General features: G+C 65.1%; 52 protein-coding genes (1 of these 52 running past the window's edge). 14 read left to right on the plus strand and 38 right to left on the minus strand.

Features of this window, described 5'->3' with window-relative positions; all coding sequences use genetic code 11:
- Window positions 1–108: 108 nt before the first annotated feature.
- Genes RTQ83_RS19065 through RTQ83_RS19085 form a run of 5 tightly spaced genes read right to left on the minus strand, consistent with a single transcriptional unit; the run spans window position 109 to window position 8,516 of the window.
- Window positions 109–375 (minus strand): PAAR domain-containing protein, encoded by a 267-nt coding sequence (locus RTQ83_RS19065; protein ID WP_312517941.1) that lies wholly within the window; start codon window positions 373–375, stop codon window positions 109–111.
- Window positions 376–401: 26 nt separating this feature from the next.
- Entirely contained in the window at window positions 402–2,210 is a 1,809-nt protein-coding gene (locus tag RTQ83_RS19070) for a DUF2875 family protein (protein ID WP_312517944.1), read from the minus strand.
- Window positions 2,211–2,263: 53 nt separating this feature from the next.
- Window positions 2,264–4,543: a DUF3274 domain-containing protein gene (locus RTQ83_RS19075; protein ID WP_312517947.1), complete on the minus strand. Its 2,280-nt coding sequence runs from the start codon at window positions 4,541–4,543 to the stop codon at window positions 2,264–2,266.
- 15 nt (window positions 4,544–4,558) lie between these two features.
- Window positions 4,559–7,399, minus strand: a complete 2,841-nt coding sequence (locus tag RTQ83_RS19080) for a type VI secretion system Vgr family protein (protein ID WP_312517950.1) — start codon at window positions 7,397–7,399, stop codon at window positions 4,559–4,561.
- Window positions 7,400–7,427: 28 nt separating this feature from the next.
- On the minus strand, window positions 7,428–8,516 hold the full coding sequence (locus RTQ83_RS19085) for a M35 family metallo-endopeptidase (protein ID WP_312517952.1): 1,089 nt from the start codon (window positions 8,514–8,516) through the stop codon (window positions 7,428–7,430).
- A gap of 252 nt (window positions 8,517–8,768) precedes the next feature.
- Between RTQ83_RS19085 and RTQ83_RS19090 the strand changes: the two genes are divergently transcribed.
- On the plus strand, window positions 8,769–11,432 hold the full coding sequence (locus tag RTQ83_RS19090) for an EAL domain-containing protein (protein WP_312517955.1): 2,664 nt from the start codon (window positions 8,769–8,771) through the stop codon (window positions 11,430–11,432).
- 20 nt (window positions 11,433–11,452) lie between these two features.
- On the opposite strand, the gene RTQ83_RS19095 is transcribed toward RTQ83_RS19090, so the two are convergent.
- The 6 genes from RTQ83_RS19095 to flgA form a co-directional block, all read right to left on the minus strand.
- Window positions 11,453–11,962, minus strand: coding sequence for a hypothetical protein (locus RTQ83_RS19095; RefSeq protein ID WP_312517957.1), 510 nt, complete (start codon window positions 11,960–11,962; stop codon window positions 11,453–11,455).
- 109 nt (window positions 11,963–12,071) lie between these two features.
- Window positions 12,072–13,103, minus strand: coding sequence for an alpha/beta hydrolase (locus RTQ83_RS19100; RefSeq protein WP_312517959.1), 1,032 nt, complete (start codon window positions 13,101–13,103; stop codon window positions 12,072–12,074).
- A 100-nt stretch (window positions 13,104–13,203) separates the two neighbouring features.
- A complete protein-coding gene (locus RTQ83_RS19105; RefSeq protein ID WP_312517962.1) occupies window positions 13,204–14,445 on the minus strand; it encodes a GGDEF domain-containing protein in 1,242 nt (413 codons plus the stop codon).
- Between the two features lie 218 nt (window positions 14,446–14,663).
- On the minus strand, window positions 14,664–15,134 hold the full coding sequence (locus tag RTQ83_RS19110) for a flagellar protein FlgN (protein WP_312517964.1): 471 nt from the start codon (window positions 15,132–15,134) through the stop codon (window positions 14,664–14,666).
- A gap of 3 nt (window positions 15,135–15,137) precedes the next feature.
- Window positions 15,138–15,449: a flagellar biosynthesis anti-sigma factor FlgM gene (gene flgM, locus RTQ83_RS19115; protein ID WP_312517967.1), complete on the minus strand. Its 312-nt coding sequence runs from the start codon at window positions 15,447–15,449 to the stop codon at window positions 15,138–15,140.
- Between the two features lie 116 nt (window positions 15,450–15,565).
- Window positions 15,566–16,306: a flagellar basal body P-ring formation chaperone FlgA gene (gene flgA, locus RTQ83_RS19120; protein ID WP_312517970.1), complete on the minus strand. Its 741-nt coding sequence runs from the start codon at window positions 16,304–16,306 to the stop codon at window positions 15,566–15,568.
- A 166-nt stretch (window positions 16,307–16,472) separates the two neighbouring features.
- Between flgA and flgB the strand changes: the two genes are divergently transcribed.
- The 11 genes from flgB (at window position 16,473) to flgL (ending at window position 27,452) form a co-directional block, all read left to right on the plus strand.
- The gene (gene flgB / locus RTQ83_RS19125) at window positions 16,473–16,889 is read left to right on the plus strand and encodes a flagellar basal body rod protein FlgB (protein ID WP_312517973.1); all 417 of its coding nucleotides are present in this window, start codon (window positions 16,473–16,475) and stop codon (window positions 16,887–16,889) included.
- A gap of 11 nt (window positions 16,890–16,900) precedes the next feature.
- Entirely contained in the window at window positions 16,901–17,302 is a 402-nt protein-coding gene (flgC, locus tag RTQ83_RS19130; RefSeq protein WP_312517975.1) for a flagellar basal body rod protein FlgC, read from the plus strand.
- A 22-nt stretch (window positions 17,303–17,324) separates the two neighbouring features.
- Entirely contained in the window at window positions 17,325–18,032 is a 708-nt protein-coding gene (locus RTQ83_RS19135; RefSeq protein WP_312517977.1) for a flagellar hook assembly protein FlgD, read from the plus strand.
- Window positions 18,033–18,073: 41 nt separating this feature from the next.
- A complete protein-coding gene (locus RTQ83_RS19140) occupies window positions 18,074–19,597 on the plus strand; it encodes a flagellar hook protein FlgE (RefSeq protein ID WP_312517980.1) in 1,524 nt (507 codons plus the stop codon).
- A gap of 154 nt (window positions 19,598–19,751) precedes the next feature.
- On the plus strand, window positions 19,752–20,492 hold the full coding sequence (gene flgF, locus RTQ83_RS19145) for a flagellar basal-body rod protein FlgF (RefSeq protein ID WP_312517982.1): 741 nt from the start codon (window positions 19,752–19,754) through the stop codon (window positions 20,490–20,492).
- A 67-nt stretch (window positions 20,493–20,559) separates the two neighbouring features.
- Window positions 20,560–21,342 (plus strand): flagellar basal-body rod protein FlgG, encoded by a 783-nt coding sequence (gene flgG, locus RTQ83_RS19150; RefSeq protein WP_290416472.1) that lies wholly within the window; start codon window positions 20,560–20,562, stop codon window positions 21,340–21,342.
- Window positions 21,343–21,374: 32 nt separating this feature from the next.
- Window positions 21,375–22,022, plus strand: a complete 648-nt coding sequence (locus RTQ83_RS19155) for a flagellar basal body L-ring protein FlgH (protein ID WP_312517986.1) — start codon at window positions 21,375–21,377, stop codon at window positions 22,020–22,022.
- Between the two features lie 14 nt (window positions 22,023–22,036).
- Window positions 22,037–23,155 carry a flagellar basal body P-ring protein FlgI gene (locus tag RTQ83_RS19160; RefSeq protein WP_312517989.1) on the plus strand — a complete coding sequence of 373 codons (1,119 nt, stop codon included), beginning with the start codon at window positions 22,037–22,039 and terminating at the stop codon, window positions 23,153–23,155.
- Between the two features lie 19 nt (window positions 23,156–23,174).
- Window positions 23,175–24,146 (plus strand): flagellar assembly peptidoglycan hydrolase FlgJ, encoded by a 972-nt coding sequence (gene flgJ / locus RTQ83_RS19165; RefSeq protein WP_312517991.1) that lies wholly within the window; start codon window positions 23,175–23,177, stop codon window positions 24,144–24,146.
- A gap of 97 nt (window positions 24,147–24,243) precedes the next feature.
- Window positions 24,244–26,211 carry a flagellar hook-associated protein FlgK gene (gene flgK, locus RTQ83_RS19170; protein ID WP_312517994.1) on the plus strand — a complete coding sequence of 656 codons (1,968 nt, stop codon included), beginning with the start codon at window positions 24,244–24,246 and terminating at the stop codon, window positions 26,209–26,211.
- Between the two features lie 26 nt (window positions 26,212–26,237).
- Complete coding sequence (gene flgL, locus RTQ83_RS19175) at window positions 26,238–27,452, plus strand: flagellar hook-associated protein FlgL (RefSeq protein ID WP_312517997.1); 1,215 nt, start codon at window positions 26,238–26,240, stop codon at window positions 27,450–27,452.
- A 29-nt stretch (window positions 27,453–27,481) separates the two neighbouring features.
- Here the strand turns inward: flgL and RTQ83_RS19180 are convergent, their stop codons facing one another.
- From RTQ83_RS19180 to fliF, 15 genes are all read right to left on the minus strand, one after another.
- Window positions 27,482–29,590: an AsmA family protein gene (locus RTQ83_RS19180; RefSeq protein WP_312518000.1), complete on the minus strand. Its 2,109-nt coding sequence runs from the start codon at window positions 29,588–29,590 to the stop codon at window positions 27,482–27,484.
- Between the two features lie 135 nt (window positions 29,591–29,725).
- Window positions 29,726–32,518, minus strand: coding sequence for an ATP-binding protein (locus RTQ83_RS19185; RefSeq protein ID WP_312518002.1), 2,793 nt, complete (start codon window positions 32,516–32,518; stop codon window positions 29,726–29,728).
- 89 nt (window positions 32,519–32,607) lie between these two features.
- A complete protein-coding gene (gene fliR / locus RTQ83_RS19190; protein WP_312518005.1) occupies window positions 32,608–33,453 on the minus strand; it encodes a flagellar biosynthetic protein FliR in 846 nt (281 codons plus the stop codon).
- A gap of 78 nt (window positions 33,454–33,531) precedes the next feature.
- On the minus strand, window positions 33,532–33,801 hold the full coding sequence (gene fliQ / locus RTQ83_RS19195) for a flagellar biosynthesis protein FliQ (protein ID WP_005665867.1): 270 nt from the start codon (window positions 33,799–33,801) through the stop codon (window positions 33,532–33,534).
- A 10-nt stretch (window positions 33,802–33,811) separates the two neighbouring features.
- Window positions 33,812–34,552, minus strand: coding sequence for a flagellar type III secretion system pore protein FliP (fliP, locus tag RTQ83_RS19200; protein WP_312518008.1), 741 nt, complete (start codon window positions 34,550–34,552; stop codon window positions 33,812–33,814).
- Window positions 34,542–35,285: a flagellar biosynthetic protein FliO gene (gene fliO / locus RTQ83_RS19205; protein ID WP_312518011.1), complete on the minus strand. Its 744-nt coding sequence runs from the start codon at window positions 35,283–35,285 to the stop codon at window positions 34,542–34,544. The genes fliP and fliO overlap by 11 nt, the downstream gene beginning before the upstream one ends.
- 131 nt (window positions 35,286–35,416) lie before the next feature.
- The gene (fliN, locus tag RTQ83_RS19210) at window positions 35,417–35,860 is read right to left on the minus strand and encodes a flagellar motor switch protein FliN (protein ID WP_312518014.1); all 444 of its coding nucleotides are present in this window, start codon (window positions 35,858–35,860) and stop codon (window positions 35,417–35,419) included.
- Between the two features lie 61 nt (window positions 35,861–35,921).
- Window positions 35,922–36,905 carry a flagellar motor switch protein FliM gene (gene fliM, locus RTQ83_RS19215; RefSeq protein WP_290416484.1) on the minus strand — a complete coding sequence of 328 codons (984 nt, stop codon included), beginning with the start codon at window positions 36,903–36,905 and terminating at the stop codon, window positions 35,922–35,924.
- Between the two features lie 24 nt (window positions 36,906–36,929).
- Window positions 36,930–37,451: a flagellar basal body-associated protein FliL gene (fliL, locus tag RTQ83_RS19220; RefSeq protein ID WP_312518075.1), complete on the minus strand. Its 522-nt coding sequence runs from the start codon at window positions 37,449–37,451 to the stop codon at window positions 36,930–36,932.
- 329 nt (window positions 37,452–37,780) lie between these two features.
- The gene (locus tag RTQ83_RS19225) at window positions 37,781–39,073 is read right to left on the minus strand and encodes a flagellar hook-length control protein FliK (protein WP_312518018.1); all 1,293 of its coding nucleotides are present in this window, start codon (window positions 39,071–39,073) and stop codon (window positions 37,781–37,783) included.
- A 29-nt stretch (window positions 39,074–39,102) separates the two neighbouring features.
- The gene (gene fliJ / locus RTQ83_RS19230) at window positions 39,103–39,546 is read right to left on the minus strand and encodes a flagellar export protein FliJ (RefSeq protein ID WP_312518020.1); all 444 of its coding nucleotides are present in this window, start codon (window positions 39,544–39,546) and stop codon (window positions 39,103–39,105) included.
- Between the two features lie 40 nt (window positions 39,547–39,586).
- The gene (fliI, locus tag RTQ83_RS19235) at window positions 39,587–41,002 is read right to left on the minus strand and encodes a flagellar protein export ATPase FliI (RefSeq protein WP_312518023.1); all 1,416 of its coding nucleotides are present in this window, start codon (window positions 41,000–41,002) and stop codon (window positions 39,587–39,589) included.
- Window positions 41,002–41,727, minus strand: a complete 726-nt coding sequence (gene fliH / locus RTQ83_RS19240; RefSeq protein WP_312518025.1) for a flagellar assembly protein FliH — start codon at window positions 41,725–41,727, stop codon at window positions 41,002–41,004. Before fliH ends, fliI begins: the two co-directional genes overlap by 1 nt.
- On the minus strand, window positions 41,727–42,731 hold the full coding sequence (gene fliG / locus RTQ83_RS19245; RefSeq protein WP_312518028.1) for a flagellar motor switch protein FliG: 1,005 nt from the start codon (window positions 42,729–42,731) through the stop codon (window positions 41,727–41,729). The genes fliH and fliG overlap by 1 nt, the downstream gene beginning before the upstream one ends.
- A complete protein-coding gene (gene fliF, locus RTQ83_RS19250) occupies window positions 42,724–44,424 on the minus strand; it encodes a flagellar basal-body MS-ring/collar protein FliF (RefSeq protein ID WP_312518031.1) in 1,701 nt (566 codons plus the stop codon). The genes fliG and fliF overlap by 8 nt, the downstream gene beginning before the upstream one ends.
- Window positions 44,425–44,623: 199 nt before the next feature.
- Here fliF and fliE point away from each other — a divergent pair, with 199 nt between their 5' ends.
- Window positions 44,624–44,995, plus strand: coding sequence for a flagellar hook-basal body complex protein FliE (gene fliE, locus RTQ83_RS19255; RefSeq protein ID WP_312518034.1), 372 nt, complete (start codon window positions 44,624–44,626; stop codon window positions 44,993–44,995).
- Window positions 44,996–45,022: 27 nt separating this feature from the next.
- Here the strand turns inward: fliE and sugE are convergent, their stop codons facing one another.
- Window positions 45,023–45,343 carry a quaternary ammonium compound efflux SMR transporter SugE gene (gene sugE / locus RTQ83_RS19260; RefSeq protein ID WP_312518037.1) on the minus strand — a complete coding sequence of 107 codons (321 nt, stop codon included), beginning with the start codon at window positions 45,341–45,343 and terminating at the stop codon, window positions 45,023–45,025.
- An 85-nt stretch (window positions 45,344–45,428) separates the two neighbouring features.
- Here sugE and RTQ83_RS19265 point away from each other — a divergent pair, with 85 nt between their 5' ends.
- Window positions 45,429–46,331 carry a LysR family transcriptional regulator gene (locus RTQ83_RS19265; protein ID WP_312518040.1) on the plus strand — a complete coding sequence of 301 codons (903 nt, stop codon included), beginning with the start codon at window positions 45,429–45,431 and terminating at the stop codon, window positions 46,329–46,331.
- A 14-nt stretch (window positions 46,332–46,345) separates the two neighbouring features.
- Here RTQ83_RS19265 and RTQ83_RS19270 read toward each other — a convergent pair whose 3' ends face one another.
- From RTQ83_RS19270 to fliB, 11 genes are all read right to left on the minus strand, one after another.
- Window positions 46,346–46,798 carry an Rrf2 family transcriptional regulator gene (locus RTQ83_RS19270; protein ID WP_312518042.1) on the minus strand — a complete coding sequence of 151 codons (453 nt, stop codon included), beginning with the start codon at window positions 46,796–46,798 and terminating at the stop codon, window positions 46,346–46,348.
- A gap of 44 nt (window positions 46,799–46,842) precedes the next feature.
- Window positions 46,843–47,952: an HD domain-containing phosphohydrolase gene (locus tag RTQ83_RS19275; protein WP_312518045.1), complete on the minus strand. Its 1,110-nt coding sequence runs from the start codon at window positions 47,950–47,952 to the stop codon at window positions 46,843–46,845.
- A gap of 37 nt (window positions 47,953–47,989) precedes the next feature.
- Entirely contained in the window at window positions 47,990–48,739 is a 750-nt protein-coding gene (locus tag RTQ83_RS19280) for a flagellar brake protein (RefSeq protein ID WP_312518047.1), read from the minus strand.
- Between the two features lie 2 nt (window positions 48,740–48,741).
- A complete protein-coding gene (locus tag RTQ83_RS19285) occupies window positions 48,742–49,134 on the minus strand; it encodes an EscU/YscU/HrcU family type III secretion system export apparatus switch protein (protein WP_312518050.1) in 393 nt (130 codons plus the stop codon).
- Window positions 49,127–50,305 carry a flagellar hook-length control protein FliK gene (locus RTQ83_RS19290; protein WP_312518053.1) on the minus strand — a complete coding sequence of 393 codons (1,179 nt, stop codon included), beginning with the start codon at window positions 50,303–50,305 and terminating at the stop codon, window positions 49,127–49,129. Before RTQ83_RS19290 ends, RTQ83_RS19285 begins: the two co-directional genes overlap by 8 nt.
- 20 nt (window positions 50,306–50,325) lie before the next feature.
- The gene (locus tag RTQ83_RS19295) at window positions 50,326–50,655 is read right to left on the minus strand and encodes a flagellar protein FliT (protein WP_312518078.1); all 330 of its coding nucleotides are present in this window, start codon (window positions 50,653–50,655) and stop codon (window positions 50,326–50,328) included.
- Window positions 50,656–50,701: 46 nt separating this feature from the next.
- Window positions 50,702–51,145, minus strand: coding sequence for a flagellar export chaperone FliS (gene fliS / locus RTQ83_RS19300; protein ID WP_312518056.1), 444 nt, complete (start codon window positions 51,143–51,145; stop codon window positions 50,702–50,704).
- Window positions 51,146–51,175: 30 nt separating this feature from the next.
- Window positions 51,176–53,794, minus strand: coding sequence for a flagellar filament capping protein FliD (gene fliD, locus RTQ83_RS19305; RefSeq protein WP_312518058.1), 2,619 nt, complete (start codon window positions 53,792–53,794; stop codon window positions 51,176–51,178).
- A gap of 183 nt (window positions 53,795–53,977) precedes the next feature.
- On the minus strand, window positions 53,978–54,325 hold the full coding sequence (locus RTQ83_RS19310) for a flagellar protein FlaG (RefSeq protein ID WP_312518060.1): 348 nt from the start codon (window positions 54,323–54,325) through the stop codon (window positions 53,978–53,980).
- Between the two features lie 84 nt (window positions 54,326–54,409).
- Window positions 54,410–55,870, minus strand: coding sequence for a flagellin (locus RTQ83_RS19315; RefSeq protein ID WP_312518063.1), 1,461 nt, complete (start codon window positions 55,868–55,870; stop codon window positions 54,410–54,412).
- A gap of 324 nt (window positions 55,871–56,194) precedes the next feature.
- Window positions 56,195–57,326, minus strand: partial view of a flagellin lysine-N-methylase gene (gene fliB, locus RTQ83_RS19320; protein WP_312518065.1) — the 3' portion only. Its footprint extends 104 nt past the window's final position; the window shows 1,132 of its 1,236 coding nt (coding positions 105–1,236); the start codon falls outside the window, past its right edge; its stop codon occupies window positions 56,195–56,197.

Raw genomic sequence — 57,326 nt, forward strand, 5'->3', positions numbered from 1 at the left:
GACATTTCAACTTTGCCAGAAGCGGACATTTGAACTTTGCCTTTACAAACCCTACCAGTTCGAATTACACCAGGCGGCCAGAGCACGCGTCGCCATCAGCCCATGATTTCACGGCGTCTTGCAGTTGGTAGTGCTGGCAATCAGCGTCGCCCCGCAACTCGTCTTATCGCCATCGAATGCGATTTTCTGGCCATCGACCTTGTGATGGGCGGAACCACTCTTGATCGTGCAGCCATTGTGTCCAGCGATCGGACAACTGCACAGGTCGCCAACGCAGGCGACAGGAATACCGCCGACCTTCAAATGACTGGCGCTGGCGCTGAGCACCTTTCCGCCGTGTGTGGTGGCGTCGCCGAGCCGGATGATATTGCGCATGATAGGTCTCCCGTGTCGATAACGAATCAGTCCGCGACAGCTTCGTGTTCCTGCTGCGCCTCAGTACCCAGCACCGAGGCGACCGTCGGCGGCTTGTAGTTCTCCGGATCGATGCTCGGCTGGACCATGTGCTTGAACACGTTCAAACCCTGCTCGTTGCGTTTTTCCTCGGCTGGGGGGCTGATGAAGACAATGCTGGCGCCGGCCGGATCGCGCAGGTTGATCGCCGCCGACGGACCGCCCTCGATATAGCTGCCCATGACGCCGACCGCCATCTGCACGAAGAAGGTCGCGGCGCCGGTGTTGCCCATGCGACGCTCGGTGTCGATGAACTGCGAGGTCTTGCCGCTGTCGATGACCGGACCGCCCTGGGCCGCGTATCCGTGCAACAGGCCTTCGAGTGCGATCCGCTGTTCGGTGTTCTTGTCGAAGGCGGCGATGATGCGCGATGGTCCGGCGGTGCGCGCGGCTTCCGGCAATGTGTGCAGCGCCTGCTGCCAGCCTGCCTCCAGGATTTTCTGGCGGGCGTCGCGGCGCTTGACCGGCTGGCCGTGTTCGTCCTCGAACTTCACGAAGACCGGGCGATGGACGAAGCCGAGCGAGGGAAGGCGGTCGAAGGCTTCCATCTGGTTACGGTTCCAGGGCAGGGGGAACCAGGGCGTGGGTTTCCAGTCTTTGGGTGGGTGGTTAGCCCAGCGCTTGAAGGTGTCGAGCAGGGTGCCGTCCTTGTGCTCGAAGACGGGTTGCTTGGCGAAGGCGGCCGCAGCAGGGAACCACTCTGCAATTGTTGGTTGCCTGATGTATCCACCAGTCATGGTCATCGGGTCATATGGCGGGGAGATAGCGTGTTCAAGCCTGATATACATATAACGCAGGTTTTCCTGCAGATAGTCGTTGTTGTGATCTTCCCAGATGTACGGGCGTAGAGGTTCCACCCGCTCTCGTCGTGCAAGAACGAAAACTGCACTAGCGTCCGCATATTCGGGTATGTAATAACCGGTCCGAACCCGTTCCGCACCGCCGGGTAGCTGCATATGTTCGCGCATCACGTCGTTATCGGTCGATAGCAGCACGAGATAGGGAAGGTCTGGATTGGCATCAAACATTGCAAAGGCCTGTTCCAGTAACTGGTCCGGACGTTCGCTGAGTTGCCATGGCCCGGTAACGAATAGGTGCCATGCCATTCCTGTACCTTCAGCGCTAGAGGCAAGGCCGGCCATCGGGTTTGACGCGCTGGGCTGAATCTCTGGGTTACTATTCGGCCCCCCCGCATACATAGTTGGCACACCCCAAAACATGGGAGATGGATCAGCGCCGTTTTCTAGAGCATCGCAGGCTCGGCTTCCAGTCTGACCAATTTTATCGAAGTCGGTCCACGGATATTTCTTGGGGTCGGACTCGCGAATACTGGCGTAGGCGTTTCCTTCCTGTAGCACATTCCACAGTTTTCCCTGTCGGTATTTTTCGACTGTTACTCCCAGTCCCAAGACTTCGAGCACATATTCGCGTTGAGCTTTTTTCGATGCTTGTAGCAATTCCTTTTCCTTGAGCTGCTTGGTTTTCTGTTCCCATGCGTGTTTGCGCTCATAAGCAGCATGAGTGTCAAACAGCCATTTGCCACAAAATAGGACTGACACTGCAAGCAGCGGTACAACGAACCGGCGCAGAAATTCCATCATGGTCTCCACATTGAGGTTTGTGAGTTCTGGGCGCAGGTATCGAAGATCGAGTATTACCCATAGCAAAAGCACAAACGGAAAAGTAATGATTGCTCCTAACACATATTTCCAAGTGGTAGGTGTATCGCCGGGGAAGTCAGAGGAAGCGTAGTTCATATCTAATCCTTTCGGAGGATATCTTCGCCATGTTGCGTTTCCAAATAAACGTGTTAGTTATAGGCATCGACACGTTCGCCTGATGTAATCTCAGTAATGACGATACTCCAGAGCTTGCCTGTGAGTAGCGGAAGATTGTTAGGAAGTACGCCAGAACTGTAGTAGTTAGCGTTTCCGTAAATAAGGTGTTTTCGTGAATCCGGCTCGCAATCATAGTAAGCACTAAATCTATGGTTGAACTGCTTCCACGTAGTTATTCCAACACGGGGAAGGTCTTCTGGTTTCGCTATTTTTAGCCGCCAATCCGCCACCGCACACAAATAGGCAAGAAACTTTGAATCACTCGACGCCTTCCCGCTACCGATCGACAGGTCATACGCTGTCACATGCCGATGATTCTTGCGGCTGCCAAAAATTACGCTATGGAAGGACTTTGGACTGACTTCGTTTTGCCAACGTCTGCGTGCAATGTTCGGACTTTCCTGCACACTTGCCTGGATCGTACCGTCAGGTTTGCGAATCGCAGCGATGATCCGATAAGCCTCATCCGGATTGGTGTTGCCAGGTATTTTCGCGGCGTTATACGTTTTCGTCAGTTTGTTCAGGTCGTTTACAGACAAAATCTCCGGCAGATTATCTTCCGGAGTATCACCCTGTCTTCTCGATACTACCTTGCTGATCTTCGGCGGCATTAGTTCGAAGGTCGCGTTCAAGCCACCACTGCCAGTCACCGCAATAGCGGCGTCGATGGGATCGACCGATTCGCCTGGCCCGCCATCTTCCGGCTTCATTTTTCCCCAGCGTGACGCTGCTGGAATCTGGCCAGCATCGATCTGACTGCCCCGCATGTCCGCAGCAAACGGGACCTTCAACGCCTCGCCATTGATCGTCCGAAGGCCATGACGCCGCGCTGCAGGACCGGCAAGCGGATCGGCGTGAGCGCTGGCGATGGGCAACGATGCGCGCGTGTCCCGGCCATCCTTTGCGACGTGCGCATGGTCGTCTTCGGTCGCCAGACGCAGGATGAAGTCGTGCGGTGCCTGGCCGACCAGCACCTGAGATGGTTTGTTCGACCCTGCCGGCGTTCGAAGCTTCCCTGTGAACACGCGCTGGCGAAATGAGGACCCGAGTTCAGCAAGTGCCGCGCGCACGCGTTTTCCATCCGACCTGATCGATCCTGGCAGCCCGTCATATACGGCATTCTTATTGTTCAACCGCGAGATCGCTCTGCGCGTATCGTTTACATGATCCGGTACACCTTGCCAACCGATACCCCGCATATTGTCGAGCGCGACGGTCATGTCTTCCGGGCAGAAATAGAGATACACCTTGCCACGGTTATCGCGATCGCCGTCCGGCTTCCATCTGCCATGGACCATGCCGCCACAATCACGTTCGCCTATGCTGGCGAATGCCGGCTCGGCTCCCCGCGATTTGGCAACACCGGCCACGATGTTGACCAGTGTTTGCAGTCTTGCGTGGACAGTTTGCCGGCCGTCGATGAGGTCATAAAAATCCTCCATCGCCTCGTCCTTGTCCCCTTTGAAATAAGTCATTGACTTCATCATCTTGCCCATCTCTTCATCCAGGCCATAAGGCGGATGCGTGAGAATCAAGGTGTCGGCAGTGCGCTCGCCCATCTCCATCAACAATGCCTGCGCCAGCAGGCTCACGAGGCAGCCCTGGCTGTGTGCGACGATATTGACCGTGTCCTTCGGTTCATACGAACGGATCATCGACACCAGCGCAGCGAGCCGCTGCGCGGCCAGCACCATGTACATGCGGCCAGGTCCCGTGCGAAGGGGGCGCAACGAATCGCGCACCGGATCTAGCGGCGAGTACATCCCGCGGTTCCACATATCGGGCAAGGTGCTGGTCGCATTGCCAAACGGGCCGCCACCTTTGGACAGATCCTTGTCCAGGCGATTGCCATTCCGGTCGGTTTTCTGTCCATTCAGCGTTTTCGATTTGTCCGTTGCTTCGCGAAAACCCCAATAGAATGGAATCACCGGCGTGTCCGAATCCGGCGCTACCGACCGCTTGAAAAATACCGCATCGGGATCATCCAGAAGAACGCTCTTGTCCTTCTCAACCGGCATCTTGTACCCCGCCGCCTTGAACTTGCGCAGCAACCGATCCTGCAACCCCGCGCACAACCCTTCCTCCACCTCGCAATACCCGGTGCCCACATCGTTCACCCCATGCACCACGATCACGTTGCACGGCTGCTCGCGCGGCACCTCCACCACCTTGTCCCTGGTACGCTCACACTGCAGCAAGGTCGCCGCGCGGCTCACCACATACTCTTGTTTCGGATACGGTTTCCCGGACATTGCCTTCCTCCTCGGTCAGGATTGTTCGCCGCCGCGCAGCAGCGCCACGTCCACCATATGCATCGCATCGCGCGCCAGCAACTCGGACTTGCCATCGGCGCCGCTGCGCGCATCCAGGCTGCTGCCGTCGCTCAGTGTCAGCGCCATCTTCATGTCCTTGACGATATCGCCCAGGGGCTCGCTCCCGTCTTCGCCCGCCACCCCGCGCGGATAGCGCAGCTCCAGCCGCTGGTCCGCGCCGGCGCTTGAAAACTCCGGCAGCTGCGCCGTCATCGACTGGGGCCCGTCGAAGGTGAAATCCGGCGCATGGAACTTGAGCGGCTCCTTGCTGCCCAGGACCGGCGGCCCGTCACCCAGTTTCAGGAACGAGCCATCCTGCGCAATCAGCAAGATCACCTTGGCCGAGATGGTCGTCGTGCCTTCGCTCGCGCTCAAGGACATATTCTTCGCCGAATCGATCGCCGTGTCGTCGTGCTGGCTTTGCAGCAGCAACTTGCCGTGATGGGCGATCGCGTGCAGGCCGCCGTAGTGCGCGAACAGCGACACGCCCTTGCCGGCATTCAGGGCGAAGCGCTGGCCCGCCGTCAGTTGCAGATGCTGCTGCGCCACGGTGTCCACATTGCTGGCTGAATAGCTGACGATGGCCTTCGAACTGGCAAAGCCGATGCCGGCCGGCGCGGTCACGGCGATGACCGGTTCGCGTGGTTCGGGTGCCTGCGGCATCGTGTTGCTGCCATCCTCCCAGCCGGCAAAGCGTTTCAGTAACGCTTCCTGCTCCGCGGCGTCGGTTGCAAGCCCGTTATGCTCGGCCGCGAACGTTCCCAGCGAGGTACACAGTTCGCCGCACTCGCGCAGCAGATTCAGATAATCGTCGCGCGCCAGCTGGCTGCCTTTGGTGCTGCCGCTGCCAAGGAGTTTCCAGGCACTGAGCAGGATGCCGCGTGTAGCGTGCAGCGCAATGGCTTCCTCGGTGCGCAGTTCGGCGCCCTCGCCACGCGCTCCGGCACTGCCTTGCTGGCGCGGCTCGGTCAGATAGCCGAGATTGAGTTCGGTGGCGGCATGGTCGCTCGCCAGTTGCGCGCTGATCTGCCCGGACGTGTCGTCCAGCCGCAGCTGGTTGCCGCGCTCGCCGCGGATTTCCCGGCTGCGCAGGCCCGACTGGTAACAGTTGCCGGGCAGTCCGTCCTCATGGCGGAAGTGCGGCGGCGGGGCGGCGCCGTTGTAGATCTGCGAGACGATTACCGGTTTGTCGGGATCGCCGCCTGCGAAAGCCACCAGCACTTCGGCTCCCACTGGCGGCAGCAGGCGCGCGCCGCACTGGTCGCCGGCGCCCGGCCCGTTGCCGGCCCAGCCGGAGGCAACCCGTACCCACGCCGAGTCGCCATCCCGATCCGAACTGCCGGCGCCAGACGCGTGCGCGTGATCCTGCGCCCGGGCTGCGGGAAAGCGGATCTTGACCCGCCCCAGATGGTCGCACCAGACGGATTCGTTTTGCGGGCCGACCACGATCGCAGCCTGCAATTGCGGTTGCGGCAGTACCGGCGCTGGAGGCACGATGCGCACGCTGCGCCGCACGCAGCTGAAGCTGGTCAGGTAACGCTGCGGCGAATCGCCACTCCCGGCAATGTCGTCCTGCACCACACCGTTCCAGCCACTGCGCGCAAACAGCCGTCCGACCCGCGCCGTGATCTCTGCCGGCAGATTGTTGATGGCGACGATTCTCTGCGCCGTGACCACGAACTCGCGTTCGGTGGCAGGGTGGGTACCGATCTCCGGGTGTCCTTCGAAACTGAACCATTCGCCGACCGCCAGGTCGCGTACCGACCCTTCGCCATGGAAGCACTTCGCCGCATATTCGTGGCGCGCCATCCGGGTGTTGTCGAGTGCCTGCAGGTCGTATGGGCCGTCACCGATGCGGGGCGGCGCCGTGCGGTAGTCTTCGAGACCGGCGGCCAGTTCGCTGCCGTAGCGGCCCTGGTCGGCATGCGTCGGCGCGCTGCTCATCATGAACGCGGCGCCGGCCGGCTGCAGGTAATCCCAGCTATGCAGCGCCGTGTTGCCGGGCACCAGCGTGCGCTCGGCGCTCCAGGCCGTGATCGTGTCGCGCTGTTCGGTGGCGGCGTCGCGGTGGAACCATATGCTGGCGGCGGCGTTGCGTGCCAGGCTACGCGTATCGTCGAACAGCACCAGTGAGTGGCCGATCCGCGGCGGGGCACGGCCATCCGCCGGGCGCTGTGCGTCCTCCAGGCCGGGGCGGAAGAACCAGGCGATGCCGCGCCGCTGCAGCAGGCGGCGGACGAAGGCGGCGTCCGACTCGTCGTGCTGCATCGTGAAGCCGCGTTGCGGCGGCGGGCGATCGAGCAGGCCGCTGTCGATGTGGAGTGCGAAGCTTGCGCCGAGGGCGGGGATGTTCCGTTGCCACTCCTTGACCAGGAGCTCGACGATCTCCAGCTCGTTCTGGTCGCGCAATACGCGCGTGTTGGTCTTTCCCTCCATGACTGCAAGCGCATCGCGCATCGTGAGCTTATAGGTGGCCAGGCCGCCATCGCTCTGGCCCGAGGCGGCCCCCGTCACGATACCGCACCAGCGGCGCAGGTTGCCGCGGTCGGTGACGACCTGCAGTTCGATCGGTACACCGATGAAATCCTTGAGCGGCAGCGTCGCGCTTTCGGAAATGCAGAGAATGTGGAAGGTGAAGCCGCCGCATACCGACTCGCTGCCGCTCACCTGTTGCGGCAGCAGCGCGCATTCGTCCTGTGCGCCAGGGCGCTCCAGGACCAGGCGCAGCGGGCGGTTGCGTGTGTCGAGCCGGCAGGAAGCCAGGGCGGCCGCCAGCGCGGCCGTGTGATTGGTCATGGTTGTGGTTCCTCGAACGTTATCGTCATCACTGCTGCGGCGGCGTGTTCTCGCCAAAATACTCATGCGAATCGGCGTTGTTGACCGCGCGCTCGGGCGCCGTGCGCGCCAGCTCGGCCGCGGCCGCCTGGCCGTACACGTGGTCGTCGGTGCCGGCCACCACGTCGAAGTGGCTCAGCTCGTGCACCAGCGTGCCGCCGCGCGAATCGGTGCCGGTGAGCGCCGCGGCCCAGAATGCCTTGCACACCCAGACCGTGTACGGCCGCGCCGGATACACGTAGGCAAAATACGGTTCGTCGCAATCGCAGTCGATCTTGACCGGCCTGGTCTCGAACGCGTCCTTGATCGCCGTGAAGTTGGCGCTGACCCTGGCGCCGCGGGTGGCGTCCGGCGCGCCGAACCAGGTCGTGTAGCGCGCGCCGTAATCCGTGCCCGCGCCCAGGTAGGCGTGGCTGTCGGCCGCCATGGCCCGGCCGGCGTCCATGGCCGTGACCAGCTGCTCTTGCTGGGCGTTCGAGCAGTTGCTGTAGGAGAGGCCGGTGCCGGTGGTTTCCGGCGCCAGCACGGCGCCCTTGCTGCCGCGCGGCAGGCGGCCGTCGATCCACAGGTTGACCGCGTTCGAGGTCAGTTCGCCGGCCAGCGGCTGCGGCGTGGCCGGGTTCTTGGCGGTGGCGGCGGTGGCCGGCACGGCCGGCGCCCGGTAGCGCACCGTATAGGCGCCAGTGACCGTCATTTCGTACAGCCTCGACAGCTCGACCGTCTGCGTCAGCGAAGCGCCCGGCTCGAGCCGCAGGAAGTCGGCCGGGCCGGGCGCGGCGCGCTTGATGTGGCGTCCCAGATAGGTCACCGGCTGGCCGTCGCGCCGCACGTCGAACAGGGCGTCGTCGATGCCGTCCAGCGGCGTGCGCCAGCGCAGCACGTACTGGACTGCGGCCGCGGTGTTGGTCAGGGTGACCCGCACCAGCACGTCTTCGCCGCGCTTGATCGTGGTTTGCAGCGGCGCCAGCGTGACGGTCACGGTAGCCAAGGCCGGCGTGGAGAGGGCGCAGGCGGCGGCCACCAGGGCGGTGGCGCACAGCGCCGCACGTGGGAACAGAAGGGTAGGGCAGAGGTTCATGGCTTCTCCTGAGATATGTCCATCAGCCACTTTCTGCCCACCGGAGCGGAATGGTTTGCGCCGCCCCAAACGCTGTGTTCACACTGTTTGCTCCAGGAAAGTAACCATGCGGCAAGTACAGCAAATAAACAACAGGTATGGATCAAATGTCTATAAACACCCAATGTTGGTGCTGTCTGTTTGCTATCATGCAACGAACATATCCCAGAAGCTATTAATTCTTGGCTAGATCAACAGCCAGAGGCAGTTTCCATGACATTCCAGACCAACGACGCAGCGCGCCAGACTCCGGCGCATACCAACTCGCGGCCCGCGCATGCCGACCGGGCCGGCCCCAACATGCGCGAGACGCCGGAAATGATCGATGCCATCGCCCACGCGATCGGCCTGGATGGCGCGGAACTGGCCGCGCGCCGCCGTTTCCTGGAATTCGACGAACGCGACGTCGCCGTGCTGCGCGACGTGCACGAGTTGCTCGAAGCCGAGCGCGACACCTTCTCGGACACGTTCTACGCCCACCTGCTGGACTTCCCGCGCATGCGCGAACTGCTGGGCGACAGCGACACCACGGCGCGCCTGCGCCGCGCCCAGTCCGGCTATTTCAGCAGCCTGACCGGCGGCGAGTATGGCGAAGCCTATGTGCGCGAACGCCTGCGCGTCGGCGCCACCCACCAGCGCATCGGGCTCGATCCGAAGTGGTATATCGGCGCCTACCGCAAATACCTGTCCGAGCTGTTCGCCATGCTGCGCCACAAGCTGCGGCACGACCCGGAACGGCTCGGCGCCAGCTGCGACGCGGTGCTCAAGATCGTCTGCTTCGACATGGGACTGGCGCTGGACACCTACGCCCACGCCGACCAGCGCAGCGTGCTGCAAAGCCGCGCCTACCTGGAGCAGGTGATCGAGGCCATGCCGGCCGGCCTGGCGGTGATCGACGCGGCGCGCCGGGTGCGCTCGATGAACCGCAGCATGGCCGACCTGCTCGGCACGCCCGAGGAAGCGGGCGGCGCCGGCCTGCCGCTGGCCGCCATCCTGCCGGATGCGGAACTGGCGGCGCGCATCGACGAGGCGCTCAGCAGCGGCGCGGCGCAGCACGATGTGCTGGTGACGCTGGACGGACGCGCCGACGGCGTGCGCCACGTCGAATTCAATATCCGCCGCATGCAGCAGGACGACGGCGACATGCTGCTCCTCATCGGCCAGGACGTGACGTTCCGGCGCAAGGCGCGCCTGCGCCTGCAGGAGAGCGAGGAATTCTTCCGCCTCACCTTCAGCCAGGCCGCGGTCGGCATCGTGCTGCTGGGCGCCGACGGGCGCCTGCTGCGGGTCAACCGCAAGATGGCGCAGATCCTGGGCTATACCGAAGTCGAGCTGCTGCAGCGCTTCTTCCAGCAACTGACGCTGGAAGCCGACCTGCCCGACGAGCTGGCCCTGATCCGGCGCCTGAAGGCGGGCGAGATCGGCGACTACCAGCGCGAGCGGCGCCTGGTGCGGCGTGACGGCAGCCCGGTGTGGGTCAACGTCAGCGTCTCGATGATGCGCGACGCCAACGGCAACCAGCGTTTCATCTCGGTGGTCGAGGACATCTCGCGCCGCAAGCTGGCCGAGGAAGCGTTGACGCGCCTGGCCAGCCACGACACCCTGACCGGCCTGCCGAACCGCCTGCTGCTGCAGGACCGGCTGGCGCAGGCGATCGTGCACGCCGGGCGCACCCGCAACCAGGTGGCGGTGATGTTCATCGACCTGGATCGCTTCAAGCACGTCAATGACAGCCTTGGCCATGACGCCGGCGACCGCATGATCGTCGAGATCGCGCGCCGCCTGGCCGCGTCCTTGCGCGAAAGCGACACCGTGGCGCGCCAGGGCGGCGACGAATTCGTGGTGGTGCTGCCGGAACTGTCGGGCGAAGGCGATGCGGCGACCGTGGCGCGCAAGCTGCTGGACAACCTGTTCCAGCCGCTGCTGCTGTGCGGCCAGGAAGTGTTCCCGACCGGTTCGATCGGCATTGCCATGTATCCGCGCGACGGGCTGGACGCCGCGACGCTGCTCAAGAATGCCGACAGCGCCATGTACCAGTCAAAGGGGCAGGGCGGCAACCACTTCAGTTTCTATGCGGCCGCGCTCGGCCTGCATGCGGCCGAGCACCTGCGCCTGGAAGGCGCCCTGCAGCGCGCGCTGCAGCGTCAGGAATTCCTGCTGCACTACCAGCCGGTGGTCGATATCGCCAGCGGCGCGGTGAGCGGCGTCGAAGCGCTGCTGCGCTGGCAGCCGCAAGGCAAGGCGCTGGTGCCACCGTCGGACTTCATTCCGCTGCTGGAAGAGACCGGCCTGATCGTGCCGGTTGGCGAATGGGTGCTGGCCACCGCGATGGCGCAGCAGGTGGCGTGGCGCCGCATGGGCTTGCCGCCGGTGCGCATCAGCGTGAACCTGTCGGCGCGCCAGTTCCTGGGCCAGGACGTGGCGCGGCAAGTGGGCATGCTGATCGAACGGAGCGGCTGCGACCCGGCATGGCTGACGCTGGAAATCACCGAAAGCGTGCTGATGCAGAATCCGGTGGCGGCCGCCGCCACCATGGAGCGGCTGGCGGCGATGGGCGTGCAGCTGGCGATCGACGACTTCGGCACCGGCTATTCGAGCCTGGCGAGCCTGAAGCGCTTCCCGATCCACAGTCTCAAGATCGACCGCTCGTTCGTGAGCGACCTGACGCGCGACGCCGACGATGCCGCCATCGTCAACGCCGTGATCGCGCTGGCGCATTCGATGCGCCTGAACGTGATCGCGGAAGGGGTGGAAACCCAGGAACAGCTGGACTTCCTGTCGGCGCGCGGCTGCGACCAGATGCAGGGCTATTGCTTCAGCCGCCCGGTCGCGCCGCAGGGGATCGAGGCCTTGCTGCAGGCGGCCAAGGCCGCCTGAGAGCCAGCCACGAGGGCAGATCAGGAAGTGCGGTGCGGGCTGTCGCCCGGCGTGCCCGAGCTTTCGGCGCCGTCGGCCAGGCGCTTGCTGACACGATCGTCGCTGGCGCGGCCGACGTAGCCGTCCTTGCCGCCGTCATTGGTGGTGCCCGGTGCGCCGCCATTGGCCGCGCCGCCGATCGCCGACTGGCTGTTGCCGCCGGCCTCGGACTTGCCGAGCACGCCGCCGGTGATCGGGCCGCCGGCATTGCCGTGGCTGGTCTGCGCGGCGCCGGCCGGGCCGACATTGCTTTCCGGCGAAGCCTTGGCGAAGTTGCTCTGGATGCCGGACTGGCGCGAACCGTCGCGGTTGGCCGAGCCGATGCTCGAGTCGCCGGCGTCGTCGTCGGCCACGAAACCGGACAGCGAATCCGGGCCGCTGGCGCGCAGGCCCGAATCAGTGTCCTGCCGGTTGCCGCGGTCCTGGTCGGCGCCCTGGCGGTTATCGTCACGCTGATCGTCGCGAATGTCCTTCGAATCCTGCTTGCTCATTATGATCTCCTTCGTTGCCTGTGTTCGATGGATGCATGTGTGGCGTGCTTGCCGCTTTCCCAATAGGAGCCGCCGCCGCGGCGGCGTAGGAATCGGCGGACGAAAGCCCTTAGCGGGCAGCCGCGGCGGCGCGCTGCAGCACCTTGAATTGCGCAGCCAGCATCGCTTCGTTCGGATCGTGGCCGGCGCGCGGCACCACGATGAAGTCCTTGGCCGGCGCCTCGATCACATCGAAATAGCGGCGTGCCACGCCCTCGTTCGATAGCAGGTCTTCCTTGCCCATCACGAAATAGACCGGCAACGCGAAGCGCGTACCCATGCGATACAAGTCATAGCGCGACGAGATGCCATCGCCTTTGTAACCGACGAACTGGATATACGAATAATCCTCGCCCGCGGTATAGTCGGCCTCGTATTTGGGTGTCGTGTATTGCGGCGCCGGTTGCCACCACGCTTTTGGCGCCGGATCGCTCGCCAGCGCCTCGACCTTGCGGTCGATACGGCGCGCGATGCCGAAGGCGCGCGGATCGGTCCACGGCGGCGCGCCGATCGCTTCCAGTTTCGCCACCGCGTCGGCATCACCCGCAGCGCGCACCCGTTGCAGCAAGACGTCATAGAACGCCTTGTCGTTGGCCTTGTGCTCGATGACCTGTACCACGCCGACATACGCGTGGAACAGGGCGGGACGCGCATGCGCCATCTGGATGCCCAGCATCGAACCCCACGAGCTGCCCAACAACAGCAGCTTGCGCTTGCCCAAGTGGTGAGTAGCGTATTCGGCCACGGCAATGCCGTCCGCCGTCAGCTGTTCCATGGTGAGCGGTTCGTCTTCACGCGGCGGCTTGCGGCCATAGGTCATGCCCGAGCCGCGCTGGTCCCAATGCACGATCGTGAAGTCTTTCTCCCATGGACCGAACAGGTTATGCGAATACGGCGTCAGAGGATTGCCGGGGCCGCCATGCACCATCAGCAGCACCGGATTGCCGCAGCGCTCGCCTTTGATGGTGACCCATTGCTCGATGCCGTTGATGGGAACAAAGCCCTGTTCGTCGATCGGCTTGGCCGGATCTTCGCAGGCGGCCTGCGCAACGACGGGGAGGGAGAACAGCACGGCACACAGCAGGGCGGCAAAGCGTTGCATCAAGGACTCCTTGGCAATCGAATCGTTCAGGATATGAAACAAATATCTGAACGGCAAGCAATTGCTGGGGGCAGTCGCTTGGGGACAACGACAACGCCGGTCAACCTGCGCGGCGCGTATGCTCGATGGATACCTGCTGCACCGGAACCACAGCATCGTTCGCCGCATGCGCCAGCGCCGGCTCCGGCGCCAGCGCATGCACCCGGTTGCGCCCGGCCGCCTTGGCCGCGTACAGCGCCGCATCGGCGCGCGCCATGGCGGCCTGCAAGGTTTCGCCTTCCGCCAGCACGGTGACGCCGATGCTCAGCGTCAGCGGCGGCTGGCCCGGTGCCGCGGGCAGAGCGGTGGCGGCCGCGCATACCGCCGCCTGCAGCTTGTCGCCGACCCCGGCGGCATAGCCGAGCCCGGTATCCGGCAGCAGCACCGCGAATTCGTCGCCGCCCAGGCGCGCCACGCAATCGACCGCGCGCAGCGTGGCGCGGGCGCGCTCGGCCACCAGTTGCAATGCCAGATCGCCGGCATGGTGGCCGCAGCTGTCGTTGATCGCCTTGAAGTTGTCGAGGTCGATCAGCATCAGTGCCAGCGGCTTGCCCGACCGCGTGCTGCGGGCGCGCTCGCGGGTGGCGATCTCGAAGAAGGCCTTGCGCGACCAGGCGCCGGTCAGGTGGTCGTGGTTGGCGGCATATTCGGCGCGGTGCACGATGTGGCGGTGGGTGGTCAACAGGCCGCCCAGGATCAGCGCCGGCAGCGCCAGCGCGGCGGCGGTCAGGATGAACACGCTCCAGAGGCTCGGCTGCAGCAGCGAGGTCGGCGCCTGCTCGGCGCCCCACAGCCAGGCCATGCGTCCCATGTGGCCGAGCGCGACCGTGGCGCACATGGCCAGCACGAACCAGTACACGTGGTGCGGCTGCTGCCAGTCGCGCCGCCCGGCCAGTACGGTGCGCCCGATCTCGACGCATACCGCGGCCTGGAACAGCGAGGTCACGGCGCTGCGTCCGGCAAAGGAATCGGCGACATGGTGGAACAGGGCGATCAGCACCCCGACCAGGGCTACCAGCAAGCTCAAGAGCAAGGTGCGCGGGGAACGCCCGGCCAGGATGCGGTAGCCGGCCACCAGCGCCGCCCCGGCGCCGGCATAGGACACATTCGCCGCTTCATAGGCCAGCAGCGGCGGCAGCTCGCGTCCGAAGGCGTACAGGACATTGCCGACGATGCCCAGCAGCGCCGCCAGCAGCAGCGCGCGCATGCCGCGCACGCCTTCCGCCGCGACCGAGCACAGCGCCAGCAGCACCAGCAAGCAGAGCAGGGACGCGATCAGGAATATCTGCTGGGTGACGAGCATGTAGGGATGAGCGGGAACGCGCCGCGGCAACGGCGTGGAAATGGCAATTGGGAGAATTCGGGTGAAGTATCCATTATGCCGCCGTTACGAGCTCATGCGTCATACTTTTTGGTGACATATTTTTCGTCACCGTGTCGCACAGTAGGAGAGAAGCGTCGGACGCAAAAAAGGCCGCTCGCGCGGCCTTTTCGGATTACTGTTACTGCAGAGAAGTGTGTTCAGCCCACCACGTAGCGCTTGGAGGCGCCCACGCCCAGCGTCTGGCCGCTGGCGCCGTAGATCGCGCCGGCCGGCGCGTTGGTCGGGGTGCGCATCGCGTTCAGCACGCCCTGGTTATGCGCCAGCTGACGGTTGATCAGCATGCCGTTGACGCGATTGAGTTCCTTGGCTTCGCGCGCGGTGGCCAGCATGGTTTCCCACTGCCCGCGCGCGGCGCCGTTGCCGCCCACCGCCAGCCACGGCTCCATGCCCGCTTCCGATCCCTCGCAACCCGCCGCCGCCAGCGCGCCGTGGCGCTGCCTGGACAATGCCGCAAGCTCGGCCACCAGCGCGTTCTTTTTCGGCGTCAGTTCGGTCAAGGCGTCGGCGTCGAGCGCGACCAGCATCTGCTGTTCCTGTTTCATCAGCGCCACGAGGGCGCTGAGGTGTTGGTGTTCTGCGGCGAGAGTCTGGGTCGGGCTGGAGATCATGGATTAGCGTTGTCGTGAATGGAGCAGGTCGCGCACGGTGTCGAGCAAGCCGTCCGCCACCTTCTCGGAGTTGACCTGGAACTGGCCATCGGCGATGGCCATCTTGATACGTTCTACTTTCTTTGCATCGAACACTTGTGCCCCGCTGCCCACCGCGTTCGCCATCGCCTGGCCCTGCGAGGACAGCCGGACGCTGTCGGTCGGCGCCTGGGTAGGCGCGGTCGTGGCCGCCTTCTCGGCACCGCGCGCCGTATTGGTCTGCGTGGTGGCCGGTTGCAGGGCTGGGTTGTTGGACAGGGTATCGTTAATTTTCACAGCATCATCCTTCTCTGTTCGGAGTAGAAACTCCGGGATCTGTCCTCTGTAACGGCGGCGCCGCCACAAACTTTAGACCCTGACAAAGGATTCCTGCTTCTACCGACGATGTTGTTTTACAGCATTACTTCCACGATGCCGCCTTCGCGCGCCGTGCCGCTGACCACGATGCCGGACCTGGTGCGCGCCTGCGCCACCTGGCCTTCGCCGGCATTGTTGATCGCCTTGGCTTCGCCCGTGACCGAGAAGTTCGATCCACGCGATACCAGCTGTACCGGCTGGCCCTGCAGCACCACCGGACGACTGCGCAGGGTGTCGATGCGCAGCGCGGTGCCGGCCGGCAGCGACACCATCGGGGTGCGCCCGACCGCGCGCGCCACGTCGGTGATGATGCCATTCGGCATCGCGGCGATATCGCCCTTCATCAGCGTCAGCTGGCTCGCGTCGAGCGGCTGGCCCTGGGCCAGCGGCACCGCCGCGACCACGTAGTCGGCGGTGACGCTGACCTGGGCCTGGATATAGATGGTCCAGGACGGCGCAGTGCAGCGCACCCCGACCGTGGTCTTGCCCCAGGGGCGGGCACCCGGCTGCTGGAACGCTTCCGGGGCCGGGCAGGCGGCCAGGCTCAGGCGCTGGTCGACCGCGCCGACCTTGACGCCGACCTCGCCCGGCATGCCGGCGCTCTGGGTCTGCAGATACTGTTCGACCACGCCGCGCAGCGCGGCCAGGTTCTGGCGGCCGGCCGCCTGCGGCTGGGCCGCCGGCTTGGCTTGCGATGCAGTAGGACGGGTCTGTTGCGCCTGCGCACCACCAACGAGGAGTGACAGCAGCGAAAAAGCGACGATCTGTCTTTTCATGAGAAGCGGGTGTGAAAGAGATCCGGGAATGCTGCTATCTTAGGTCGAATGATGCCGTAGCGAAACTTTGAATAGCCGGGTTTTGCCGGTCCTTCTCGGCCGATTGGGACGCCGGCCGGGTCCGTATGATTCACGCTGTCCCAACAAGCACACGCCAGGAGGCAGCATGATCGGCAAACTCGACGACTACATGCGTTTTAATGAAACGGCGCTGTCCCTGCGTTCGCAACGCCAGGAACTGCTGGCTTCGAACATCGCCAACGCCGACACCCCTAACTACAAGGCGCGCGACATCGACTTCGCCAGCGCCCTCAAGGGTGCAATGGCAGGCGGCGGCAACAGCAGCGCGCTGGCCACCACCGATACCAGCCACATGGCACGCGGCAAGGCCACCGGCGACTCGCTGGCCGACGGCACCCCGGTGCTGTACCGCGGCGTGGTGCAGGGCAGTGTCGACGGCAACACGGTCGACATGGACGTCGAGCGCAACCAGTTCGCCGACAACGCGCTGCGCTACGAGGCCGGCATCATGATGATCAACAGCCAGATCAAGGGCCTGCTGGCCGCGATCCAGGGCCAGTAACAAGGGTAGCCATGTCGCTCTTTAATATCTTTAATGTGTCGGGCTCGGCGATGAGCGCCCAGGCCCAGCGCCTGAACACCACCGCCAGCAACCTGGCCAACGTCGACAGCGTCACCAGCCCCAGCGGCGAAGCCTACCGCGCCAAGGCGGTGGTGTTCGAGGCGGTGCCGACCGCTTCCGGCGCCACCGGCGTGCGCGTCAAGGAAGTGGTGGAAGACCCGTCGCCGCTCAAGCAGGTGTACGACCCCAAGCATCCGATGGCCGACGACAAGGGCTATGTGTCGATGCCGAACGTGAACCCGGTGGACGAAATGGTCAACATGCTGTCGGCCTCGCGTTCCTACCAGACCAACGTCGAAACCATGAACGCAGCCAAGACCATGCTGATGAAGACGCTGACCATCGGCCAGTAACCAGACACCAGACCCGACACCCATGACCTCTCCCATCAGTTCCTCCACCGCCAACATCAACGACTTGATGAAGACCATGAACACCAAGGCCCAGGAATCGGCCGACGGTGTCCAGGCCGACACCGACAAGTTCATGACCCTCCTGGTGACCCAGCTGCAGAACCAGGATCCATTGAATCCAATGGACAACGCGCAGATGACCAGCCAGCTGGCCCAGCTGCAGACCGTGACCGGCGTGAACAAGCTGAACACGACGCTGGAATCGCTGAAAGCCAGCTACCAGTCGAGCGAATCGCTGGCCGCGACCAACCTGATCGGCCACGGCGTGCTGGTCGAAGGCAATGGCGTGCAGCTGGCCAAGGGCCAGGCGATCCTGGGTGTGGAACTGGCGAGCCCGGCGGACAAGGTGCAGCTGGTGGTCAAGGATGGCGGCGGCAACGAAGTCGCCACCATCGACCTCGGCGCCCAGGAAGCCGGCATCATCCCGGTGGCCTGGGACGGCGTGCCCGACCCGACCAAGGTCGACGCCGAGGGCAAGCCGATCGCGCTGGCCGACGGCAAGTACACCTTCAGCGTGGTCGCCACCCAAGGCGGCGAGGCGCTGACTGACGCTAAATCCTTATCCTTCGACAGCGTCGCCAGCGTGACCACCGGCGGCAAGGATGGCGTGAAACTGAATCTCCCGGGTGCAGGCGCGGTTGCCTACGCCGATATCAAACAAGTCCTGTAAGCCGAGCCGCTTACTTCCTTACTCTTTTTTAGGATACACACATGTCTTTCCAACAAGGCCTGAGCGGCTTGAACGGCGCCGCCAAATCGCTGGACGTCATCGGTAACAACATCGCCAACTCGAGCACCGTCGGCTTCAAGGGTTCGACCACCCAGTTCGCCGACGTCTACGCCAGCTCGCTCAACGGCGCCGGCGGCATCTCGCCCGGCATCGGCGTCAAGGTCTCGGCCATCGCCCAGCAGTTCACCCAGGGTAATATCGAACAGACCAGCAACCCGCTCGACATCGCCATCAATGGCGCCGGCTTCTTCCGCATCGAGCAAGCCGGCGTGGTGCAGTACTCGCGCAACGGCCAGTTTTCGCTCGATAAGTCGGGCAATATCGTCAACGCCCAGGGCGCCAAGCTGACCGGCTATGGACTGAACGCCGACGGCAAGATCGCAGCCGGCGCGCCGGTGCCGCTGAAGATCGACACCTCGGACCAGCCGCCGAAAGTCACCTCGAAGGTCGAGATCGAACTGCAGCTCGATTCGCGCAGCGCGCAGGTCACCAAGACCCCGTTCAACGTCGACGATACCGATACCTATACCAAGCAGAGCCCGATGAGCGTGTACGACACGCTGGGCAACCCGCACACGCTGTCGACCTATTACGTCAAGACTGCGCCGGGCACCTGGGACGTGTACACCAGCATGGACGGCTACGAGAACACCGCGCTGAACGCGGCCGGTGTGACCCAGACCGACGCCACCGTCACTGCCGCCCGCACCGCCTGGACCAGCGCGGACAATGCCGGCAAGGCCGCCGCCCTGGCCGACTACGCGACCAAGGCCGCCACCGCCGTGCGCGACGCCGCCGTCGCCGCCGATCCGGCCATGAGCGCCGACGACCAGGCCGCGATCGCCGCCGCCGCCCAGACCGCCGCACTGGTGCCGGGCACCACGCCGGAACAGATCAACGAAGCCATGCTGAAAGTGCTGAAAGTGTCGCCGAAGCCGATCGGCACCCTGAACTTCAACACCAACGGCGCCCTGAACATGGCGACCAGCGGCAATACCGACGTCAAGAACGGCCAGTTCAAGATGGACCTGCAAGTGGTGCCGTCGACCGGCGCCGAACTGAAGATCCCGGTGACCTTCGACTTCGCGGGCACCACCCAGTACGGCACCACCACCAGCGAAAAGCGCCTGGAGCAGGACGGCTACAAGGCCGGTTCGCTGCAGCGCTTCAGCACCGGCCAGGACGGCACCATCCTGGGCCAGTACAGCAACGGCCAGGTCAAGCCGCTGGGCCAGGTCGTGCTGGCCAACTTCACCAACCCCAACGGCCTCGAACCGCTGGGTAACAACGCCTGGGCAGAGTCGCCCAACTCGGGCGGCGCCCTGATCGGCACCGCCGGCACCGGCGGCATGGGCGTGCTGCAATCGTCGGCCACCGAAGCCTCGAGCGTCGACCTGACCGCCGAGCTGGTCAACATGATCACCGCGCAGCGTGCCTACCAGGCGAATGCGCAGACCATCAAGACCCAGGACTCGGTGCTGCAGACGCTGGTGAACCTGCGTTAATGATGGATGATGCCGGCGCAGGTTGAATGCGTCGGCAGCGGAGCTGCCAACCCTGCGTAGGGTTGGCGGTCCCCCGCCGACGCGTTCAACGCACCGCCGCATCACCGAAACGCACCACAACGCTGTACCACCGCAACACGACAAGGACCGCACCATGGACCGCCTGATCTACACCGCCGCCACCGGCGCCAAGCACATCCTCGAGAAGCAGGCCACGACCTCGAACAACCTGGCCAATGTCAGCACCACGGGTTTTCGTGCCCAGCTCGACATCTTCCGTTCGGCGCCAGTGCAAGGTCCGGGCCTGCCGACGCGCGCCTTCGTGGTCGACTCGACCGCCGGCAGCGACTTCTCGGCCGGCGCGCTGCAGGTGACCGGGCGCGACCTGGACGTGGCGGTGAAGGGCGACGGCTGGCTGGCGGTGCAGATGCCCGACGGTTCCGAAGCCTACACCCGCAACGGTTCGCTGCAGATGAGCCCGAACGGCATGCTGCAGACCGCCTCGGGCCAGATCATCGCCGGCGAGGGCGGCCCGATCGCGATCCCACCCGACGCCACCGTCACCATCGGCGTCGACGGCAGCGTGTCGACCATCTCGAACGTCGACCAGCCGGCCGCGGCCAACATCATCGGCCGCCTGAAGCTGGTCAACCCGCCGGCCGGCGACATGGTGCGCGGCGACGACGGCCTGTTCCGCATGAAGGACGGCAGCACTGCCCAGGCCGACCCGGCGGTGCAGGTCGCCGGCGGCGCGCTCGAGGGCAGCAACGTGAATGCCGTCGATTGCATGGTCGACATGATCTCCTTGGCAAGAAGCTTCGAGACGCAAATGAGTTTGCTGAAGAACGCCGAGAATAACGCCGCAAAAGCCACCCAGATCCTCGCTATGAACTAAGTGTTGCCCGGGCATAATTCTATTGTGCGTGGCGGGGTGCTCCTGCCGCCAATAGGAGAATGCCACCATGATTCGTTCGCTGTACATCGCCAAGACCGGTCTCGAAGCCCAGCAGACCAACCTCGACGTCATCTCGAACAACCTCGCCAACGTCAGCACCAACGGCTTCAAGAAGTCGCGCGCCGTGTTCGAGGACCTGCTGTACCAGAACGTGCGCCAGCCGGGCGCCCAGTCGTCGCAGCAATCCAACCTGCCTTCGGGCCTGCAGATCGGTACCGGTGTGCGCACCGTCGCCACCGAGCGCATCCACACCCAGGGCAATCCCCAGCAGACCGGCAATGACAAGGACGTCATGGTCAACGGCCCCGGCTACTTCCCGGTGCTGCTGCCGGACGGCACCCAGGCCTATACCCGCGACGGTTCGTTCCAGAAAGACCAGAACGGCCAGCTGGTCACTTCCAGCGGCTTCGTGGTCCAGCCTGCCATCACCATCCCCAACAATGCCGAGTCGATCTCGGTCGGCCGTGACGGCACCGTGTCGGTCAAGATCGCCGGCGAAACCCAGCTGACCCAGGTCGGCGCGCTGCAGCTGGCCACCTTCATCAATCCGGCCGGCCTCGAATCGCGCGGCGAGAACCTGTACGTCGAGACCACCGCCTCGGGCAACGCCAACCTGAACGTGCCGGGCACCAACGGCGCCGGCGTGGTGCTGCAGGGCTATGTCGAAGCATCGAACGTGAATGTGGTCGAAGAGATGGTCAACATGATCCAGACCCAGCGTGCCTACGAGATCAACAGCAAGGCGATCACCACGTCCGACCAGATGCTGCAAAAGCTGGCGCAGCTGTAATTCCGACTTTCATCATTCCTTTTTTGGCTCACATGAAATTTCTGACTTCGTTCGCTGCGCTCTTGGCACTTGCTGGTTGCGCCACTGCTCCTTCCACCATCGTGCAGGGCCCGACCACGGCCCGTCCGATGCTGGTGGAAACCGCGCCCGGCAGCGATGGCGCGATCTACAACGCCAACAGCTATCGTCCGATGTTCGAAGACCGCCGCGCGCGCCATATCGGCGACCTGCTGACCATCAACATCAGCGAGCGCACCACCGCCAACAAGAACGGCGCCAGCTCGGGCAACAAGACCGGCAGCGCCGAGTTCAAGGCGCCTGGCCTGTTGGCCGGCAAGATCGGCGCGAATGTGGGCCTGGAGTCGGGCACCAAGTACGCCGACGGCGACACCCAGAGCGCGTCGAACAACTTCACCGGCACGCTGGGCGTGACCGTGACCGAAGTGCTGCCCAACGGTAACCTGATCGTGGCCGGCGAAAAGCAGGTGGCGATGAACAAGGGCACCGAGTTCATCCGCTTCTCGGGCATGGTCAGCCCCGACACCATCCAGCCGGGCAATATCGTGTCGTCGACGGTGGTGGCCGACGCCCGCGTCGAATACCGCACCAACAGCCGTCTCGACCGCGCCGAAGTGACTTCGATGCTGTCGCGTTTCTTCCTGTCGATGCTGCCGTTCTAAGGATTTATTCAGTCATGCGCAAGTTCCCATCCCTGCTGCTGTTGTGCGCTGCCCTGGCCGGCGCCGGTATCGCCCCCGTCGCCCACGCCGAGCGCCTGAAAGACCTGGCCAATATCGGCGGCGTGCGCCAGAACCAGCTGACCGGCTACGGCATCGTGGTCGGCCTCGACGGCACCGGCGACCAGACCAGCCAGACCCCGTTCACCGTGCAGTCGATCAAGGCGATGCTGCAGCAGAAGGGCGTCAACCTGCCGGCCGGTACCCAGCTGCAGATGAAGAACGTGGCGGCGGTGATGGTGACCGCGTCGCTGCCGGCCTTCGCCCAGCCGGGCCAGACGCTGGACATCACGGTGTCGTCGATCGGTAACGCCAAAAGCCTGCGCGGCGGCACGCTCCTGATGGCGCCGCTGCACGGCGCCGACGGCCAGGTGTACGCGATGGCCCAGGGCAGCCTGGTGGTGGGCGGCGTCGGCGCGCAGGCGCCGGGCGGCGGCGCCCAGGTGCAGGTGAACCACCTGTCGGTGGGCCGCATCTCGGACGGCGCCACGGTCGAGCGCGCCGTGCAGTCGAACCTGGGCGCCGACAACCAGATCCGCCTGGAACTGAAAGAAACCGACTTCGCCACCGCGGCGCGCGTGGTCGAAGCCGTCAACGACCAGTTCGGCGCCGGCGTGGCGACTGCGCTGGACGGCCGCGTGGTGCGCGTGCGCACCCCGTCGTCGAGCGACCAGCGCGTGGCCTTCATCGGCATGCTGGAACAGATCGACGTCAAGCCGACCATGGCCTCGGCCAAAGTGATCATGAATGCGCGTACCGGTTCGGTGGTGATGAACCGCGCCGTGATGCTGGAAGACTGCGCGATCTCGCACGGCAACCTGTCGGTGACCATCGGCGGCGACGCCAACGTCAGCCAGCCGAACCCGATGAGCCGCGGCGCCACCGTCGTGACCCCGAACAATTCGGTCGAGATCAAGAAAGACCCGGGCAAGGTGCTGAGCATCAAGGGCGGCGCGTCGCTGGCCGAAGTGGTGAAGGCGATGAATTCGATCGGCGCCACCCCGCAAGACCTGCTGGCCATCCTGCAGGCACTGAAGGCTGCCGGCTCGCTGCGCGCCGAACTCGAGATCATCTAATCCAACGGAACCCATCAGCATGATCGCTTCGAACACCAACGACCTGTCGAACAAGTTCGCACTCGACACCAACAGCCTGAGCGCCCTGAAGAAGGACGCCAAGGCCGGCACCCCGGCCGCGCTGAAGGAGACGGCGACCCAGTTCGAAGCGATGTTCATCAACATGATGATGAAGAGCATGCGCGACGCCACCCCGCAGGACGAGGACGGCTTCGGCAACAGCCAGCAGACCAAGACCTTCACCACCATGCTCGACCAGCAGACCAGCCAGAACCTGGCCAAGCGCGGCATGGGCCTGGCCGACGTGCTGGTGCGCCAGCTGAGCAGCCAGCAGATGGGCCAGCAGGCGCTGGCGATCGGCGCCGAAGGCAATGGCGCGCCGGGTGGCGCGGCTGCTGCAGCCAACCCCGCAGTTAGTCCCTTCAGCAATGCCGCCGCCATGCTCAAGAGTGCGGCCGCCGCCGGTGCCCAGACCCAGGCATCGGACGAAGTCGCCAAGCTGCCGGCCACCACCGAAAGCGGTCGCATCCAGGCGCCGCACGTGCGCGCGTTCCAGGAAAAGCTGCACAACCACGCGCTCGAAGCCGAGAAGACCACTGGCGTGCCGGCCAAGTTCATGCTGGGCCAGGCCGCGCTGGAAACCGGCTGGGGCAAGCGCATGATCAAGAACGCCGACGGCAGCAACAGCCACAACCTGTTCGGCATCAAGGCCGGCCCGAGCTGGAAAGGCAAGGTTGCCGAATCGGTCACCACCGAGTACGTCAACGGCCGTCCGCAGACCCGCGTCGAGCGGTTCCGCGCCTACGATTCGCCGGCCGACTCGTTCAAGGATTACGCCAACATGCTGGCCAACAATCCGCGCTACGAAAAGGTCATCAACAGCGGCGGCGATGCGGCCGCCTTCGCCCGCGGCCTGCAGCGCGCCGGCTACGCGACCGACCCGCACTACGCCACCAAGCTGACCCGCGTGATCCGCAATTCGCTGGCCTGAGGCACTGCCGTAACCGCCGCTGGCCGTGGCGAAAATACCACTGTCAAGTTTTCGTAAATGCTGCCGTAGACGCTATTGTTGAAGAGAGAAGAAAATCATGTCCGGTAATATCCTCGCCATCGGTAAGACCGGCCTGTTCGCAGCGCAGGCAGCCCTCGCCACGACCGGCCACAACATCACCAACGCCAACGTGGCCGGCTTCAGCCGCCAGGGCGTGGTGCAGGCCACCAGTGTCGCGCTCGACACCGGCGTCGGCTTCGTCGGCACCGGCACCCAGATCGCCCAGATCAAACGCTACAGCGATGACTTCCTGAACAACCAGGTGCGCACCGCCCAGGCCAGCACCAGCGGCCTGGAGTCGTACTACAGCCAGATCAAGCAGATCGACAACCTGCTGGCCGACACCACCTCGGGCCTGTCGCCGGCGCTGCAGGACTTCTTCGGCGGCGTCCAGGACATGGCCGCCAACGGCGCCTCGGTGCCGTCGCGCCAGGCGATGCTGTCGTCCGCCGAAACGCTGGCCACCCGCTTCCAGGCCTTGGACTCGCGCCTGGGCGAGATCCGCGACGGCGTCAATGCCCAGATCGAGACCAGCGTCACCGCGATCAATACCTACGCCACCCAGATCGCCAAGCTCAACGAGCAGATCGGCAGCTTCGCCACGACCGCCCAGCGCGCCCCGAACGACCTGCTCGACCAGCGCGACCAGCTGGTGCTGGAACTGAACAAGTACGTCAAGGCCAGCGTCCGTCCGGGCGACAACAACAGCCTGACGGTCTCGATCGGCAGCGGCCAGCCGCTGGTAGTGGGGCAGGATGCGTTCCAGCTGGCGGCGGTGCCGTCGCCGACCGACCTCAGCCGCGTCGAAGTGGCTTACCAGACCGGCAACAAGAGCACCATCCTGGCCGACGGCGCCCTGACCGGTGGCCAGCTGGGCGGCGTGCTCGAGTTCCGCACCGGCACGCTGGACACGGCCCAGAGCGCGCTCGGCAAGGTCGCGATCGGCATGGCCATCGAATTCAACAACCAGCACAAGCTGGGCGTGGACCAGAACGGCGAAGCGGGCAAGGACTTCTTCGAAGTCGCGCCGGCCTTTGTCGGCAAGAACATCAACGCGTCGCCGCTGAGCACCTCGGAGCTGAGCGCCAAGGTGACCGATCCGTCCAAGCTGACCGACAACGACTTCGAAGTGCGCTACGAAAATGGTTCGTACAGCGTGCTGCGCCTGTCCGACGGCAACAAGGTGGCCGGCGTCACTCCGAACGCCGCCGGCGAAGCCACGCTGAGCTACGGCGGCGTCGAGTTCAACTTCAAGGGTACCCCGCGCGAAGGCGACAACTTCGTGGTGCGTCCGACCGTGAATGGCGCGGCCGACTTCAAGGTGCTGGCCAACGACGTCTCGCAGATCGCCGCCGGCGCCCCGATCGCCACCAGCGTGGACATGAAGAACACCGGCACCGGCAAGATCAGCGAAGGCGTGGTCGACAAGGACTTCCTGGGAACGGGGGCGACGGCGCTGCCGGTCACGCTCAGCTACGACAAGGACACTAACTCCCTGAGCGGCTTCCCGGCCGGCGCCATGGTCACCGTGACCGACGCCAGCGGCAAGAAGGGCGATCCGATCCCGGCCGCCGACGTCAAGTTCGCGAACGGTTCGACCTATTCGTTCGGCGGCGTCAGCGTGACCATGACCGGCGCCCCGAATACGGGCGACAAGTTCACCATCGCCGCCAATACCGGCGGCATCGGCGACACCCGCAACATCGCCGCGCTGGGCCAGCTGCAGACCAAGAACATCTTCAACAACGGCACCGCGACCCTGCAATCGTCGTATGCCCAGATGGTCAGCACGGTCGGCAACAAGACGCGCGAAGTGCAGGTGAATGCCGCCGCCGGCAACGCCCTGCTGCAGCAGTCGCAGAACGCGGCGCTGGACGTCTCGGGCGTCAACCTGGACGAAGAAGCGACCAACCTGATCAAGTACCAGCAGGCCTACCAGGCCGCCGGCAAGGTGATGCAGATCGCCGGCACGATTTTCGACACGCTGCTGTCGATCGGCCGCTGATTCGTCACCCGATATTGGAGTAAGCCATGCGCGTAAGCACCCTGAACCTGTACAACACCTCGTCCAACCAGCTCAACAACCTGCAGAGCGCGCTGGCGCGCACCCAGATGCAGCTGTCGACCGACCGCCGCATCCTGACCCCGGCCGACGATCCGGTGGCGTCGGCGCGTGCGCTCGAAGTGAGCCAGTCGCAGGGCCGGAACGAACAGTTCGCCACCAACCGCAACAGCGCCAATTCGTCGCTGTCGGCGGTCGAGGGCGCGCTGCAGAATTCGAGCGAGCTGCTGCAGGACATCCAGACCCTGGTGGTCAACGCCGGCAACGGCACCATGCTGCCGAGCGACCGCGAAGCGCTGGCGGTCGAGCTCGAGGGACGCCTGCAAGACTTGTTCGCCGTGGCCAACACCTCGGACGGCAACGGCGGCTACCTGTTCTCTGGCTACAAGACCACTACCTTGCCGTTCACCGCATCCCCGGGCGGCGCCACCTACCAGGGCGACCAGGGCGTGCGCCAGCTGCAGGTGAGCGATTCGCGCAAGATGCCGCTGTCGGCCTCCGGCAGCGCCGTGTTCGAAGCGAACCCGACCGGCAACGGCGTGTTCCAGACCAAGGCCGACGCCGCCAACAAGGGCTCGGCCATCATCTCGACCGGTTCGGTGGCCGACCGCGGCGCATTGACCAACAAGCCGTACGAACTGAACTTCAGCGTGAGCACCGACACCCCGCCGGTGACCACCTACACCATCACCGACAAGAGCACCGGCACGGTCGGCCCGGCCCAGACCTATGAAGCGGGCAAGGCGATCGCGTTCGACGGCATGAGCTTCGACATCAAGGGCGTGCCGGCCGAAGGCGACAAGTTCTCGGTGGCGCCGAGCGAAAAGGAATCGGTGTTCACCACCGTGACCAAGCTGATCGGTGACCTGCGCGCCCCGGCCGACGGCTCGAGCGGCAAGGCGGCGCTGACCAACAACCTGAACACGGCGCTGAACAACCTGCAGCAGGCGCACAGCAATGTGCTGACGGTGCAGGCTTCGGTCGGCGCGCACATGAAAGAGCTGGATTACCTCGACAGCGCCGGCGACGACCTGGGCGTGCAATACGCCGCCACGATGGACGACCTGACCGGGCTGGACCAGGTCAAGGCGATCTCGGACTTTTCGCAGCAGCAGCTGACGCTGCAGGCGGCGCAGATGTCGTTCAAGACGATGTCGGGGCTGTCGCTGTTCAACTACCTGTAAGCTGTTTCAGCGACCGCCCCGGACCCTTCTTACTGGACGGTGGCGGCCTTCGGGTGCAGCTCGCCCTTGTTGCCGGACTTGGCCGGCGCAGCTGCATTCGTCTTGCCTGCGGTGCTGGCCGGCGCGGCATCCCCGACCTTCGGCGCCGGCTTCATGCTCGGCTTCTTGGTCGCCGCGGCAATCTCGGCGCCGCAGTTGGTATCCGGCGCGCGGTCCACGTTAATCAAGGGGATCAGGGCCGCCACCGGCGTCACCGCCGCCAGCGCGACTGCCGCGCCACCCTTGAGCGCCAGCGGACCCACGTGCGGACCGACCTTCGGATCGGTGAAGCTGCCGCGCGCATACAGCGGCGTGCGCAGCGACAGCACGCGCGTGCCCTTGGTGCGCGGGCGCACGTCGACGTCCAGCTGTTCCTTGGCCAGGTCGACGTAGCCGGTGGCATTCACCACCGCTTCTTCGCTGTCGAGCACGAAGCGGTCGATGTTGGCGCGGCCGTTGCGCACCGTGGTCTGGGCCGCCACGCAGTGCAGCAGGGTCTGCTTGTCGCCGAAGATCTTCACGAACACGGCATTCGCCACGTTCAGGCCGGCCAGTTCCAGGATGAAGCGGCTGACCGTGCCTTCGGTGACCACGGCGTTCAGCTCGCCCTGCGAGGTGCCGAGCATCGCCGCCACCGAATTGCCGCGCCCGGCCAGGGCGCCGTCGCCGTTGACTTCGCCGAAGCTGGCCTGCATCGATTGCAGTTTCGGGAACAGTTCGCGGATCTTCAGACCGCGCGCCGCGATCCGGGCCGAGGCGTCCAGCGTCTTGTCGGTGCCGTCCAGGCGGATGTTCGAGGTGATGCGTCCGCCCGCCATGCCGAACGACAGCGGGGTCAGGGTCAGCACCTTGTCCTTCATGCGGATCGTGGTTTCGATGTCGCTCAGCGGAATGTCGTGGGTGCGCACGATGCGCTTGCCGCTGAACTTCACCTCGGCGTCGAGCGCGCCCCATTTTTCGGTGTTGAACTGGTCCACCGGCAGCGCCTTGCCTTCGGCCGGGGCCTTGACCTTGCCGGCGGCCTTGGTGCCGGTGCCGGTGTCGGCGCCCACGGTCGGGCCCAGGTCGGCCAGGCGCAGCTGCTGCGAAGCGACGTTGCCGATCAGGAGCGGACGGGTGGCGCGCTGGGCGTAGGTGAGGGTGCCGCCGATGTCGCTGGCGCCGACCTTGCCCTTGAAGTCGCGGTAGGTGAAGGACCAGTATTCGCCATTCTTCTTGCCCATCAGGTGGCCGCTGGTGGAATAGGGCGGGGTTTCCGGCAGCAGCACGCCGGTCAGCGCGTACAGGTCGGCCATGCTGGCGCCGCCCAGCTGCATCTGCAGCTCGAAGCCGGCGATCGAACGCGGGTCGCGGATCGTGCCCTGCAGGCCGATCTTGTTGTCGCCGATGTCGGCCTTGGCTTCGATCGGGAAGGTGGTGTGCTCGTCGGTCAGCGACAGCACCGCGCCGGCACGGCCGCCGCCGCTGATCTTGGCCTTGTTGTAGGTGCCGTCGAGGGTGAAGGCCAGGCCGTAGGGCTGCACGCCGTCGCGCGGGGCCGGTGCGCCTTCGATCGACTTGGCCTGGGCGCGCAGGTCGAGGCCGATCGGCTCGTCGACGTAGCGCAGCTGGCCGCTGTTGAAGGACAGGCGCTGGATGTCGACTTTCCATTCCGACGGGCCATTGTCCTTAAAGGTCCAGGAATTGCGTCCGTCCTTGCGCCGTTCGACCGCGACGTTCGGCGCCACCAGGCGCAGGTCGGTCAGGATCGCGTTCTTGCCCAGCAGCGGCAGGATGCGGAACGCGCCTTCGACGCGCTGGGCGCTGGCCATTTCAGGGCCGACCGTGCTCCAGTCGGGATTGCTCATGTGGACGTCTTCGGCGCTCACGCGCGGATGCGGCACCCAGCGGCGCCAGCCTTCTTCACTGTCCTGGTTGCGCTGGAACTTGACGTCCAGGTCGCCGCGGATGGCGAATTCGCGGCCGGTGGTTTCCGATACCTTGCGGTTGATGTACGGCCGCAGCATGTTCCAGTCGAACAACAGGAAGAACAGGATGACGATGACGACCAGGCCGAGCAGGATGGCGCCGGCGATTTTGACGGGTTTCGATGTTTTCATGGTAGTAGGCCATAGAGTGGCTTGGCGCAAACGCTGCGCGCCCCGAGCCTTCAGGCTACCCCTGCCATGCTTTTTTGTTTGTTAGCTAAATAGCATTCGCGCGAAATTAAGCTCGTCAATACAGTCCCGCCGGCATCAGGCGCGCTGCGCCAGGCCCGCGATCAATTGCTTGAGTTCGGCAAAGCCGGCCGGCTTGGTCAGATGGGCGTCGAAACCGGCGCGGCGCGAGCGCTCGCGGTCCTGCACGCCGCCCCAGCCGGTCAGCGCCACCAGCATCAACCCGTCCAGCCCCGGCACGCGCCGCACCTGCTGCGCCACCTCGTAGCCGTTCAGGCCCGGCATGCCGATGTCCAGGATCGCCAGGTCGGGACGGCTGTCAACGATGCGCTGCAGGGCCGCGCGGCCGTCGTGCACCGCCTCGGGCGCGTGGCCGGCGGCGCGCAGCAGGCTGACCAGCATGCCGGCGGCGTCGACATTGTCGTCGGCCACCAGCACGCGCAGGCCCTGCATGCCTTGCTGGCGCGCGGCGCGTTCCTCGATGTCGCGGCGCCCGCCGTCCGGGTCCGGTCCGCAGTCCGGCGCCAGCGGCAGGCTCAAGGTGAAGGTGGAGCCCTGGCCGGAGCCGGGACTGGACAGCGAGATCGCGCCGCCATGCATCTCGACCAGGCTGCGCACCAGCGACAGGCCGATCCCGAGCCCGCCCTGGGCGCGGCCCATGTTCTTCGACACCTGGCTGAACATCTCGAACACGCCGGGCTGTTCTTCGGGCGGAATGCCGATGCCGTTGTCGCTCACCAGCACCCGCACCGCGGCGCCGTCCAGCATCATCGACAATGCGATGCGTCCGTTCGGCGGCGTGTACTTGGCGGCATTGGCCAGCAGGTTGACCAGGATCTGGGTCAGGCGGGTCGGATCGGCCTGCACCATCACCGGCCGCTCCAGTACCTGCGGCACGAACGCATGCTGGGCCGCCTCGATCGCCGGCAATACCGCCTCGACCGCATTGGCGACCGCATCGCGCAGGTCGATGCATTCGGTCTTGAGCACGATCTTGCCGCTGTTGATGCGCGAGACGTCCATCAGGTCGTCGATCAGGTGCACCATCTGGCGCAGCTGGCGGTCCATCATGCCCAGCACCGGGGCGTTGGCGGGCAGGTTGGCCGCAGTGGCCGCAGGGCCGGACGGTGCGCGCCGGCCCTGCATGCGCATCAGGTCGAGCCCGGTGCGCAGCGGCGCCAGCGGATTGCGCAGCTCGTGCGCCAGCGTGGCCAGAAATTCCATCTTGCGCCGGTTGGCCTCGGACAGGTCGGCCGCCAGCTGGCGCAGGTTTTCCTCGGCCTGGCGGCGCGCGGTGACGTCGGTGAACAGGATCGCGATGCGCAGCTCTTCCGGCTCGCCCATCGGCGTGGCGTACACGTCCCACCAGTAGCCCATGGCCGCCGAATGTTCGACGAAGCGCTCCGGAACGCGGCTAAGCGCTACCCGGCCATAGATCTCGATCCATTTCTCTTCGATATTGGGCACCATCTCGCGGATGGTGCGCCCGGCCGCGTTGACCAGGCCGGACTGCTCTTCGAGCGCGCGGTTGACCACCTCGAAGCGGTAGTCGCGCGGCTTGCCGGCGTCGTCCAGCAGCACGCGCACGAAGCCGAAGGCCTGGTCCATCGAGGTGATCAGGGTGTGGTAGCGCTCCTCGGTCAGGCGCGACGCGTCCTGCAGCTCGCGCTGGCGCGTGATGTCGAGCGCCACGCCGTTGAGCGTGGCCGGCCGGCCCTGCTCGTCGTAGGCGACCCGGCCGCGCGCATTGACCCAGCGCCAGCCACCGGCCGTGCCCGGATGGGCCACGCGGTAGGTCGAGCGGAACGGCTCGCCCGTGTCGATCGCGTGCTGGATCTGGGCCGAGACCTCGCCCGCGTCATCCGGATGGATATTGTCGGCGTACACCGAAAACGGCGCGCCGGGGCCGAGCGCGTCCGGCACCCCGAACAGCTGGGTCAGGTTGCGGTCGGCCACGATGCGGTCGCTCTGGATGTCCCAGATCCAGCTGGCCACCTCGGCCGCCGACATGGTCGCTTCCAGCCGCATGCGCGCCTGCGACAGCGCCTCTTCGTCGCGCTTGCGTTCGGTGATGTCGGCGGCGGTGCCGATCACGATCGGGTGGGCGGGACCGTCGCCGGCATGCGCCTCGCCGGCCACGGGCGGCGCCTGCAGGATGCCGGTCAGCTCGAGCCAGCGCTCCTCGCCCTCGGGCGGGCGGCGGAAGCGCCCGACGAACACCAGGCGCTCGCCGCTGTCGAGCGTGCGCTGCACGGCGCGCCGGTACTGGTCCACGTCGTCGGGATGCAGGTAGTCGGCCATCAGGCGCGCTGCATTGATACCCTCGTTGATGCCCTGGTTGCCGTCCTGCGCGTGCGCCGCAACGCCGAAGATGGCGTGCATGCGCTGGTTTTCCCAGGTGACCACGTCGTGCGACGCGTCCCAGGTCCAGATGCCGAGCTGGGCCGCTTCAGTCGCCAGGCGCAATTGCTCTTCGGTCTTGCGCAGGCGTTCCAGCGCGCCGCCGGCGGCGCGCGCCAGCAGGCCGTAGCCGAGCACGGTCTGGCCGTCGCTGTCGAGCAGGCGCGTGAAGGTGACGTCGCAGGCCAGCCCGGCGCCGTCGCGCTGCGCCATGGTCCACAGGCCCTGCGCGCGGCCGGACGCGCGCGCCTCGGCCAGCTGCGCCACCGCCACGCCGCTCGCGCGCTCAGCCGGCGCGAACAGCATCGCCACCGGTTGCTCCACGGCCTGTTCGGCGGTCCAGCCGAACAGCTGGACCGCGCCCGGCGGCCAGTCGAGGATGACGCCGTCGGCGTCGAGCACGACCAGGGCGCGGTCGAAAATCTGGTCGATCAGGAGCTGGGAACGTTGGGCGGAAGACAGGTGGCGCATGGTGAGAGGGCTGGGGAAGGGCGCAACTGCCGGGTTTCCTCAGCAATCGGGATTCGATACTACAGGTTTTCTTGTAAACACGGAGAACGCTAGCCTGGCGCGGGTACGGCCGGGGTATTCGCCGGCGGCGGGGCGTTCGGGCTGCCCGGTTGCGGATTGCCGGCGCGCGGAATGGCGCGGCCGGCCTCGACGCCCTGGTTGAACAGGTTGACGATCGGCGTGCCCAGGTAGGGGAGGGCCAGGCTCAGTGTCAAAAAGCCGACCCCGAGCGTGATCGGAAAGCCGATGCCGAACAGGTTCAGCTGCGGCGCGGCGCGCGTCAGGATGCCGAGCGCGACGTTGGTGATCAAGAGGGCGGCCACGATCGGCAGCGACAGCTGCAGCCCGGCCGAGAAGATGCGTCCGCCCCAGCGCGCCAGTTCCAGCGGCGCATTGCCCGAGAACGGAGTGCTGGTGATCGGCATGCTGATGAAGCTTTCCGCCAGCGCTTCGAGCAGCACCAGGTGGCCGTTCACGGCCAGGAAGGCCATGGTCGCCACCAGCGCCATGAACTGGCTGACCGCCGACGAGCGCCCGCGCGTGGTGGGGTCGAAGAACATGGCGAAGCCCAGGCCCATGGTCTGGCTCGCTACCTCGCCGGCATACTCGATGGCGGCAAACACCAGGCGCATGGCAAAACCCATCGCCACGCCGATGATCATCTCCTTTACCAGGATCAGCAGGCCCGCCCACGAGGTCGGATCGGCGGCCGGCAGCGCCGGCACCAGCGGCGCCATTACCAGCGCCAGCAGCACGCCAAGCGACACCTTGACCGACACCGGCACGCTGGCATTGCCGAACAGCGGCGCCGCCGCGATCAGCCCCAGGATGCGCGACAGCGGCCACAGCAGCCCTGCGACCCAGGCATTGATCTCCGCCGCGGTCAGCGTCAGCACGGCGTCGCTTGTCCGCCGATCGCCGGCATCACCGTAGGGTTGGCGGCTGTGCCGCCGACGCGTCCACCCAGCCCCATCTCAGCCAATCAACCCCGGAATGCCCGTAAACACCTGCCGCATATAGTCGAGCATCACCGACAGCATCCACGGCCCCGCCACCACCAGCGCCACGAACACGCCCACCAGCTTCGGAATGAACGACAGCGTCGCCTCGTTGATCTGCGTCGCGGCCTGGAAAATACTGATGATCAAGCCGATGATCAGCGCCACCAGCAGCAGCGGCGCCGAGATCATCAGGGTCACTTCCATGGCCGTGCGGCCCATCGTCATCACGCTCTCGGGAGTCATGGCAGCGTCCTCAATAGAAACTCTGGGACAGCGAGCCCAGCAGCAGTTGCCAGCCATCGACCAGCACGAACAGCATCAGCTTGAACGGCAGTGCGATCACCGCCGGCGACATCATCATCATGCCCATCGACATCAGGACCGAGGCCACCACCATGTCGATGATCAAAAACGGTATGAAGATCGCGAACCCGATCTGGAATGCCGTCTTCAGCTCGCTCGTGACGAAGGCCGGAATCAAGACCCGCAGCGGAATGTCTTCCGGCCCCTGCAGCGCTTCCGAACGCGAAATCTTGACGAACAGAGCCAGGTCGGACTGGCGCGTCTGCTTGATCATGAATTCCTTGAGCGGCACCGCGCCGCGCGTCATCGCTTCAGGCATCTGGATTTCGTTGCGCTGCAGCGGCAGATAGGCTTCGCTGTAGATGCGGTCGAACGTCGGGCCCATCACGAAGAAGGTCAGGAACAGCGCCAGCCCCACCATCACCTGGTTCGGCGGCGCGGTCTGGGTGCCGAGCGCCTGGCGCAGCAGCGACAGCACGATGATGATGCGGGTAAAGCCGGTCATCATCAGCAGCGCCGCCGGCAGGAAGGTGAGCGAGGTCAGCAGCAGCAGGGTCTGGATCGGCAGCGAATACGCGGTGCCGCCGCCCGGCGCGGTGCTGGTCTGGAAGGCCGGGATGCCGGGCTGGGCGATGGCGAGCAGCGGCAGCGCCGCCAGCCCTGCCGCCAGCAGGATGTGCTTAGTTTTCATTGCGCTTGCCGATACTGTTGTTGCCGCGGGCGGTGTTGCGGTTGTCGATGGTTTTCCGGAGCCAGTCCGAGAAATTGCCGGCCGTCGATGGGCTGCCGGTAGCAGACATGACCTCGGCTTCGCCTTCCTGGCGCGGCATGGTGTGCAGGGCATTCACGCGGCCGGGCGCGGCGCCGACCACGATCCACTGGTCGCCCACTTCCACCACCATGATGCGTTCGCGCCCGCCGATGTTGAGGGCGCCGACCACGCGCAGGTTGGCGCTGCTGCCCATGGCTTTGGGACCGTAGCGTTTCATGAACCAGGCCAGGCCGGCCAGCAGGCCGAGCACCAGCAGCAGGGCGAGGATGGTCTGCAGCAGGCCGCCAGCGCCGGGGCTAGTGGCGGGCATGGCCACTTGCGGGGCCTGGCGTGACGGTGCCGGCGTGGCGCTTGGTGCCGGGGCGGGCGTCACTGCTGGCGCCGGGTCGGGACTCTGGGTGTCGGCGCCGCTGATGGCAGCGTCGCCGGGCAGCGGCGCGATGGTCGGGGCTTCTTTCGCGGTCGCGGTGGCGGCGGCGCTGGTGGCTGGACGGGCCGAAGCGGGAGGGCGGCCGGTAGTGGTTTCGCCGGGACGGCGCGGAGCCGCGGATTCTTCCTGGGCGGCCGGCGCGGGTGCGTGGGCCGGGAGTTCGGCAGCGGTATTCTGGGGAACGGCCGAGGCGGCCAGCGGCACCAGCAGCAGTGCCAGCACGATGCGCCGCCACGCATCGCTTGCGCCCGCACCTTTGCTACGCCATCGCCATCCCGGCGAAGTGGCCGGCGACATTGCCAATTCAGGCACGGTGGCGGAAGGTGTGCTGCGGGCGAAAGCGATGCGCGGGATCATTTATTCAATTTACGAATCCGTTCAGATGGCGTGATGATATCAGTGAGTCGGATCCCGAACTTGTCATTCACGACCACCACCTCGCCCTGGGCGATCAGGCAGCCGTTGACCAGCACGTCCATCGGCTCGCCGGCCAGGCCGTCCAGCTCGACCACCGAGCCCTGCGCCAGCTGCAGCAGGTTCTTGATGGCAATCTTGGTGCGGCCCAGTTCCACGGTCAGCTGCACCGGGATGTCGAGGATGAAGTCGATGTCGTTCGGCGTGTCGGTCTTGGCGCCCTTGTTCGAGAAGTCCTTGAACACGGCAGCCGCGGCGGCCGGCGCGGTGGCCTGCTGCTGTTGCGAACGCTCGAGCGCGGCCGCTTCGGCTGCCGCCTGTTCGGCGATCGCCGCACCCCAGTCGTCGTCGATGTGTTCCTGGTCGTCCTGATTGTCAGCCATGCTGTTCTCCTGTGTTGCGTGGCCGGCGCGCGGCGCCTTGCCGATATCGATAATGGTTAGATTACTTGCTGAACGTGTCGCTGTTCGCGAGCAGCTTCTCGACCTTCAGCGCGTACTGACCGTTGTTGACGCCGTAGCTGCACTCGATGACGGGCACGCCGTCCACCGTCGCCTCCAGCATTTCCGGTACCACCAGCGGAATCACGTCGCCCACCTTCATGTTCAGGATCTCGTCGAAATTGGCCTTGCCGTGACCGAGCACCGCGACCAGCTCGACTTCGGCGACCTGGATCTGCTGCGTCAGCAGGCGCACCCAGCGCTTGTCAACTTCCAGCGCCTCGCCCTGGATGCTGGAGGTCAGCGCATCGCGGATCGGCTCGATCATCGAGTAGGGCATGCAGAAGTGGATCTGACCCGACACCGAACCCAGCTCGACCGTGAAGGTGCACGACACCACCACTTCGTTCGGGGTCGCGATGTTCGCGAACTGGGTGTTCATCTCGGAACGGATGTACTCGAACTCGATCGGGTACACCGGTTCCCACGACTTGCCGTAGGCCTCGAACACGATGTCGAGGATGCGCATGATGATGCGCTGTTCGGTCTGGGTAAAGTCGCGGCCCTCGACGCGGGTATGGAAGCGCCCGTCGCCGCCGAATAGATTGTCCACCAGCAGGAACACCAGGCCCGGATCGAACACCATCAGGGCGGTGCCGCGCAGCGGCTTCATGTGGATCAGGTTCAGGTTGGTCGGGACCACCAGGTTGCGGATGAACTCGCTGTACTTGGAAACGCGGACCGACCCGACGGACACTTCCGCGCTGCGGCGCAGGAAGTTGAACAGGCCGACCCGCAGATACCTGGCGAAACGCTCGTTGATGATCTCGAGCGTCGGCATGCGGCCGCGCACGATGCGCTCCTGCGTTGCCAGGTTATAGGTGCGGACTCCCGAGGTGTCTTCAGGCGTCGCAATGTCGTCCTGATCGCCGTTGACCCCTTTTAAGAGGGCATCGACTTCTTCCTGTGAGAGGAAATTATCGGCCATGGTGCGTGCTGTCTACGAGTGCTTTTACTGGATGATAAACGAAGTAAATAATACGTCGGACACTTCCTGTTCGTCGCCATCTTTCTCGAAGGGCTCGGTGATCGATTCCTTGATCTCGGTGGCGAGCTGCTGCTTGCCTTGCACGGTGTTGATTTCAGAGGCTTTTTTGCCCGACAGCAGGAGCAGCACGCGATTGCGCACGACCGCCATATTGTCCTTCACCAGGGTCGCCTGTTCGGCGCCGGCCACTTGCAGCGTGAACTGTACCTGCAGGTACTGCTCGCCGTTTTCCGGCTGCAGGTTGACGGTGAAGGCTTCCACCGGCACGTATTCTGGTTTGGCTTCAGGATCTTTCTTTTTCTTTTTCTTGTGTTCCTTGGCCGGCGCTTCTTCTTCGCCGTGGGCGGCCGTCGACTGGCTGAAATACCAGCCGCCACCCGCACCCGCGCCAAGCACGAGGATGGCGGCGAGGATCATGATGATGAGCTTTTTCTTCGAGCCGGCCGGTGCCGCTGCTGCCGCGTCCGCTTTCGGATCAGCCTTCATTTTCGGATTCGCTTTCAAGATAGGTCGTAGTGAGCTGGTTGATGGTGGGGAACAACATTATGCATTGTCGCGGAAAGATGCGGTGCGGCAAGCTTTGAACAGAGGGGGGAAGAGGGGGTAATTTGGGGGTTGTGGCGAGGGGCTTTGAAAGATCGTTACTGCTCTTCAAACCCTTCACCCTCAAGACCGTCATTCCCGCGCAGGCGGGAACCTAAGTTCGTATTGCAGCCATTACGTTTTGAACTGGTGGCTGCTCGTAAAACTTAGGTTCCCGCCTGCGCGGGAATGACGGTTTTTGGGGTAGCAGTAAAGCGTGGGCTAACGCCTGATCACGCAAACAAGTCGACCATCCCACGGTCACCCAAGGCAACCGTACGCGTCGCCCGCGGCGCCACTTCATTCACGGCCGCGTCGCCCTGACCAGTCCCGGCCAGGCCATTGCCGCCGCCATTGCCGTTACCGCCTTCCGCACGACGCTCGTTGTTCTGCGAACCCTGCTGGTTCGCAGCACCCGCATCGACCGTCGCATTACCCAGCGCGATACCGCTTTCGCTCATCATCTCGCGCAGGCGCGGCATGGCGTTTTCAAGGGCCTGGCGTACCTCCAGCTGCTGCGACGAGAAGGCGACCGTGGCCTGGTCGTTGCTCACGTTCAGCACCACCTGCACCGGACCGAGGTCCGGCGGGTTCAGGGTCAGGGTGGCCGCGGATTCCTTGCCGATCATGTACACGATGCGCTGGCTGACCTGGTTGTCCCAGGCCTGGCTGCCGACCCGCGCCGGGATGCGATCGCCCCCGGCTGCGGCCGGGTTCTGCACCTCGGCCAGCTTGGCGGCCTGGGCTTGCAGCTGAGCCAACGGCGGCGCGGTTTCTTCGGCGGCGGCCGGCACGGACTGCTGGGCTTCGCGCAGGTGGGCGCCGAACTGGGCGGCGTCCTGCTGGCCATCCTGGCCTTGCAGGGCCACATCCTGCTGCGCAGCGACCGCATCGGTGGCGGCCGGCACCACACCGGTGGCCAGCTTGAGGCCGGCGCCGCTGTCGTCGGTCGTCACCGCCGCGCCGTCGGCACCGGTGGCGCTGCCTTTCAGGTTCTTCATGGCGTTCTCGAGCGCGGTCAGTTGCGCTTCGACGGCACTTCCGCCGGCGGCTGCATTGGTCGCGACAGCGGCATTCGCGGCCGGCTGCTGCAGGCTGGCCATGAAGGCCAGCATGTCGGTCACAGGCGTGGTCGCCGCTTCGGCTGCCTCGGCGGCGCTAGCGGCGTCGCCCGATTCTTCGGCGCTGCCCTTGCTGTCGGCCTTGGCGGTCTTGGGCGCACCGTCGGCGGCCGGCTTGGCGGCGGCTTGGTGCGCCGGCTCGCGGCTGGCCGGCTTGTCGGCCTGGGCCGGTTTCGATCCCTGCTGGGCCGGCTTCGGCTGCTGAGCCGGTGCGGGCGCAGGCGCCGGAGCTGCCGGCTGCGGCTGCTGGCGCTGGGCCAGTTCGCGCGAGAAGGTGGCGCCAAAGCCGCTGCTGCTGTTCTCGGCCGGCTTGTCGGCCGAAGAATTGCGCTGCGTCGCATTGGTGCCGTTCAGCGCATTCGCGCCGGATACCTGGAACGGAAGGGAGTTGGTTTGCATCGTCATTGTTGGCTCAATCGTGGGTCAACGGTGGATCAGCGTTGCTTGTAACGGGCGCCACGGGCAGCGTGGTCGTCCATCATCTTCTGGTCGCGCTTGTTCTGGAGCTTGAGCGCCTCGCTGGCGGCGCGCTCGTTCAGCGTGCGGTACGACAGGCGCTTGCGCTCGCTCTCTTGCCAGGTGGCGCGTTCGGTGTTCGCCTTGTACTCGGCGTGTTTCAGCACTTCGCGCTGGCCGTTCAGGGCATTGTCCAGCTTGCCGATGAAGGCCACGAAGTTGTGGTACGCGAAAGGGGTGATGCCGGCCACCTGGGCCGCATCGAGCTTGCGCGCGTATTCGTCGCGGTAGCCGGTCAGCATTTGCAGCTTCTGTTCGGCGTCCTCGACCAGTTTCAGGGCGACACCCAGGCGCTTGGCGGCGTCGTCGGAGTCGCGCTGCGCCAGGTCGATCAGGGTGTCTAGTGCGGAAGCTTTGGCCATAATGGATCAGATTGTACGGCCACATGCCTCCCGGCAATCATCAGAATAGCGAGGTAAGTTGCCCCAAGCTCTCGCCCAGCGAGGCGTTGTCGTGGATCTCCTGGCACAGGAATTCTTCGATCACGGTGTGCTTGGCGATCGCCTGGTCCAGCACCGGGTCGCTGCCGGCGGCATACGCGCCGACGTTGATCAGGTCGCGCGAGCGGTTGTAGCGCGAATACAACTGCTTCAGCTTGCGCGCCGCCAGCTGGTGCTCGTGGGTGGTGATCGAGTGCATCGCCCGCGAGATCGATTGTTCGATGTCGATCGCCGGATAGTGGCCGGCCTCGGCCAGGTGGCGATTCAGCACGATGTGACCATCCAGAATACCGCGCGCCGCATCCGCAATCGGATCTTGTTGATCATCGCCCTCGGACAGCACGGTGTAGAAGGCGGTGATCGAGCCGCCGCCTTCCAGACCGTTGCCGGCGCGCTCGACCAGCACCGGCAGTTTTGCAAAGACCGAAGGCGGGTAGCCCTTGGTCGCGGGCGGTTCGCCGATCGCCAGCGCGATCTCGCGCTGCGCCATCGCGTAGCGGGTCAGCGAGTCCATGATCAGCATCACGTTCTTGCCCTGGTCGCGGAAGTGCTCGGCGATCGCGGTGGCATACGCCGCGCCCTGCAGGCGCAGCAGCGGCGGCGAGTCGGCCGGGGCGGCTACCACGGCCGACCTGGCGCGGCCTTCCGGCCCCAGGATCTGGTCGATGAATTCCTTGACTTCCCGGCCGCGTTCGCCGATCAGGCCGACCACGATCACTTCGGCTTCGGTGTAGCGCGCGATCATGCCCAGCAACACCGATTTACCGACACCGGTACCGGCGAACAGGCCCAGGCGCTGGCCGCGGCCGACGGTCAGCATCGCATTGATGGCGCGCACGCCGACGTCGAGCGTGTCCTTGATCGGGGCGCGGTCGAGCGGATTGACGGGGCGGGCGTTGAGCGGGCCGACTTCGCTGGTGCCGAGCGGCCCCATGCCGTCGAGCGGACGGCCGGCGCCGTCGACCACGCGCCCCAGCAACTGCATGCCGACCGGCAGGTGGCGCGCGCGGTCTTGCGGACGGCGGCGCGAGTGCGGCACGCTGCCCGGCGGCGGCAACACGCTTTCCACCGGAAACACGCGCGAGCCGGGCACCACGCCTTCGGTGTCGCTTTGCGGCATCAGGAACAGCCGTTCGCCCTCGAAACCGACCACCTCGGCCTCGATGAAACCCATCGCGGTGGGAATGGTCGCAGCCGCACCCACGGCCAGGCGCAGGCCGACGCATTCCATCACCAGGCCCGCCACGCGTGTGACGCGGCCCGAGATCTGCATCGGTTCGGCAAAGCCGACCAGCGTGTCGCAGTCGCGCAGGTAGGATTTCCAGCGCGCGGTGTGGCGGTCGACGCTGTCGTTGGCGTGCGCGGTGGTCTGTTCCATTACTGGCCCAGCCAGTCGACGTTACTGTTCAGTGCATGGGTCAGGCGCTGCCAGCGTGCCTGGGCCTGGGCATCGATCTGGTTGCTGGCGGTTTCGACCTTGCAGCCGCCGCGCACCAGCTGCGCGTCTTCGATGATGCGCCAGCCGCCGTCGCGCAATTCGTCCGCCATGCCTTCGCGCACCAACACCGCATCTTCGGGATTGAGCGTCATCACGACCGGCTTTTGCAGCGAGGGCAGGCGCTCGATGGCGTCGCGCACCACGTCCAGGATCAGTTCAGGACGCACGTCGAAGGCGGTGCGCACCATGCCGCGCGCCAGGCGCAGGGCCAGCTCGAGCACATCGGTGGCGATGGTCTCGTCGGCCGCGTTGACGGCATCGCTGAAGGTGGCGGCGATCGAACGCAGCTGTTGCAGTTCGTGCTCGGCTTGCTGCTTGCCCTGGCGCGCGCCGTCGGCGTAGCCTTCGGCATGGCCGGTGGCGCGGCCTTCTTCCAGGCCTTGCGCGTAGCCGTCCTGGCGCGCCGCTTCGCGCATCGCTTCCAGTTCTTCCACGCTCGGCAGGGCGATCTGCGGCGGCAGGTCGATCGACGCCGGGACGGCAGCCGCGGCTGCAGCCGCTTCTGCCGCCGCCACGCGCTGGGCCAGGGTGCTCGGCCGGTCGTCGCCAAACGAGGTCATTTCCCAGCGCTGGTAAGCGCTCTGCTGTTCTTTCGGAATAGCCATCAGACGAACGAATCCTCTCCTTTACCACCCAGCACGATCTGGCCTTCGTCGGACAGGCGGCGCACGATCTGCAAAATCTGCTTCTGCTGCGATTCCACCTCGGACAGGCGCACCGGACCTTTCGATTCCAGATCTTCGCGCATCATCTCGCTGGCGCGCTGCGACATGTTCTTGAAGATCTTCTCGCGCAGATCCTGCGAGGCGCCTTTCAGCGCGATGATCAGCATCTCGGACTGCACTTCGCGCAGCAGCAGCTGGATGCCGCGGTCGTCGATGTCGATGATGTTGTCGAACACGAACATCTCGTCCATGATCTTCTGCGCCATGTCGTTGTCGTAGTTCTTGATATTGTCCATCACGGCGGCTTCCTGCTCGCCGCTCATGAAGTTCAGGATCTCGGCCGCGGTACGCACGCCGCCCAGCGACGACTTCTTGATGTGCTCGTTACCCGACAGCAGCTTGGTCAGCACGTCGTTCAGTTCGCGCAGTGCCTGCGGCTGCACGCCGTCCAGGGTCGCGATCCGCAGCACCACGTCGTTGCGCAGGCGTTCGGTGAAGTTTGCCAGAATCTCGCAAGCCTGGTCGCGCTCGAGGTGGACCAGGATGGTGGCGATGATCTGCGGGTGCTCGTTGCGGATCAGTTCGGCCACCGAGACCGAGTCCATCCACTTCAGGCTTTCGATACCCGAGGCGTCCTTGCCGCCCAGAATTCGATTAAGCAAAACAGCCGCCTTGTCGTCGCCCAGCGCCTTGGTCAGCACCTGGCGAATGTATTCGTCCGAATCGAGGCCGACGGTCGAGTGCAGGTTGGTCTCTTCGACGAACTCTTCCAGCACCGTCACCACCTGGCCGTGCTGCACCGCCTTCATCTGGGCCATTGCCGCGCCCAGTTTCAGCACTTCGCGCGGGCCGAGGAACTTCATCACCTCGGCCGCTTCGGCCTCGCCCAGGGCCAGCATCAGGATGGCGGCCTTGTTGGTAGCGTCTTTGTCTTTATCACTCATTTGAACCCAACCATCCTTTGATGACGTTTGCAACGATACGCGGATCCTGTGCTGCCAGCTCTTTCGCCAGCTTCAGGTTGGCGCGGTAGCCCATGTCGCGGCGAATCTTTTCTTCTTCCTCGAGGTCCTCTTCGGCCTCTTCGGCGTCGGCCGCGTCGGCGTCCTCGCCATCCTTCTCGTCTTCCTCTTCGTCCTTCGGCTCTTCCGGCATCGCGGTCGCTTCGTCGAACTTCTTGATCGCCGGACGCAGCAGCGGGCGCAGGAAGCGGTAGTACAGGAAAGCGATGACTGCGAACACGAAGGCGTAGCGGGCCAGGTCCTTGAACAGCGGCATATTCGCCGGGTCACGCCACCAGTCCGGTTCTACCACTGCTTCGGCCGGCTTGTCCACACCGTCGAACGGGGCGTTGGCCACGTTCAGGGTGTCGCCGCGTGCCTGGTTGTAACCCATCGCCTGCTTGACCAGTTCGTTGATCTGGGCCACTTCGGCCGCCGCCAGCGGACGCACGGTCACTTTGCCGGTCGCCGGATCGACGATGCGGCGGTAGTTCACGATCACGCCCACAGTCAGGCGCTTGATGCCGCCCATCGGACGCTGTTCGTAGCGGATGGTCTTGTCCACTTCGAAGTTGGTGGTCGAGTTCTTGGTGCTCGGACCTGCAGGTGCAGCTTGCTCAGCTGGCGGCTGGCCGTCGATCGGCGCGGTGTTCACGCCCGGCGGCTGGTTCGACAGTGCACCCGGGATGCCCGATGCGGCGCCGCCTGCACCCTGGGTTTCCGAAGTCTGCTGGCTACGGATCGCTTGCGGCTCCGGCGGCGAATTCGGCTTGTACATCTCGGCCGCGGTATCGACCTGGGCAAAGTCCACTTCGGCAGTCGCTTCGGCGCGCACGTTACCCTCGCCAACCAGCGGCTTGATGATCGACTCGACCTGCTTGATGATGTTCTGCTGGACCTGGTCGACGTACTTCAGCTGGGTCGCGTCCAGCATTTTGTTGTTCGGGTTCTTGTTGGCTTGTTCCGACAGCAGGGCGCCGTTCTGGTCGACCACGGTCACGTTGCCGAAGGTCAGTTCCGGCACGCTCGAGGCCACCAGGTGGACGATGGCGCTGACCTGGCCGGCGTCCAGCGCGCGGCCCGGCTGCAGGGTCAGCAGCACCGAGGCGGTCGGCTTTTGCTGGTCACGCACGAACACCGACGGCTTCGGCAGCGCCAGGTGGACGCGGGCGCTGAGCACCGAACCGAGCGACTGGATCGAACGCGCCAGTTCGCCTTCCAGCGAGCGCTGGTAGTTGACCTGTTCCAGGAACTGCGACACGCCCAGCTTCTGGTTTTCCATCAGCTCGAAGCCGACGTTGCCGCCTTTCGGCAGGCCTTGCGCGGCCAGCTTCAGGCGCAGGTCGGGGATCTGCTCGGCCGGCACCAGGATCGCGTTGCCGCCTTCCGAGAACTTGTACTGCACACCCATCTGGTCGAGCGACGCGGTGATCGCACCACCGTCGCGGTCGCTGTAGTTGGAGAACAGCACGCGGTATTCCGGCTGCTGGCTCCACATCCAGACCGCCACCATCAGCGCCAGGATCAGGGCCACGCCGCCGCCGATGGCGACGCGCTTGCCCATCGTCGTCTGGAAGAACGATGGTTTTTCAGTCTGTTGTGGCGTATCGAGCACTTCGTCCGCGGTAGCTGCCATAGGGGTGGGTATAGAGATGAAATGTGGGAACAGGCAGCATTATGAAGCCGTGGGGCAACAATCAAATGCGGAAATAGGGGGCGTTTACCGGCCTAACTCGCGGCTGAAATAGTGACCCGCACTGCTATTCTGGTAGCCTTGAATAGCATTGGTTGGCCTTGTGTAGATTCTACAGGGCAATAACACGCAGGAGGTAGCGATGAGTATCGGCGGTATCGGCGGCATCGACAGCAGCCGCATCCAGGCCATGATGGAGCAGCTCAAGGCCGCAGCAGCCAAGCCGGCAGCAGCCCCGATTGCACCGGGCGCGGGCGCCCTGGCCGGCGTGGGCGAAAAGCCCGCGGTCAAGCTCGACTTCGCACAGGCGCTGCACAACACGCTGCAGGGCGTGAGCGACCGTTCGGCCGAAGCGCAGGCGCTGAGCAAGCGGTTTACCATGGGCGACGACACGGTCAGTTTGTCGGACACCATGATCGCGATGCAGAAGTCGAGCATTGCGTTCCAGGCGACGGTGCAGGTGCGTAACAAGCTGGTGTCGGCGTATCACGACATCATGAACATGCAGGTGTGACGCCTGCTCGCCACGATGCCGGCGGTGTCAGGCCGGCGTCGCCAGTTTCAGGCCGATGATGCCGGCCGCGATCAGTCCGATGCACAGCAGGCGCATCGGGCTGGCCGATTCACCGAACAGCACGATGCCGGCCAGCGCCGCGCCCACCGCGCCAATCCCGGTCCAGATTGCATATGCCGTCCCCAACGGCAATTGCTTCATCGCGGCCGACAGCAGGACGAAGCTGATCATCGCGGCAACCAGCGTGCCCACGCTCGGCCACAGGCGGCTGAAGCCATCGCTGTATTTCAGGCCCACCGCCCAGACCACTTCGAACACGCCGGCGAAAAACAGCACGATCCAAACCATTTTCTTGCTCCTTGAAATTGAATGCCGTGATGATATGTGCATTCTTCCAAGATAAAAAGTCGGGAGATATCAGTATCATTGACAGATGGCTTTCGATCTCGACAACCTGGGCGTCTTCCTCGCCGCGGTAGACACCGGCTCCTTCTCGGCGGCGGCGCGTGCGCTGGGCCGGGTGCCGTCCGCCGTCAGCATGGCGATCGCCAATCTCGAAGCCGAGCTTGGCCTGCAGCTGTTCGACCGCAGCGGCCGCGAGCCGCGTCCCACCGCCCACGCGCAGGCGCTGCTGCCGCAGGCGCGCCTGCTGGTCGAAGGCGTGCAGTCCCTGAATATCCACGCGCTGTCGCTGCACCAGGGCCTGGAATCGGTACTCAGGCTGGTGCTGGTGCCCGAACTGATGGCCGCCGCCCCCTGGCACGAAGCGCTGCGCCTGCTGTCGATCGACTATCCGGGTCTCGAAGTGCGAGTGCTGAGCGCGCCGCAGGCCGACGCGCTGGCGATGGTGCAGGATGGCCGCTCCGACCTGGCGCTGGTGTTCGAGCGCTACGGCATGGATCCGAGCGAGAAATTCCAGGAAGTGGCGCAGGAAACCCTGGTCGCCGTGCTGGCGCCGCACCATCCGCTGCTGGCGCGCATGCCGGCCAGCGGCATCCGCGACGAGCACCTGCTGGCCGAGCGCCAGATCGTGGTCGCCGGACGCCATGCCGACCAGGTCGACAAGCGCATCGCCATGTCGCGCCTGCAATGGACGACCGAACATCCGATGGCGGCGCTGCGCCTGGTGGAGACGGGACTAGGCTGGGCCTGGCTACCGTCGGGCTTCGTGCGCGAACCGCTGGCGCTGGGTCAGCTGGTGCAGATTCCGTCGGAGAATTTCAGCAACAGCCTGCGCCTGTGGGTCGATGTGGTGTGGTCGGCCGGGCGTCCGCTGGGACCGGCCGCGCGCCGCTTCGTGGAATTGCTGACGCAGGGGCGTGAGGAGGTGGCTTGAGCTTGTGAACCGGTTCAGGCGCTCTTGCGCCGCTGCTGCATGATCACCGGCATTTCGCGCGGCGCCGGTTCCGGCAGCAAGGTGGCCAGCGTGTGACGGTCGAGTTCGGCCAGGAATGCGGCGGTGGCGCTGCCCAGCACGCCCTTTAGGCCGCAGGCCGTGACCAGGCCGCACGGCGTGCCGCCCGGGTCGAAGCACTCGGCCATGTAGAAGTCGCTCTCGCTCATGCGCACGATCGCGCCGATATTGACGTCCTCCGGCGCATGCGCCAGGCGAAAGCCGCCGTTGCGGCCGCGCACGGTCTCGATGACGCCGTTGCGCGCCAGCTCGTTGACCACCTTCATCAGGTGGTTTTTCGAGATGCTGTGCAGGTCGGCGATCTCCTGGATCGTGACCAGACGCCCTGGGTTTGTGCCCAGGTGTAACAATGTACGCAACGTATAGTCGGTAAAAGATGTCAGACGCATGATCGGTCAAGTATAACCGATCGCCAATGCCGTTCCGGCAACTGCTAGATCAGTTCGCGGGTCAGCGCGTTCAGGGTGGCGCCTTGGCGCGTGGTGCAGCCGAGCCGGCCGAAGATGGCCGCGGCATGGGCGCGCACGGCTCCTGTGCTCAGGCGCAGGGCGCGGGCTACGTCCCTGTCCCGCTGTCCCAGGCTGACGCGGCGCAACACGTCGGCCTCGCGCGCGGACAGGATGCCGGTGCTCGCCACCGCACCGGTGTCGGTCCTGGCGGCTGCGCCGACCGCCCGTACGGCATCGCGGTCGAGCCGCCCGCCGGCCGCTTCGGCTTCGAGCAGGGCGATCGCCGCCGCCGGTGCATAGGCTGCGCGCCATGGGCGCGGCGAACGCAGCGCGACGTGGATCACTGCACAGGCCAGCACGCGCTGGGCCATGCCTGGCCCGGCATCCTCGAGGCTGCGCGCGTACTCGCTGGCGTCCAGCCGCACCCAGGCTTGCGCGGCCAGCGCGGCTTCCTGTTCCAGTCCTGCGATGCTGCCGGCGGCGCGCGCGGTCCAGTAGGGCGCTTGCGGCATCGCGCCGCGCTCGGTGCCGCCGAGGCGGCGCGGCTGTTCCCAGACCGGATTCGGCACCGCGGCGCGTCCCAGGCCGTGCAGCAGCGCGGCGCGCACCAGCAGGCGCCCCTGCGCTTCCGGCAGGCCGAGGATGCCGGCGGCGCGCTGCGCCAGCACGGCCACGCGGCGCGAATGGCCGGCCAGCCACGGCAGCTTGAGTTCGACCGCGTCGGCCACCAGCGTCAGCGAGACCGAGGCCGGCAGGAACGGGGCAGGGGCCGCGTCAGCGTGTTGGTGTGGCTCAAGCGCGTCGTACGGCGGGCGCACCTGGCGCAGACTGCTTTCGAGCGCGGCCGGCAAACCCATCGCGGCGGCGATTTCGCCCGCCACCTCGGCCGCCACCTGATCCTGCAACCCGGCGCCGGCAGATGCGGCGGCCGGGCGACCCGACCAGCGCAGCCGCGCCGCCAGCTGCGTGGCTTGTCCGGAGAATCCCAGCGGCTGGCCCAGCGCCATGTCGCCGGCAAGCGCCAGCAGGCCGACGGCCTGCTCCAGCGTCACTGCGGCGTGGCCGTGGTCGACCGGAAAGGAGAGGCGCTGCATCGCAACCGTCGAGGAAAGGCGCGCCGCGGGAAGGCGCTCAGGCCAGGCCGGCCAGGCGCGCGTTGCGCTCGCGTTCGAGCTTGGTGATGTAGCGCTGCACCGCCGCCATGCCGCCGCGCGAGATGTCGGCGAACTGCAGGCCGATGCGGCGGCTGGTCTTGTTGTTGAGCAGGGTGAGGTCGAGCGAATTGCGGATCTCGAGCGCGGTCGCGATCGGGCCGATCTCGGGCAGTTCGAGACGGCAGCCTTCGATCACGCGGCCGACTTCGGTGCCCAGCTGCAGCCTGTTGTCGAGCAGGGCGATGCCGCCGACACTGATGTCGTGCAGCGGGAACACGCCGATGCCGCCGCCGGCGTCCAGCGTCAGCGGCACCAGGGCGCGCACCGGATTGCTGACCGGGGTCGGCATGCGGTAGGCCTCGCGCCGCTGCAGGCGGATCAGGGTCGGTGGAATGGCGGCGTGCAGGGCGGCGTCGCCGCGGTAGGTGGTTTCGCCCAGTTCTTCGACCGCGAACAGGATGCGGATCTTGTCGAGCGAGGTTTCGCACTTGACGCGGCCGGCGGCGATGATGCGCTCGTTCTGGGCGCGGTCGATCGAGCGGTCCAGCACGATGGTGCCGGCGGCTTCGTCGACGGCGAGGATGGTGGTGACGCAGACGTCGGATTCGCCCTTGATCAGCATGCGGATCAGCGCGTTCTTTTCGGCCAGCTGGCGCAGCAGCGCCACGATCTCGCGGCGCGACCCTACTTCGTAGTCGTGCCAGTTTTCCAGTTCTGCGTCATCCATCGTTATTCTTCTGTGTTTGCCGCGCCGGCCGCGGCGTCCTGGGTGACGTCTTCGGCCGCGCTGTCCTGTGGGAGGTGGGGTGTCGGATCGGGCGCCGCCGGCAAGGGCAGGCCGTTCTTCTTGGCCGACTCGATATGATAAAGCCAGGCCAGCAGTTCCGCAATCGCGCGGTACAGCGCCGGCGGGATCTCGCGGTCGAGGTCGACGCCCATCAGCAGCTGCACCAGTTCCTTCGATTCGTGCACGAACACGCCGGCCTCGCGCGCACGCTGCATGATCTGTTCGGCGATCAGGCCGGTGCCCTTGGCCACCACCTTGGGCGCGCCGTCGCTGCTGGCGCCGCCGTAGGCGAGGGCGACCGCGCTCTGGCGCCGTTTGTCGAGCGGATCAGCCACGCTGTTCCACCTCGCCGTCCGCCGCGCCGTCCGCCGGCGCCGGCCGGTCTTCCTGCGCGCGTGCGTCGAACCCCGCCAGCGGCGTGCCGACCGCTTCCAGTGCCCCGGCCAGGCGCGCCATCTGGCCGCGCAGCAGGCCGGCGGTGGCGTCGTCGCCGGTGGCGAAGCGCACCTGCAGCGCGCCGTTCACCATCGTCAATTGGGCCTCGAGCCGGCCCAGTTCGGGGAAGTCAAGCCGCAGGCGGCTGTGCCAGACCGACCCGTCGCCATCGGCGTCGCCATTGCCCTGGTGTTGCTCTTCGCGCCGCACGTCCCATTCCATCGGCTGGCCGGGCCACAACTGGCCCTGCCAGGCCAGCTGCGACTGCTCCTGGGTCGCCAGCTGCATGCTGATGAACTGGGCGGTGGCGGGATCCTGCGGGTTCGGACGGGCGCCGGCCTGGGCTTGCTGCTGCTGCGGTTCGCCCGCCAGCTCGGCCAGCGGGCGGCCGCCCTGTGCCCATTCGGCCACGTGCGATTCGTAGAACAGGCCGCTGTTGCCGAGCGCCTGCTGCAAGCCCTTGGCCAGCGCGGCGGGATCGGCGGCGGCGTCCGGCGTGGCCATCAGCGGCGTGCTGCCGGTCACGGATTTCAGGACGGTATCTGCCTTCTGGGCCGCGGCCAGCACGCCGGCCAGCGTCTGGCCGGTCTTGCTCAGGGTGGTGTTCTGGGCTTCGGCGCCGCCGGCAAAGGCTTGCGCGCCGGCCGCCGCGCCGGACGCCAGCAGGGCGGCGGCGCGGCCGATGGCGGCGCCTTCGCGCAGGTTCAGGGGAGAGGCGGCCGGGTCGGCGCCTTCAGGCAGCGGCGGGCCGGCTTCGCTGAAGACGGCGCCGGCATTGGCGGTCTGGGCGCCGACCTGGAAGGTCGGGCGCGGATGGAGCGAAACGAGAGTGAGCGGGACGTCGGCGCCGACTTGCGCGCCGCTGGGCAGCTGCATGCGCGCCTGGGTATCGGCAAACTTGACGACGAAGCTGCCGTCGGTGAGCTTGGCCTGCACCGCGCCGTGGATCGCTTTACCGAGCAGCGGCGCGACTTCGCGCTGGAATGCCTGCTGGCGCGGATCGGCTGCCGGCTCCGACGGCCGGGCCGGGGTGACGGGGGTAACGTTCGAGACCAGCTCGCGCGGCAGCATGGCTCAGGCCGGGGAAGAACTCAGACGCCGTAGGCGCGCACGACGCGGCGTTCGGTCGCGGTGTTGCCGATCATGGCCGACAGGTGCGCCATCCATGGCTGGGTCAGGTCGCGGATCTGGCGGTCGGTGTCGAGCATGCGGCGGATCGCGGCGACCTTGCGCTGGCGTTCCTGGCCGGCCAGCGGCTGGCCGTCGCCGTCGGCCTTCAGGCGGCGCACGCAGGCCGCGCATTCCTGTTCCAGCTCGGCCAGACGGTCCCATTCGCTGGCGGTGGCCGCGTCGAGCATGCGGTCGGTGATACCGACCATGGTTTCATACACCGACACGACTTCTTGTCCGCTCATCGTCATCATCATTGTCTGTACTCTCGTTCTCGTGCTTGGCTTGGTAACCGGATCAGGCGCTCATCAGCGAAGGCGTCTGCTGCATCGACGGCGGCGGCATATCGCTCTTGTCGCCGATCTCGACCCAGGCGCTGCGCAGGTCGGCCATCAGGCCGCGCACTTCTTCGATGATCGCGACGTCGTTCTTGATGTTGGCTTCGAGCAGGCGGCGGCTCATGTAGTCGTACAGCGAATCGAGGTTGGCCGCGATTTCGCCGCCGGCGTTCTTGTCGAGCGAGGCGCGCAGGCCGTTGTCGATGATGGTAATGGCTTTCGACAGCGCAGCGCCCTTGGCGGCGATATTGGTCACCTTGATGTTGTTGATGGCACTGAGCAGCGAGACGATCACGCCGTCGTACAGCATCACGACCAACTTGTGTGGCGAAGCGGCGGCGACACCGGTTTCCAGGCCGACCGTCGCATACGCACCGACGCCGCGCTTAGGGGTTCCAAACATGTGTTTCTCCAAAAATCCTGAATTGATTGTTTAACCCCAGTTGGCAGACAGGGCGGCCAACTGCTGGGTGAGATAAGTCTGCGTGTTCTGCATCGACGACAGCGCGGTATCGAGCGCCACGAACTGGGCGCGATAGCGTTTCTCGATGCCTTCGAGGCGCGTCTCGAAACGCGAACGCTGGTCGGCGATCGTCTTGATCGACGCGTTGATGCCATCGGTCTTGCTCTTGAGGATACTGTCGTTGCCGGTAAAGCTGGCCGCTAGGTTGGTTAATTGGTAGGCGAAACCTTGCGAGAACGTGACAGTGCCGCGCTCGCCGATCGCGCCGCCAGTGACCGAGACCTGGATCCCGGCCGCCGCCGAACCATTGGCGGCGGTCAGCGACTGGCCGCTACCGGTGGCTGCCACGCCGCCGATGGTGCCGACTACATCGGTGCCCTTGGTAGCGCTGGCGCCGCCGAAGATGGCGGCAACGCCGCTGCCGCTGACGCTGTCGATCGAGATGCTCGACTCCGAACCGTACTTGCTCGACGAAATCGACAGCTTACCGTCGTCTCCGACGGACGTTTCGACCGTGTCGCCGGCGCCGGCGAAGGTGGCGTTGCCGTTGATCGCCGAGCGCAGCATGGCGGCCAGGTCGGCGTTGCTGTAGGTGCCGGCGGTCAGCTTGATTTCCTGGGTCTTGCTTTCGGTAACCGGATCGGTCTGGTTCAGCGTGACGCGCCAGGTAGTATTCGGCGCGATCGTGGTCGAGCCGCTCAGGGCCGCGCCGCTGGTCAGCGTGCCGCGCGTGGCAAGGCTGGTGACGTTGATCGCGTAGGTGCCTGGCTTGGTGGCCGCGCTCGATTTGTCGAACTTCACCAGGCCGTCAGTGGTCGCGCCCATTGCCGCGAACAGGCCGCCGATGTCTCCGGCATTTTCCGCAATTGCCTTGTTCAGCTTGGTCGAATCGAGCTTCAGGCTGCCATCTTGCTGGAACGAGATGCCAACCTGGCTTAACGAATTGAGTTTGCTGCCGGTTCCTTCCATGACGCTGCCGAGCTGACGTCGCAGCTGGTTCTGGATCGAGCGCACGCTGGCATCGCCCTGCAGCACGCCACCGGTTTTGGTTTCGGCGTTGTAGCCGGCCAGGCTGCTGATCGTCTTGTTCAGTTCATTGTAGGCCTTGACGAAGTCGTTCACCGCGGTCGAGATCGCCGATGTGTTTTTGTCCACCGTGACCGTACTGCTGCCCAAACCTGTGACGTCGAGCGATACGCCTTCAATGGCGCCGTCGACGGTCGTGCTGTCGCTCTTGATCTCGATACCGTTCATGTTCAGCAGCGTGCTCTGGGCGCCGGCGGTCTGGGTCAGGTTCTGCACGCCGGCAGGATCGTAGCCGAGCAGGGCGGCGATGGCAGGGTCACCCGGTTCGCCGTCCACGCCATCGACACCGATCTTCATGGTCGTCGCTTCGCCGGTCTTGTTCGAGGTTAGCACCAGGTGATAGGGCTTGGCGCTGCCGTCGGACACGATGGTCGCGGTAACGCCCATGTCGGCCTTGTTGATGGCGTCGCGAATGCCCTGCAGCGACTGGTCGCCTGCTGCCAGGGTGATGGTCTTGCTGGCCATGGCGCCGTTGAGCGAGAACCCGGAGCCCATGTGAGTGCCGACGCTGCCGGTGGTGAAGCCGGCGGCGCCCGGATTGGTGCCGCCGACCTGAATCTGGTCGCCATCGATCGAGCGCAGGGTAACGCCGGCGGTGGCGTTCGTATTGGAACCGCTGGTGGCGGTGTCTTCGTCGTGACCAATACCGCCCTTCACGCTGCCAGTGACGGTTTCCTTGACCGCGATCGACGAACCGTCGGCGGCAGTGAATTTCAGGGTGCCGTCGGCGGCGCTGCCTTCAAAACTGATGTTGGCTGCAGCCAGGGCATTGGTGGCGCCGGCCAGGGCCGTGTCCAGCTCCTCGCCGCTCAGGCTGGCGCCGCCTGCCAGGGCGGCAATCTGCACGCCGCCTACCGACATGCTGTAGCTGGCGCCGGCAGCGGTGCTGACAGTGCCGAAATCCTTGAACAGGTCCGCCGACGTGGCGGTGCTGCCTGCAGTGGCAACCACGCCGGTTTTTTCACTTTGGGCGTTGATCGCTTCTGCCAGCGCGCGCGCACTAGTGGTGGTCGAACCGGTGGCGATCGCGGTACCGTTGATGCTGAGCGAACCATTGGCGATACCGTTGGCGGTTTGGGACAGCCCCAGGGCGCTGCCAGTGGCGCCGAAGGTGCCGCCGGTAACAGTGCCGAACTGGAAGGTGAGGGTAGTCGGTGCGCCTGCTCCGATGATCGCGGTGTTGCTGGCCATGCCGCTCGTTTTAAGACTTTGTGCCTGGGCCAGCTGGGTGACGTTGATCTTGTACTTGCCCGGCACAGCAGTGGCACCGGCGGTGGCGCCCAGCACGTCTTTGTTGGAGGCGGCAGCACTCAGGCCCTGAAACGTGGAGGTCGAGTTCAGCGAGGTCAGCGCGCCCTGGAAGGTGGCGACCGCAGCGCTGACCTTGCCCAGCGCCGCATTACGCGACTGCAGCGCAGCCGACTTCTTGTCGAAGTTGGCCAGCGGGGCGGATTCTGCCTGCATCAGCTGGGTGACGATGCTGTTGATGTCGAGTGCAGCCACTTTTTTTCTCCCGTGAAAGCGATATCGTAAGTGGTTATCGACAGAAACAAACCGTTCTTAAGAGCGGTAAAGGCAGCTTTATTTTGCTTTTGCTGCTCAGTTAAGAGAAAAGCGCTTCCGTTTGATGAAAAAAACGCCGTACCCTCGCGGATACGGCGTTTTCGGTCAGTCAGGAATGGCCGGTCAGGCAGTCTGCCGGATCAGCAATCCCTGCATCTTGTCGATCGACTTGGCCATCTGCAGCGCTTCTTCGGTGGGCATCTGGCGCACCACTTCCTGCGTGCCCTGGTCGATGATCTTGACCACGATCTGCTTGGTATCGTCGTCGATCTCGAACTTCAGGCTCTGCGATGAATTGACCATCGCCTCGTTGAGCTTATCAACTGCTGCCGACACATCTTCCTTGCTCGGCGGCGTAGTAGCCGCATCGGGACGCACAGGGCGCCCGGCGACCGCGCCGCTCTCGGCTACCGCGGTCGGACGTTCGTCCAGGCGCGGGGTGAGCGGCAAACCGGTGGACTGGATTTGCATGTCGATTTTCCTAGTAAAAATTCCCCGGCCGAATTTCTCCGGCCGAGGAATCGCTTACAGCGTGTTGTTACCGTGTGCTAGCGATTAGCCACGCAGCAGCGACAGGACGCCGTTCGGCAGCGAGTTGGCCTGGGCCAGCATCGAGGTACCGGCCTGTTGCAGGATCTGGCCGCGGGTCATCTTCGCGGTTTCCGAAGCGAAGTCGGTGTCGACGATGCGGCTACGCGATGCCGACAGGTTCTCGGTCGACGACGACAGGTTCGAGATCGCTGATTCGAAACGCGACTGCAGTGCGCCGTACTCCGCGCGCTGACCGTTTACCGATGCCAAGGCAGCGTCAGCGGTCTTGATGGCAGCCTGGGCGCCATCGAAGGTGCTGATGTCGAGGTCGGCCACCGATTTCAGCTTCGATGCGCCGCCCATGGCGAACGAGCTAGGGTCAACCACCGAGAAGCTCTTTTCCGAGTCGAGCGTGATGCGGCCCTTGGCAGTCAGCGAACCACCAGCTCCTGCCATCGCTGGGGCAGTGCCGGTCAGCTTTTTGCCTTCCGCGTCCAACGTAGTCAGGGTGACACTGTCGGCGGCTGCCGTGTTGGTGTTTTTCAGGTTGATATCGTTACCATCGGCGTGGGTCAGCTTCAGGCCGCCGTTGGCCGAGTCGTACGATGCGGTCACACCGGTCTTGGCCGACTGGGCGTTGAACGCGCTGATGGCAGAAGCATAACCGTTTGCATCGGCAGTCTTACCCATCGAGAACGAAATGGTGACGGCCTTATCGGCGTTGTCGGATTTCAGTTCGAAGGTGTACGACTTCTCAGCGGTTGCCACCATGACGGCTTCAGTCTTGGCACTCGCGGTTACGCCCGTGTCGCCGCTCAGCTTGTTGATAGCAGCGGCAGTGGTCTTGGCCGTGTCGGTGGCCAGAACGGTGTAATCCTTCGTACCTTGCGAGCCGTTGATCACCATTTTACCGCCGGTCATTGCGGTGGCACCGAAATCGCTCGCCTGCTGGGCAGCGACTTCGACACGGTTGTTGCCGTAGGTCGAGGTGGTGAAGTTCGAGCCGCCCATCGAGATCAGTTGGCCGGCGTTGGCGCCAACCTGGAAGTTCGCGGTGCCCATCGAGCCGTCCATCAGCTTCTGGCCGTTGAACTCGGTGGTGTTGGCGATGCGGTTCAGTTCCGAGGTCAGTTGGGTGACTTCGGTTTGCAGGGCTTTACGGTCGCTGGCCGAGTTCGACGAGTTCGACGATTGCACTGCCAGTTCACGGATACGCTGCAGGATGTCGCCCGAGCTCGACAGGGCGCCTTCAGCGGTTTGCGCCATCGACACGCCATCGTTGGCGTTACGGGTCGCTTGCGTCATGCCCTTGATTTGCGAATTCATGCGGTCCGAGATGGCCAGACCAGCGGCGTCATCCTTGGCGCTGTTGATGCGCAGACCCGACGACAGGCGTTGGATCGAGGTGTTCAGGGAAGCTTGCGAGGTCGACAGGTTACGCTGCGAGTTCAGGGATGCGACGTTGGTATTGATTACGGATGCCATGGTATTTCTCCAGACTAGGTCTTTCTAGGGGTGCAGCGACCGTGCTGCTGTTCACTTTGGACCGCCACGCTGTTCTGTGACGTTCAATCCGCTGTTGTTGCTGGTAACGGTGCCCTACGGAAAAAGTTTAGGGCCCTCTTACGATAAAAATGCGATTTTTTCGAAGTCCGGCTACGAAGGGCAATCCTTGGCGGCATCAAAAAATCAAACTTGAGGGCGAAAAAAATTATTTTTATACGCGCTGCAGTTGTCATTACGGAAAAAAAGAAGGCCGGCACCGTCGAAACGGCCCGGCCTGTTGTCATTCCGGCGTCTCGGCCAGGCTCAGGTTCTGAGCAAAGTGTTCAGCTTGCCCAGTTCGGCCCAGCCGCTGGAACGCAGCGAATCGGTAATTTCGGCCGAAAACTGCGGATCGTGCTGGAAGCGGCGGCATTGCAGCTGGACGGTGGCCGCCAACGACGCCACCGATGGCAGCGCACCTTCGGTATTGCACTGCGCGGCAAGCAGCAGGCGCAGCAGGCCGAAACGCGCCACCAATTGCAGGTAAGCGTCATAAGGGCTGAGCCAGGCAATCGGAAATTGATGAATGAACATTTCGTTCAACAAGTAGTGCTCCAGCAGCCAGGGCGCGGCCTCCAGCGTCTGTTCCAAGCGCTCCAGACCGCGCCGATAGGCGGCGGCCAGATCCGCGCCGGTGACCTGGCCGCTGTCGTTGCCGCCCAGCCCGGCTGCGATGCCGGCCATCTGCTGTAGCTGGAACGGCGAATTGCTGTTGAAGCCGCGCGATGCCCACAGCGTGGCGAAGACCATGGCCTGCGCCTCGTGGCCGGGCTGGACGCCATCCAGGGCCGTGGTCAGTTCTCCGCTTTCGATGGCGCGCACGAAGTCGTCGATCAAGACTTGCACTGCGTCCGCCGCGCCGCCGAGACAGCCTTCCAGCGCCTGGCAGAATGCACCGAGCAGGCTCAGGCGTTGCCAGAGCGCCAGTTCGCGCGTACGGATCAGATTAACGCTGAAGATGCGCGCCTCGCCCATCATCTCCGCTGTGAAGCCGCCACGCGGCCGGATTGCGCGCACCATGGCTTCGCGCACGCTGACCGACGCTTCGACGAAGTCGAACGCATCCTCGGCCAGCAAGGCCAGCCGCGCCGCTTCGGGACAGGACAGCGTCATCGCCTGTTCGAACTGGCCGTTGACACGCATGGTGTTTCGCGGATAGTTGTGACAAGTATTTGACAGAAAGCTCTCGCCAGCGCCGGATTGGATCGCGCACATGCCACCCTGGTGGGCCGGGCAGGCGCCGGTATCGGGCAAGACCGGCAGGACGCCGTACATATTCGGCTCGGACGGATCGTCGATGCGCTGGATCAGCGCTGCCAGCGGACGCATCGTTTCGTCGCTCTTGGCATGCGCGCGGTAGGCTTTATAGGTCTTTTTGTCGATATGGACCGGCCAG

Source organism: Massilia sp., from assembly GCF_031995545.1.
Lineage (GTDB): Bacteria > Pseudomonadota > Gammaproteobacteria > Burkholderiales > Burkholderiaceae_D > Telluria.

Coding starts and splice junctions, on each gene's coding strand:
- flgF (WP_312517982.1), top strand. CDS start 19,752: ATGGACCGCCTGATCTACACCGCCGCCACCGGCGCCAAGCACATCCTC.
- fliE (WP_312518034.1), top strand. CDS start 44,624: ATGAGTATCGGCGGTATCGGCGGCATCGACAGCAGCCGCATCCAGGCC.
- flgA (WP_312517970.1), bottom strand. CDS start 16,306: ATGAAAAGACAGATCGTCGCTTTTTCGCTGCTGTCACTCCTCGTTGGT.
- RTQ83_RS19185 (WP_312518002.1), bottom strand. CDS start 32,518: ATGCGCCACCTGTCTTCCGCCCAACGTTCCCAGCTCCTGATCGACCAG.
- RTQ83_RS19280 (WP_312518047.1), bottom strand. CDS start 48,739: ATGGATGACGCAGAACTGGAAAACTGGCACGACTACGAAGTAGGGTCG.
- RTQ83_RS19105 (WP_312517962.1), bottom strand. CDS start 14,445: ATGCTCGTCACCCAGCAGATATTCCTGATCGCGTCCCTGCTCTGCTTG.
- flgJ (WP_312517991.1), top strand. CDS start 23,175: ATGATCGCTTCGAACACCAACGACCTGTCGAACAAGTTCGCACTCGAC.
- RTQ83_RS19065 (WP_312517941.1), bottom strand. CDS start 375: ATGCGCAATATCATCCGGCTCGGCGACGCCACCACACACGGCGGAAAG.
- RTQ83_RS19140 (WP_312517980.1), top strand. CDS start 18,074: ATGTCTTTCCAACAAGGCCTGAGCGGCTTGAACGGCGCCGCCAAATCG.
- RTQ83_RS19160 (WP_312517989.1), top strand. CDS start 22,037: ATGCGCAAGTTCCCATCCCTGCTGCTGTTGTGCGCTGCCCTGGCCGGC.
- RTQ83_RS19265 (WP_312518040.1), top strand. CDS start 45,429: ATGGCTTTCGATCTCGACAACCTGGGCGTCTTCCTCGCCGCGGTAGAC.
- RTQ83_RS19070 (WP_312517944.1), bottom strand. CDS start 2,210: ATGAACTACGCTTCCTCTGACTTCCCCGGCGATACACCTACCACTTGG.
- fliF (WP_312518031.1), bottom strand. CDS start 44,424: ATGGCAGCTACCGCGGACGAAGTGCTCGATACGCCACAACAGACTGAA.
- RTQ83_RS19225 (WP_312518018.1), bottom strand. CDS start 39,073: ATGACGATGCAAACCAACTCCCTTCCGTTCCAGGTATCCGGCGCGAAT.
- RTQ83_RS19275 (WP_312518045.1), bottom strand. CDS start 47,952: ATGCAGCGCCTCTCCTTTCCGGTCGACCACGGCCACGCCGCAGTGACG.
- RTQ83_RS19110 (WP_312517964.1), bottom strand. CDS start 15,134: ATGATCTCCAGCCCGACCCAGACTCTCGCCGCAGAACACCAACACCTC.
- fliN (WP_312518014.1), bottom strand. CDS start 35,860: ATGGCTGACAATCAGGACGACCAGGAACACATCGACGACGACTGGGGT.
- flgL (WP_312517997.1), top strand. CDS start 26,238: ATGCGCGTAAGCACCCTGAACCTGTACAACACCTCGTCCAACCAGCTC.
- flgB (WP_312517973.1), top strand. CDS start 16,473: ATGATCGGCAAACTCGACGACTACATGCGTTTTAATGAAACGGCGCTG.
- RTQ83_RS19100 (WP_312517959.1), bottom strand. CDS start 13,103: ATGCAACGCTTTGCCGCCCTGCTGTGTGCCGTGCTGTTCTCCCTCCCC.
- RTQ83_RS19315 (WP_312518063.1), bottom strand. CDS start 55,870: ATGGCATCCGTAATCAATACCAACGTCGCATCCCTGAACTCGCAGCGT.
- fliS (WP_312518056.1), bottom strand. CDS start 51,145: ATGTTTGGAACCCCTAAGCGCGGCGTCGGTGCGTATGCGACGGTCGGC.
- fliQ (WP_005665867.1), bottom strand. CDS start 33,801: ATGACTCCCGAGAGCGTGATGACGATGGGCCGCACGGCCATGGAAGTG.
- fliG (WP_312518028.1), bottom strand. CDS start 42,731: ATGAGTGATAAAGACAAAGACGCTACCAACAAGGCCGCCATCCTGATG.
- flgK (WP_312517994.1), top strand. CDS start 24,244: ATGTCCGGTAATATCCTCGCCATCGGTAAGACCGGCCTGTTCGCAGCG.
- fliH (WP_312518025.1), bottom strand. CDS start 41,727: ATGGCTATTCCGAAAGAACAGCAGAGCGCTTACCAGCGCTGGGAAATG.
- RTQ83_RS19180 (WP_312518000.1), bottom strand. CDS start 29,590: ATGAAAACATCGAAACCCGTCAAAATCGCCGGCGCCATCCTGCTCGGC.
- fliI (WP_312518023.1), bottom strand. CDS start 41,002: ATGGAACAGACCACCGCGCACGCCAACGACAGCGTCGACCGCCACACC.
- RTQ83_RS19085 (WP_312517952.1), bottom strand. CDS start 8,516: ATGAACCTCTGCCCTACCCTTCTGTTCCCACGTGCGGCGCTGTGCGCC.
- RTQ83_RS19270 (WP_312518042.1), bottom strand. CDS start 46,798: ATGCGTCTGACATCTTTTACCGACTATACGTTGCGTACATTGTTACAC.
- RTQ83_RS19080 (WP_312517950.1), bottom strand. CDS start 7,399: ATGACCAATCACACGGCCGCGCTGGCGGCCGCCCTGGCTTCCTGCCGG.
- RTQ83_RS19290 (WP_312518053.1), bottom strand. CDS start 50,305: ATGCTGCCGCGCGAGCTGGTCTCGAACGTTACCCCCGTCACCCCGGCC.
- RTQ83_RS19310 (WP_312518060.1), bottom strand. CDS start 54,325: ATGCAAATCCAGTCCACCGGTTTGCCGCTCACCCCGCGCCTGGACGAA.
- fliJ (WP_312518020.1), bottom strand. CDS start 39,546: ATGGCCAAAGCTTCCGCACTAGACACCCTGATCGACCTGGCGCAGCGC.
- fliL (WP_312518075.1), bottom strand. CDS start 37,451: ATGAAGGCTGATCCGAAAGCGGACGCGGCAGCAGCGGCACCGGCCGGC.
- fliM (WP_290416484.1), bottom strand. CDS start 36,905: ATGGCCGATAATTTCCTCTCACAGGAAGAAGTCGATGCCCTCTTAAAA.
- fliP (WP_312518008.1), bottom strand. CDS start 34,552: ATGAAAACTAAGCACATCCTGCTGGCGGCAGGGCTGGCGGCGCTGCCG.
- sugE (WP_312518037.1), bottom strand. CDS start 45,343: ATGGTTTGGATCGTGCTGTTTTTCGCCGGCGTGTTCGAAGTGGTCTGG.
- RTQ83_RS19090 (WP_312517955.1), top strand. CDS start 8,769: ATGACATTCCAGACCAACGACGCAGCGCGCCAGACTCCGGCGCATACC.
- flgG (WP_290416472.1), top strand. CDS start 20,560: ATGATTCGTTCGCTGTACATCGCCAAGACCGGTCTCGAAGCCCAGCAG.
- flgC (WP_312517975.1), top strand. CDS start 16,901: ATGTCGCTCTTTAATATCTTTAATGTGTCGGGCTCGGCGATGAGCGCC.
- RTQ83_RS19295 (WP_312518078.1), bottom strand. CDS start 50,655: ATGACGATGAGCGGACAAGAAGTCGTGTCGGTGTATGAAACCATGGTC.
- RTQ83_RS19095 (WP_312517957.1), bottom strand. CDS start 11,962: ATGAGCAAGCAGGATTCGAAGGACATTCGCGACGATCAGCGTGACGAT.
- RTQ83_RS19155 (WP_312517986.1), top strand. CDS start 21,375: ATGAAATTTCTGACTTCGTTCGCTGCGCTCTTGGCACTTGCTGGTTGC.
- RTQ83_RS19075 (WP_312517947.1), bottom strand. CDS start 4,543: ATGTCCGGGAAACCGTATCCGAAACAAGAGTATGTGGTGAGCCGCGCG.
- RTQ83_RS19135 (WP_312517977.1), top strand. CDS start 17,325: ATGACCTCTCCCATCAGTTCCTCCACCGCCAACATCAACGACTTGATG.